General features: G+C 67.5%; 82 protein-coding genes (1 of these 82 only partly in view). 14 read left to right on the plus strand and 68 right to left on the minus strand.

What is annotated here, in order from left to right; translation table 11 throughout:
- The first annotated feature begins 282 nt into the window (after positions 1–282).
- The 11 genes from AC4LGL_RS33355 to AC4LGL_RS33405 all read left to right on the plus strand — a co-directional run bounded on the left by AC4LGL_RS33355 (position 283) and on the right by AC4LGL_RS33405 (position 4889).
- Complete coding sequence (locus AC4LGL_RS33355) at positions 283–1131, plus strand: tyrosine-type recombinase/integrase (RefSeq protein WP_491842510.1); 849 nt, start codon at positions 283–285, stop codon at positions 1129–1131.
- Positions 1132–1231: 100 nt separating this feature from the next.
- Complete coding sequence (locus tag AC4LGL_RS33360; RefSeq protein ID WP_491842511.1) at positions 1232–1927, plus strand: DUF2510 domain-containing protein; 696 nt, start codon at positions 1232–1234, stop codon at positions 1925–1927.
- 586 nt (positions 1928–2513) lie between these two features.
- The gene (locus AC4LGL_RS33365) at positions 2514–2807 is read left to right on the plus strand and encodes a hypothetical protein (RefSeq protein WP_491842512.1); all 294 of its coding nucleotides are present in this window, start codon (positions 2514–2516) and stop codon (positions 2805–2807) included.
- A 73-nt stretch (positions 2808–2880) separates the two neighbouring features.
- Positions 2881–3300 carry a CDGP domain-containing protein gene (locus AC4LGL_RS33370; protein WP_491842513.1) on the plus strand — a complete coding sequence of 140 codons (420 nt, stop codon included), beginning with the start codon at positions 2881–2883 and terminating at the stop codon, positions 3298–3300.
- Positions 3297–3425 (plus strand): hypothetical protein, encoded by a 129-nt coding sequence (locus AC4LGL_RS33375; RefSeq protein WP_491842514.1) that lies wholly within the window; start codon positions 3297–3299, stop codon positions 3423–3425. Before AC4LGL_RS33370 ends, AC4LGL_RS33375 begins: the two co-directional genes overlap by 4 nt.
- Positions 3422–3619 (plus strand): hypothetical protein, encoded by a 198-nt coding sequence (locus AC4LGL_RS33380; protein ID WP_491842515.1) that lies wholly within the window; start codon positions 3422–3424, stop codon positions 3617–3619. Before AC4LGL_RS33375 ends, AC4LGL_RS33380 begins: the two co-directional genes overlap by 4 nt.
- Positions 3619–3849 (plus strand): hypothetical protein, encoded by a 231-nt coding sequence (locus AC4LGL_RS33385; RefSeq protein WP_491842516.1) that lies wholly within the window; start codon positions 3619–3621, stop codon positions 3847–3849. Before AC4LGL_RS33380 ends, AC4LGL_RS33385 begins: the two co-directional genes overlap by 1 nt.
- Positions 3846–4133 (plus strand): hypothetical protein, encoded by a 288-nt coding sequence (locus tag AC4LGL_RS33390; RefSeq protein WP_491842517.1) that lies wholly within the window; start codon positions 3846–3848, stop codon positions 4131–4133. The genes AC4LGL_RS33385 and AC4LGL_RS33390 overlap by 4 nt, the downstream gene beginning before the upstream one ends.
- Positions 4130–4327, plus strand: a complete 198-nt coding sequence (locus AC4LGL_RS33395; RefSeq protein ID WP_491842518.1) for a hypothetical protein — start codon at positions 4130–4132, stop codon at positions 4325–4327. Before AC4LGL_RS33390 ends, AC4LGL_RS33395 begins: the two co-directional genes overlap by 4 nt.
- A 5-nt stretch (positions 4328–4332) precedes the next feature.
- Positions 4333–4530 (plus strand): hypothetical protein, encoded by a 198-nt coding sequence (locus AC4LGL_RS33400; RefSeq protein WP_131821139.1) that lies wholly within the window; start codon positions 4333–4335, stop codon positions 4528–4530.
- A complete protein-coding gene (locus tag AC4LGL_RS33405) occupies positions 4527–4889 on the plus strand; it encodes a hypothetical protein (RefSeq protein WP_491842519.1) in 363 nt (120 codons plus the stop codon). The genes AC4LGL_RS33400 and AC4LGL_RS33405 overlap by 4 nt, the downstream gene beginning before the upstream one ends.
- Before the next feature lie 115 nt (positions 4890–5004).
- On the opposite strand, the gene AC4LGL_RS33410 is transcribed toward AC4LGL_RS33405, so the two are convergent.
- From AC4LGL_RS33410 to AC4LGL_RS33605, 40 genes are all read right to left on the minus strand, one after another.
- Complete coding sequence (locus tag AC4LGL_RS33410; protein WP_491842520.1) at positions 5005–5238, minus strand: hypothetical protein; 234 nt, start codon at positions 5236–5238, stop codon at positions 5005–5007.
- Entirely contained in the window at positions 5235–5795 is a 561-nt protein-coding gene (locus AC4LGL_RS33415; protein ID WP_491842521.1) for a hypothetical protein, read from the minus strand. Before AC4LGL_RS33415 ends, AC4LGL_RS33410 begins: the two co-directional genes overlap by 4 nt.
- The gene (locus tag AC4LGL_RS33420; protein WP_491842522.1) at positions 5788–6327 is read right to left on the minus strand and encodes a hypothetical protein; all 540 of its coding nucleotides are present in this window, start codon (positions 6325–6327) and stop codon (positions 5788–5790) included. Before AC4LGL_RS33420 ends, AC4LGL_RS33415 begins: the two co-directional genes overlap by 8 nt.
- On the minus strand, positions 6324–6776 hold the full coding sequence (locus tag AC4LGL_RS33425; protein ID WP_491842523.1) for a hypothetical protein: 453 nt from the start codon (positions 6774–6776) through the stop codon (positions 6324–6326). Before AC4LGL_RS33425 ends, AC4LGL_RS33420 begins: the two co-directional genes overlap by 4 nt.
- Entirely contained in the window at positions 6773–6976 is a 204-nt protein-coding gene (locus AC4LGL_RS33430; RefSeq protein WP_491842524.1) for a hypothetical protein, read from the minus strand. The genes AC4LGL_RS33425 and AC4LGL_RS33430 overlap by 4 nt, the downstream gene beginning before the upstream one ends.
- A gap of 27 nt (positions 6977–7003) precedes the next feature.
- Entirely contained in the window at positions 7004–8236 is a 1233-nt protein-coding gene (locus AC4LGL_RS33435; protein ID WP_491842525.1) for a hypothetical protein, read from the minus strand.
- Complete coding sequence (locus tag AC4LGL_RS33440; protein ID WP_491842597.1) at positions 8236–9039, minus strand: N-acetylmuramoyl-L-alanine amidase; 804 nt, start codon at positions 9037–9039, stop codon at positions 8236–8238. The genes AC4LGL_RS33435 and AC4LGL_RS33440 overlap by 1 nt, the downstream gene beginning before the upstream one ends.
- Before the next feature lie 656 nt (positions 9040–9695).
- On the minus strand, positions 9696–10025 hold the full coding sequence (locus tag AC4LGL_RS33445) for a hypothetical protein (protein WP_491842526.1): 330 nt from the start codon (positions 10023–10025) through the stop codon (positions 9696–9698).
- Positions 10025–10369 (minus strand): phage tail fiber protein, encoded by a 345-nt coding sequence (locus AC4LGL_RS33450; protein WP_491842527.1) that lies wholly within the window; start codon positions 10367–10369, stop codon positions 10025–10027. Before AC4LGL_RS33450 ends, AC4LGL_RS33445 begins: the two co-directional genes overlap by 1 nt.
- A gap of 41 nt (positions 10370–10410) precedes the next feature.
- Positions 10411–11502 carry a glycine-rich domain-containing protein gene (locus AC4LGL_RS33455; protein ID WP_491842528.1) on the minus strand — a complete coding sequence of 364 codons (1092 nt, stop codon included), beginning with the start codon at positions 11500–11502 and terminating at the stop codon, positions 10411–10413.
- Positions 11502–14468, minus strand: a complete 2967-nt coding sequence (locus tag AC4LGL_RS33460; RefSeq protein WP_491842529.1) for a DUF7257 domain-containing protein — start codon at positions 14466–14468, stop codon at positions 11502–11504. Before AC4LGL_RS33460 ends, AC4LGL_RS33455 begins: the two co-directional genes overlap by 1 nt.
- A gap of 13 nt (positions 14469–14481) precedes the next feature.
- A complete protein-coding gene (locus tag AC4LGL_RS33465; protein ID WP_491842530.1) occupies positions 14482–15621 on the minus strand; it encodes a hypothetical protein in 1140 nt (379 codons plus the stop codon).
- Positions 15618–16184, minus strand: coding sequence for a phage gene 29 protein family protein (locus AC4LGL_RS33470; protein WP_491842531.1), 567 nt, complete (start codon positions 16182–16184; stop codon positions 15618–15620). Before AC4LGL_RS33470 ends, AC4LGL_RS33465 begins: the two co-directional genes overlap by 4 nt.
- 13 nt (positions 16185–16197) lie before the next feature.
- Positions 16198–17850 carry a Gp37-like protein gene (locus AC4LGL_RS33475; RefSeq protein ID WP_491842598.1) on the minus strand — a complete coding sequence of 551 codons (1653 nt, stop codon included), beginning with the start codon at positions 17848–17850 and terminating at the stop codon, positions 16198–16200.
- 187 nt (positions 17851–18037) lie between these two features.
- Entirely contained in the window at positions 18038–19144 is a 1107-nt protein-coding gene (locus AC4LGL_RS33480) for a hypothetical protein (RefSeq protein ID WP_491842532.1), read from the minus strand.
- Entirely contained in the window at positions 19141–23301 is a 4161-nt protein-coding gene (locus AC4LGL_RS33485; RefSeq protein WP_491842533.1) for a phage tail tape measure protein, read from the minus strand. The genes AC4LGL_RS33480 and AC4LGL_RS33485 overlap by 4 nt, the downstream gene beginning before the upstream one ends.
- A 105-nt stretch (positions 23302–23406) precedes the next feature.
- Entirely contained in the window at positions 23407–23712 is a 306-nt protein-coding gene (locus AC4LGL_RS33490) for a hypothetical protein (RefSeq protein WP_491842534.1), read from the minus strand.
- Positions 23687–24442, minus strand: coding sequence for a hypothetical protein (locus AC4LGL_RS33495; RefSeq protein WP_491842535.1), 756 nt, complete (start codon positions 24440–24442; stop codon positions 23687–23689). Before AC4LGL_RS33495 ends, AC4LGL_RS33490 begins: the two co-directional genes overlap by 26 nt.
- A gap of 5 nt (positions 24443–24447) precedes the next feature.
- Positions 24448–24867: a hypothetical protein gene (locus AC4LGL_RS33500; RefSeq protein ID WP_491842536.1), complete on the minus strand. Its 420-nt coding sequence runs from the start codon at positions 24865–24867 to the stop codon at positions 24448–24450.
- Between the two features lie 48 nt (positions 24868–24915).
- On the minus strand, positions 24916–25458 hold the full coding sequence (locus tag AC4LGL_RS33505) for a hypothetical protein (protein ID WP_491842537.1): 543 nt from the start codon (positions 25456–25458) through the stop codon (positions 24916–24918).
- A 434-nt stretch (positions 25459–25892) separates the two neighbouring features.
- Positions 25893–26144 carry a hypothetical protein gene (locus tag AC4LGL_RS33510; protein WP_491842538.1) on the minus strand — a complete coding sequence of 84 codons (252 nt, stop codon included), beginning with the start codon at positions 26142–26144 and terminating at the stop codon, positions 25893–25895.
- A complete protein-coding gene (locus AC4LGL_RS33515; protein ID WP_491842539.1) occupies positions 26144–26830 on the minus strand; it encodes a hypothetical protein in 687 nt (228 codons plus the stop codon). Before AC4LGL_RS33515 ends, AC4LGL_RS33510 begins: the two co-directional genes overlap by 1 nt.
- A gap of 3 nt (positions 26831–26833) precedes the next feature.
- Positions 26834–27295 (minus strand): hypothetical protein, encoded by a 462-nt coding sequence (locus tag AC4LGL_RS33520; protein WP_491842540.1) that lies wholly within the window; start codon positions 27293–27295, stop codon positions 26834–26836.
- Positions 27296–27323: 28 nt separating this feature from the next.
- Positions 27324–27830 carry a hypothetical protein gene (locus tag AC4LGL_RS33525; protein WP_491842541.1) on the minus strand — a complete coding sequence of 169 codons (507 nt, stop codon included), beginning with the start codon at positions 27828–27830 and terminating at the stop codon, positions 27324–27326.
- Positions 27827–28768, minus strand: coding sequence for a phage major capsid protein (locus tag AC4LGL_RS33530; RefSeq protein WP_491842542.1), 942 nt, complete (start codon positions 28766–28768; stop codon positions 27827–27829). The genes AC4LGL_RS33525 and AC4LGL_RS33530 overlap by 4 nt, the downstream gene beginning before the upstream one ends.
- A gap of 32 nt (positions 28769–28800) precedes the next feature.
- A complete protein-coding gene (locus AC4LGL_RS33535; RefSeq protein WP_491842543.1) occupies positions 28801–29256 on the minus strand; it encodes a hypothetical protein in 456 nt (151 codons plus the stop codon).
- 38 nt (positions 29257–29294) lie between these two features.
- Positions 29295–30557, minus strand: coding sequence for a head maturation protease, ClpP-related (locus tag AC4LGL_RS33540; protein WP_491842544.1), 1263 nt, complete (start codon positions 30555–30557; stop codon positions 29295–29297).
- Positions 30550–31887: a phage portal protein family protein gene (locus tag AC4LGL_RS33545; protein ID WP_491842545.1), complete on the minus strand. Its 1338-nt coding sequence runs from the start codon at positions 31885–31887 to the stop codon at positions 30550–30552. Before AC4LGL_RS33545 ends, AC4LGL_RS33540 begins: the two co-directional genes overlap by 8 nt.
- Before the next feature lie 123 nt (positions 31888–32010).
- Positions 32011–33783: a terminase large subunit domain-containing protein gene (locus AC4LGL_RS33550; RefSeq protein ID WP_491842546.1), complete on the minus strand. Its 1773-nt coding sequence runs from the start codon at positions 33781–33783 to the stop codon at positions 32011–32013.
- Positions 33784–33986: 203 nt separating this feature from the next.
- Positions 33987–34505, minus strand: a complete 519-nt coding sequence (locus AC4LGL_RS33555) for a hypothetical protein (RefSeq protein ID WP_491842547.1) — start codon at positions 34503–34505, stop codon at positions 33987–33989.
- A 161-nt stretch (positions 34506–34666) separates the two neighbouring features.
- A complete protein-coding gene (locus AC4LGL_RS33560) occupies positions 34667–34996 on the minus strand; it encodes an HNH endonuclease (protein ID WP_491842548.1) in 330 nt (109 codons plus the stop codon).
- Positions 34997–35186: 190 nt separating this feature from the next.
- Positions 35187–35609, minus strand: a complete 423-nt coding sequence (locus AC4LGL_RS33565) for a hypothetical protein (protein ID WP_491842549.1) — start codon at positions 35607–35609, stop codon at positions 35187–35189.
- Positions 35606–35956, minus strand: a complete 351-nt coding sequence (locus AC4LGL_RS33570) for a hypothetical protein (protein WP_491842550.1) — start codon at positions 35954–35956, stop codon at positions 35606–35608. Before AC4LGL_RS33570 ends, AC4LGL_RS33565 begins: the two co-directional genes overlap by 4 nt.
- Positions 35953–36372, minus strand: coding sequence for a hypothetical protein (locus AC4LGL_RS33575; protein ID WP_491842551.1), 420 nt, complete (start codon positions 36370–36372; stop codon positions 35953–35955). The genes AC4LGL_RS33570 and AC4LGL_RS33575 overlap by 4 nt, the downstream gene beginning before the upstream one ends.
- Positions 36365–36835, minus strand: coding sequence for an AAA family ATPase (locus tag AC4LGL_RS33580; RefSeq protein WP_491842552.1), 471 nt, complete (start codon positions 36833–36835; stop codon positions 36365–36367). The genes AC4LGL_RS33575 and AC4LGL_RS33580 overlap by 8 nt, the downstream gene beginning before the upstream one ends.
- Positions 36835–37260, minus strand: a complete 426-nt coding sequence (locus AC4LGL_RS33585) for a hypothetical protein (RefSeq protein ID WP_491842553.1) — start codon at positions 37258–37260, stop codon at positions 36835–36837. Before AC4LGL_RS33585 ends, AC4LGL_RS33580 begins: the two co-directional genes overlap by 1 nt.
- A complete protein-coding gene (locus AC4LGL_RS33590; RefSeq protein ID WP_491842554.1) occupies positions 37257–37472 on the minus strand; it encodes a hypothetical protein in 216 nt (71 codons plus the stop codon). The genes AC4LGL_RS33585 and AC4LGL_RS33590 overlap by 4 nt, the downstream gene beginning before the upstream one ends.
- Positions 37473–37491: 19 nt before the next feature.
- Positions 37492–37689: a hypothetical protein gene (locus AC4LGL_RS33595; RefSeq protein ID WP_491842555.1), complete on the minus strand. Its 198-nt coding sequence runs from the start codon at positions 37687–37689 to the stop codon at positions 37492–37494.
- Positions 37686–37997, minus strand: coding sequence for a hypothetical protein (locus AC4LGL_RS33600; RefSeq protein ID WP_491842556.1), 312 nt, complete (start codon positions 37995–37997; stop codon positions 37686–37688). The genes AC4LGL_RS33595 and AC4LGL_RS33600 overlap by 4 nt, the downstream gene beginning before the upstream one ends.
- A 19-nt stretch (positions 37998–38016) precedes the next feature.
- Positions 38017–38403 (minus strand): hypothetical protein, encoded by a 387-nt coding sequence (locus tag AC4LGL_RS33605; RefSeq protein ID WP_491842557.1) that lies wholly within the window; start codon positions 38401–38403, stop codon positions 38017–38019.
- A gap of 100 nt (positions 38404–38503) precedes the next feature.
- Here AC4LGL_RS33605 and AC4LGL_RS33610 point away from each other — a divergent pair, with 100 nt between their 5' ends.
- Genes AC4LGL_RS33610 through AC4LGL_RS33620 form a run of 3 tightly spaced genes read left to right on the plus strand, consistent with a single transcriptional unit; the run spans position 38504 to position 39332 of the window.
- Entirely contained in the window at positions 38504–38734 is a 231-nt protein-coding gene (locus AC4LGL_RS33610; protein WP_491842558.1) for a hypothetical protein, read from the plus strand.
- A 14-nt stretch (positions 38735–38748) separates the two neighbouring features.
- Entirely contained in the window at positions 38749–39006 is a 258-nt protein-coding gene (locus tag AC4LGL_RS33615; RefSeq protein ID WP_491842559.1) for a hypothetical protein, read from the plus strand.
- Positions 39003–39332, plus strand: coding sequence for a hypothetical protein (locus tag AC4LGL_RS33620; RefSeq protein WP_491842560.1), 330 nt, complete (start codon positions 39003–39005; stop codon positions 39330–39332). Before AC4LGL_RS33615 ends, AC4LGL_RS33620 begins: the two co-directional genes overlap by 4 nt.
- Before the next feature lies 1 nt (position 39333).
- Here the strand turns inward: AC4LGL_RS33620 and AC4LGL_RS33625 are convergent, their stop codons facing one another.
- The 28 genes from AC4LGL_RS33625 to AC4LGL_RS33760 form a co-directional block, all read right to left on the minus strand.
- The gene (locus tag AC4LGL_RS33625; RefSeq protein WP_491842561.1) at positions 39334–39546 is read right to left on the minus strand and encodes a hypothetical protein; all 213 of its coding nucleotides are present in this window, start codon (positions 39544–39546) and stop codon (positions 39334–39336) included.
- Positions 39543–39740 (minus strand): hypothetical protein, encoded by a 198-nt coding sequence (locus tag AC4LGL_RS33630; protein WP_491842562.1) that lies wholly within the window; start codon positions 39738–39740, stop codon positions 39543–39545. The genes AC4LGL_RS33625 and AC4LGL_RS33630 overlap by 4 nt, the downstream gene beginning before the upstream one ends.
- Entirely contained in the window at positions 39737–39895 is a 159-nt protein-coding gene (locus AC4LGL_RS33635; RefSeq protein WP_491842563.1) for a hypothetical protein, read from the minus strand. The genes AC4LGL_RS33630 and AC4LGL_RS33635 overlap by 4 nt, the downstream gene beginning before the upstream one ends.
- Entirely contained in the window at positions 39892–40095 is a 204-nt protein-coding gene (locus AC4LGL_RS33640; protein ID WP_491842564.1) for a hypothetical protein, read from the minus strand. The genes AC4LGL_RS33635 and AC4LGL_RS33640 overlap by 4 nt, the downstream gene beginning before the upstream one ends.
- On the minus strand, positions 40092–41480 hold the full coding sequence (locus AC4LGL_RS33645; RefSeq protein WP_491842565.1) for a hypothetical protein: 1389 nt from the start codon (positions 41478–41480) through the stop codon (positions 40092–40094). The genes AC4LGL_RS33640 and AC4LGL_RS33645 overlap by 4 nt, the downstream gene beginning before the upstream one ends.
- 151 nt (positions 41481–41631) lie before the next feature.
- Complete coding sequence (locus AC4LGL_RS33650; RefSeq protein WP_491842566.1) at positions 41632–41790, minus strand: hypothetical protein; 159 nt, start codon at positions 41788–41790, stop codon at positions 41632–41634.
- The gene (locus tag AC4LGL_RS33655) at positions 41787–42134 is read right to left on the minus strand and encodes a hypothetical protein (RefSeq protein ID WP_491842567.1); all 348 of its coding nucleotides are present in this window, start codon (positions 42132–42134) and stop codon (positions 41787–41789) included. The genes AC4LGL_RS33650 and AC4LGL_RS33655 overlap by 4 nt, the downstream gene beginning before the upstream one ends.
- 159 nt (positions 42135–42293) lie before the next feature.
- Positions 42294–42986, minus strand: coding sequence for a hypothetical protein (locus AC4LGL_RS33660; protein ID WP_491842568.1), 693 nt, complete (start codon positions 42984–42986; stop codon positions 42294–42296).
- Positions 42983–43537, minus strand: coding sequence for a DnaJ-like cysteine-rich domain-containing protein (locus AC4LGL_RS33665; RefSeq protein ID WP_491842569.1), 555 nt, complete (start codon positions 43535–43537; stop codon positions 42983–42985). Before AC4LGL_RS33665 ends, AC4LGL_RS33660 begins: the two co-directional genes overlap by 4 nt.
- On the minus strand, positions 43534–43686 hold the full coding sequence (locus AC4LGL_RS33670) for a hypothetical protein (protein WP_491842570.1): 153 nt from the start codon (positions 43684–43686) through the stop codon (positions 43534–43536). Before AC4LGL_RS33670 ends, AC4LGL_RS33665 begins: the two co-directional genes overlap by 4 nt.
- Before the next feature lie 140 nt (positions 43687–43826).
- Positions 43827–44183, minus strand: a complete 357-nt coding sequence (locus AC4LGL_RS33675) for a WhiB family transcriptional regulator (protein ID WP_491842571.1) — start codon at positions 44181–44183, stop codon at positions 43827–43829.
- The gene (locus AC4LGL_RS33680; protein ID WP_491842572.1) at positions 44183–44494 is read right to left on the minus strand and encodes a hypothetical protein; all 312 of its coding nucleotides are present in this window, start codon (positions 44492–44494) and stop codon (positions 44183–44185) included. Before AC4LGL_RS33680 ends, AC4LGL_RS33675 begins: the two co-directional genes overlap by 1 nt.
- Positions 44491–45357, minus strand: a complete 867-nt coding sequence (locus AC4LGL_RS33685; protein WP_491842573.1) for a hypothetical protein — start codon at positions 45355–45357, stop codon at positions 44491–44493. Before AC4LGL_RS33685 ends, AC4LGL_RS33680 begins: the two co-directional genes overlap by 4 nt.
- Positions 45354–46190: a hypothetical protein gene (locus AC4LGL_RS33690; RefSeq protein ID WP_491842574.1), complete on the minus strand. Its 837-nt coding sequence runs from the start codon at positions 46188–46190 to the stop codon at positions 45354–45356. Before AC4LGL_RS33690 ends, AC4LGL_RS33685 begins: the two co-directional genes overlap by 4 nt.
- Positions 46187–46555 (minus strand): hypothetical protein, encoded by a 369-nt coding sequence (locus AC4LGL_RS33695; protein ID WP_491842575.1) that lies wholly within the window; start codon positions 46553–46555, stop codon positions 46187–46189. The genes AC4LGL_RS33690 and AC4LGL_RS33695 overlap by 4 nt, the downstream gene beginning before the upstream one ends.
- Positions 46555–47019, minus strand: a complete 465-nt coding sequence (locus tag AC4LGL_RS33700; RefSeq protein ID WP_491842576.1) for a hypothetical protein — start codon at positions 47017–47019, stop codon at positions 46555–46557. The genes AC4LGL_RS33695 and AC4LGL_RS33700 overlap by 1 nt, the downstream gene beginning before the upstream one ends.
- A gap of 555 nt (positions 47020–47574) precedes the next feature.
- Positions 47575–47736 (minus strand): hypothetical protein, encoded by a 162-nt coding sequence (locus AC4LGL_RS33705; RefSeq protein ID WP_491842577.1) that lies wholly within the window; start codon positions 47734–47736, stop codon positions 47575–47577.
- A gap of 153 nt (positions 47737–47889) precedes the next feature.
- Positions 47890–48246: a hypothetical protein gene (locus AC4LGL_RS33710; protein ID WP_491842578.1), complete on the minus strand. Its 357-nt coding sequence runs from the start codon at positions 48244–48246 to the stop codon at positions 47890–47892.
- Complete coding sequence (locus AC4LGL_RS33715; RefSeq protein ID WP_491842579.1) at positions 48243–48518, minus strand: hypothetical protein; 276 nt, start codon at positions 48516–48518, stop codon at positions 48243–48245. The genes AC4LGL_RS33710 and AC4LGL_RS33715 overlap by 4 nt, the downstream gene beginning before the upstream one ends.
- Positions 48515–48763, minus strand: coding sequence for a hypothetical protein (locus AC4LGL_RS33720; protein WP_491842580.1), 249 nt, complete (start codon positions 48761–48763; stop codon positions 48515–48517). The genes AC4LGL_RS33715 and AC4LGL_RS33720 overlap by 4 nt, the downstream gene beginning before the upstream one ends.
- Entirely contained in the window at positions 48760–49056 is a 297-nt protein-coding gene (locus AC4LGL_RS33725; protein WP_491842581.1) for a hypothetical protein, read from the minus strand. The genes AC4LGL_RS33720 and AC4LGL_RS33725 overlap by 4 nt, the downstream gene beginning before the upstream one ends.
- Positions 49053–49424: a hypothetical protein gene (locus AC4LGL_RS33730; protein WP_491842582.1), complete on the minus strand. Its 372-nt coding sequence runs from the start codon at positions 49422–49424 to the stop codon at positions 49053–49055. The genes AC4LGL_RS33725 and AC4LGL_RS33730 overlap by 4 nt, the downstream gene beginning before the upstream one ends.
- On the minus strand, positions 49425–49676 hold the full coding sequence (locus AC4LGL_RS33735) for a hypothetical protein (RefSeq protein ID WP_491842583.1): 252 nt from the start codon (positions 49674–49676) through the stop codon (positions 49425–49427). It abuts the gene before it with no gap.
- 30 nt (positions 49677–49706) lie between these two features.
- Entirely contained in the window at positions 49707–50387 is a 681-nt protein-coding gene (locus tag AC4LGL_RS33740) for a hypothetical protein (RefSeq protein WP_491842584.1), read from the minus strand.
- Between the two features lie 51 nt (positions 50388–50438).
- Positions 50439–50813, minus strand: coding sequence for a hypothetical protein (locus AC4LGL_RS33745; protein WP_491842585.1), 375 nt, complete (start codon positions 50811–50813; stop codon positions 50439–50441).
- A 32-nt stretch (positions 50814–50845) separates the two neighbouring features.
- Positions 50846–51010 carry a hypothetical protein gene (locus AC4LGL_RS33750; RefSeq protein ID WP_491842586.1) on the minus strand — a complete coding sequence of 55 codons (165 nt, stop codon included), beginning with the start codon at positions 51008–51010 and terminating at the stop codon, positions 50846–50848.
- A complete protein-coding gene (locus AC4LGL_RS33755) occupies positions 51003–51290 on the minus strand; it encodes a hypothetical protein (RefSeq protein WP_491842587.1) in 288 nt (95 codons plus the stop codon). Before AC4LGL_RS33755 ends, AC4LGL_RS33750 begins: the two co-directional genes overlap by 8 nt.
- A protein-coding gene (locus AC4LGL_RS33760; protein WP_491842588.1) for a recombinase RecT crosses the window boundary here: on the minus strand, positions 51287–52338 show its 3' portion. 100 nt of this gene lie beyond the right edge of the window; only the last 1052 of its 1152 coding nucleotides appear in the window; the start codon falls outside the window, past its right edge — the gene reads right to left on this strand; the stop codon is at positions 51287–51289. Before AC4LGL_RS33760 ends, AC4LGL_RS33755 begins: the two co-directional genes overlap by 4 nt.

Below are 52338 nucleotides of genomic sequence, written 5' to 3' on the forward strand. Positions count from 1 at the left end.
TCCAGAAATCATGATCGATCATAAGAATCTGCTGAGTCGACCGGACGCGTCTGCGGCTGCCAGCCACCCTCGCGGAGTTCGCCAGCTGCACGGTGGTCACGATGACGCCTATCGGTCGGCAGGTTTCCTGGCTCGACGTCCAGCGAATCGAGTGCGCGATACGCGTCAGGTGTTGCTAGTTAAGAACTCTCTGGATTGGCAGCGGACGTCAATTCGCTCGATCTACGTTCTCCAAACCATTACTGGCACAACGTTTTTGACGAACACGAAAGGTGGGCAACCATGAACCAAAGGGCTGATCAGTGGGACGAACTGATCGCGGGATACGTCGGGTATCTCGTGGCCATCGGCCGTCCGAAAACCACACGGCGGCTGCGGCGGTGGCAGATCGAGTACCTGCAACGGTCGCTGAATCTGCCGGTCGACCGTGTCACAGTGGACGACCTGCTCGGATGGTTCGAGATCCACGAGGAGTGGAAACCCGAGACCCGGCGCAGCTACCGGGCCGGCGTGCGGGGGTTCTTCACGTGGGCGCACAAGAACGGTTTGATACCCGAGAACCCCGCGCTCGAACTGCCGCAGGTCAAGGTCCCGCGTGCGATCCCGCAGCCGGTGCCCGACGAGGTGTTCGCCGAATCGGTCGCCGCGGCGTGCGCGCGCACGGCGCTGATGCTGCGCCTGGCCGGCGAGGTCGGTTTGCGACGGGCCGAGGTCGCCAAGGTCCACACCCGCGACCTGCGATATAGCTCCGGTGGAGCACAGCTACTTGTGCACGGCAAAGGTTCACGCGAGCGGCTCGTCCCGATCAGCACCGACCTGGCCGCCAAGATCGCCGCCGGCCCGGCCGGGTACGGGGCCGTGGGCTATCCCGCCTCGGGCTGGCTGTTCCCGAGCCCGCACGGTGGCCACGTCACCGCGCAGTGGGTCGGCATCCTGTGCTCCGACGCGATCGACGGCGTGTGGACGATGCACAAGGCTCGGCACCGCTTCGCCAGCAAGGCATACCGAGGCACCCGCAACATTCGTGCGGTGCAAGAACTGCTGGGCCATTCCAACCTGGCGATCACCGAGCGCTACACCGCGGTCGACGACGACGAGATGCGGGCGGCGATGATGGCTGCCGCTGCCTGATTCAGCGCTGACCGACGACGGGGGCCGGGCGATCACACGATCGCCCGGCCCTCGTCGTTTCCACGCCACGGTGTGAGCTGTGCGGTTTACGCTGCCGCCCATGAGCGATGAGCAGCAGTTGCCGCCACCGGGCTGGTATGCCGACCCGGCGGGCGGGAGAAGTCAGAAGTATTGGGACGGCCAGGAGTGGAGCGACACCGGCCCGGCCAAGCAGCGCAAGCCGATGAGCCGCCTCGCCAAGGTCGGCATCGGCATCGCGGTGGCGTTCGTCGTCCTGGTGATCATCGGCAGCCTCGTCGACAAGCCGCCGGCCGACGAGCAGACGGCCGAGCCGACGTCGAGCTCGACGCCCGAGCCCACGACCGCCGCGCCGACCGCCGCGCCGACCGAGGAGCCCAGCAGCGAGCCGGCCCCGGCCGCGCCCACCACCCCACAGGCACCGACGCCGCCGAGCGGAGTCACCGCACGCGTGGGCTCGGGCCCCAACGGCGAGGTGGTGGTGACCGAGTTCGACATTCACGACGCGTTCACCAAGGGCATGATCGCCCGCCAGGCTCAGCGCGACACCGTCAAGATCCTCAAGTGGGCCGACGAGGCTTACCCGCAGGCCGTCGAGGTGACCGTGCAGGGCCGGTTCCCGATGAAAGACGCCTACGGCAACACCTCGAACATGACGATCCTCGACGTCACCTATTCGCGGGCGACGCTGGACAAGGTCAATTTCGACGGCATCGACAGCGACCGCATCTGGGAGATCCGCGACTACGGCACGGTGCACGCCGAGCTGCAGCAGTAACACCCGACCCCAACCCCGTTCAGGGCCCCGAGCGATGTCTCGGGGCCCTCTTTTTGTCTCACCGAACTGTTGCGGACACTACCAAAAACAGTTGCGTACGCTACCGCTACTTGGTAGCGTCCACTACACATTATTGGTAGCTCACACAACAGGCGGTGCCCGATGATCACGCCAGTCAAGTTCGAGATCCGCTGCGCGGCCTGGGAGTGCAACCCCGACCGCTACCCGTACGCGCGGGTCGTATCGAAACCTCTTGTCGTCGACGCCCGTTCGAGGCGCGAAGCTGCAGCCCGGGCCCACAAAGCGGGGTGGCGGCGCACACCCGGCCGAGTCATGGATTTCTGGTGCCCGACGCACTCCGCAGCCGGGTACCGGCCGGCATAGATCGGCATCAGCACCCCGACCTTGTCCCACGCCCTTTGTAGCGTCCGCAACATCACAGCGGATTCACCAACCACCACCCGAAAGAGGTGCACCGTGCCCGCTCTGACCTGGGAACCCGACGCCGCGCACGTGCGGCTCGCGCGCTGGCAGGTGCGCGTGCTCGAACGGTGGGCCGACGAGGACGACGCCGAGGAGACCGCACGTGCCTGAGACCGTCACCGACCGCCTCGTTGCGCTCGCGCAACAGAACGGCTGGAAAGTCGACGACCGCCGGCACATCGGCCTCGTGTGGTTCCACCGCGGCCCCGTCGAGTGGGCACACCTCGGCACCGACGCCGAGGGCGACCGCGTCCTGTCGGCCTCGGGCGGGATCAAGGGCCGACCCACCCGCTACTGGGTTTCCGGCCGCACCAACGCGATTGGCGCGAACCACACCGACCGGGCCGCCGTGCTCGCCGAGCGCCTGGCCGCCGAGCCCTACCGATTCACCGACTGACTTCGCCGTCGAACGCCAGCCGACGGCACCACACCAATCGACCCCCTTGCTGGCAACGAGAGAGAGCATCCTGATGATCACCACACCCACCCGGCCGGGAGCATCGAAACGCGCCGTGCGCCGGTTCCTCGCCGCGATGGCATCCGCCGCAGTGCTGGTCGGCTGCGGCACCCTCTGGCTCGCCGTTGAGGCCAAGGCCGCGCCGGGCGTCGGCTGCGAAACGATCCGCTGGGGATTCCTCGGCGCGCAACGCCGCACCGTCTGCGACACCCCACGCCGCCCCGACGGGTCATGGACACGCGCCCGCGAGGTCTGGGTGCCGGCGGGCTGGGTCCGGGGCTACTGCTCGTTCGGCAGCTACTACAGCAGCTGCTCAGATGGCTACTACCAGCCCCGCGGCACTGTGGCCTACGAGGAGTACCCCGTCACCGACGGCACGGTGCTGGGTGATGAGCCCGGTTGGTTGCCAACAGGATCGGTGGTCATCCGATGAGCGCGTTTGAGCCGACACGGCCCGAGGGTGCGGAATTCCACCAGTGCGAGACGTGCTCGGGATCGGGATACGTCAACGACGAGGAATGCACCGACTGCAGCGGCACCGGGGAGTGGTTCGAGTGAGCCTCTACGACTACCGCGCGGCTCAGGAGATCGTGAAGGCTGACCCGCCGTTCTACGCGCTGATCATGGCCGCGATGCGCAAGGCCGACACCGTCAACCTGGCCAAGCTGCGGGCATCGTTCCCCGAGACCTACCGCGAGGTCGAGGCCCGATACCACGCACCAGGCGCGATCCTGCCCGAGGACGGTGCGTGATGGCGGCCGGGGAACGTCCCAGCGACGTGCGAATCGTCGACAAGATCACCGGCGAGGTGACGCCGTGCGAGCTGACCTACGAGGGCATCGACGAGAACGGTGTGGGCGTGTGGCTGGTGTCCGAGCACAACAAGTTCGACCCGCTGCGGCAGCTGGTGCGCGTCGGCCGACTGCCCGGCAAGACGGCCATCATGTTCCCGACCCAGCCGGGCGCGGGGGGTAAGGGATGACGCACCTGCTGACTTGCCCGGCCTGCGGCCCGTTCGGCATTCGCGCGCGTCGACGCAACCGCCGAGCCGCCGACGCCGGGCTCGTCCGGTTCTGGGCGCAGCTGGCCGACGAGGTCCGCGCCGAACGCGCGGAAGCTCGACGCGAGCGGCTACGCACCGTGTTCGCGCCGGCCGATCCGCTGCGTGAGCTGATCGCGCGGGCCGGCGTGGTGGCGCTGCATTCCCACACCGCCGACGAGCCGTGTGACGACACGTGCAGCGTCTACGAGCGGCCGAGCGCATGACGCCGCGGCTGCTCTGGGTGATCGCCGCGGTAGCGCTGGGCGTGGCGACCGGGGCACTGATCGCAGGCACCGCAACGATGTTCGGCACCGCGCTGGCTACCGCGATGGGTTTCGGTATCGCCGCCGATCTGCTGCGCGAGGACTCCACCACCTGGGCGGCACAATCCGACCCAGACCACCCGGAGAAAGGATGAGGCTGTTGCCTGATTTCAATCGACGTCAGCGCTCGGCGACGTGCCGGACCTGCGAGGGCAAGCTGCGGTTCTACCCAAAGCCCCTCGACGAGGCTGCGATGATCGCCGAGGACGAGACTGAGGGGGCCTGGGCGCACCTGAACGTCAACGACTGGATAAACAACCCGCACCCACCCGACCCGCAGGAGAACCCCGCACCGTGAGAATCACGACCCAACGCACCGAGCTCCTCACCGAGGTATACGAACTACCCGACGAGCTGCGGACCGGCACCGACGCTGAGCTCCTGGCCGAGGCTGAGCGTCGCGTGCCGGTCGAGGGCCGGCGGGAGCTGCAAGACGATTGGGTCGTCGTCGATCGGGGCCAGGACGATATCGAGGCCGCAGCCGAGGCCTACCGCAGCATCGCCGCCGAGGCCAAGCGCGCCGAGGAACGGGTCAAAGCACTGGTGCTCGCCGTGCCCGACGACCGGAGCGACCCCAACTACCGCAGCGAGCACAAGCTCGCGGTCATGCTCGGCATCGACCGCACCACTATCCGCCGTTGGCGTGGCAAGGTCTGACGGCATGAGCAGCGAGCGAATCGACCTCGGCGAGCTGTTTTCAATCACCACGAACGAGAAGATCCCGCCGGGCGACGTGTGGATCGGACCAGCCGGCGACGGCCCGTCATCCCGCCTACTCGACGCATTCGCGCGAGGCGAAGTCACCGAGGGCGGCCTTGCCGAGGCCGGCTGGCGGGTCCTGGGCAAGGTTGTCGACGACGGCCCCACCTTCGAGCCCCGGCCAGCTCTGGGCCAGCCAGACGCATCCGAGGATGACCGCCAGCACGGCCGCTGAGGCGAGCACAGTGGTACCGATCACGAGGGCGGCGAGCTGGCCGGCGCTCCACACCTCGCATACCTCGGTCACGGGGCCGGCACAAACCTTCCCACGGTCGTGAGATCCACCTCCGGTGGCACCCACTCGTCGTCCTCCGGGTCGTACCCGGTGACGGTTGGGCTGAGGAAATAGAACCCGGCGAACCGGTACGAGGTGCCGAGGATCGTCATGGGCCCGAACTCGACGCGCCACGCGAGGCGGCTGTCGCCGAGTTCGAGGGTGTCGCCGTCGTCGTTGGCGATGAGTGGGACGCCCTCAGCGGCTTGCTGCTCGTCGATCTCGCCCTGTGTGGGGGGATCGGTTTCACCGGCCGGTGCGTTGAGCCTGGGCAGCCGCAGAACGCCAGTTTCGATGCGCGCCTTGGTCGGCAGCAGCAGCACGGTGACCGGCGGTGTGAGCCCGGCCAGCCGGCGCTCGACCTCGCCGGTGACGATGCGGTTGTCGGTGCCCACCAGGTGTGGCGTCAGGGTGACCTCGGCCCACGGCCGATATTGGTCGGGGCGGATACCGACGTCGAGGGTGTCGGGCACGATGCCGCGGTAGTTGCCCTTGCACAAGAACCACGGCAGCTCGGATAGATCAGCCATCGCCTGTGGGTCCTCCACTTCCGTCGTCGACGAGGTTGCCGGCGTCGTCGAACGGCCGCCACCCCGATTTCCATTTCTGCTCGAACGCCTCGATCGGCATCCGGTGCGCCGGCCGACGACCGCGACGGACCTCGTCGAGATCGTCGTGAAAATGCCAGAGCTCGTCATAGATGACATAGGCGCGGAGCATGGCCTCGGCGTCCTCGACGACGTCGAGCTTGTCAGCGAGCCGCCGCAGGCCCGCCTCCATGCGGCGCACATCGGGCGGTGTCATCTCGCGCATCGCCGCGGCGGCCAGCTTGCGGGCCTCCTCCATCGCGGCGTCTCGACGTTGTTTTTCGAGGCGCTCGGCCTTCTCTTTCCACCGCCGCGATAGGCCGGTCCACCGGATGAACCGGCCGATGATAGTGAACCGCTCGGCCAGCTGGGGCAGGCTCAGCCAGATAATGATGCCCAACAGGACGATGACCGGCAGGTTATCGACCAGGTCCACGAGGAGCTGGTCGACGGGGACCGCGGCAGCGGCACTCATATGGGTTGTCCGATGCGACGAATGAACTGAAAGTTGGCGTAGGCGAACCCGCCCCACATCAGCGCGGTGCGCCAGCCGTACCAGCCGCCACCCTCAAGGCCGCGGCCGATGATGTCGAACAGCGACGACGAGGCCAGCACCACGAACGCCGCGAAGATCACGGTGTGCGCGGTGTTGGACACCCAGCCCCATTTCCACCGTTTCGACGTCGCCAGCAGTGGGTGCTCGTCGCCGAGGATGAGCCACTCGACGAGGAACCCGGCCAGGCCCGCGCCGATGATCGTCGCGCCCCACACCCACAGCGGCAGGAACCCGCGCTCGACGAACGTCAGCGCGGTCGACGAGCCGGGCGGGGTGAACAGGTAATCGAGCCCGAACCCCATCGCGATGATGAACGCCGCGAGCTGAATTCGGCGCGCGAAATGCGGTGCGACGAGCCGCCACGTCACGAGCTGCCAGCCCTGTCCTTGTCTGCATTCGCGACCCGGTAGACCAGCCACGTGCCGCCGATCGTGGTGATGGCGAACGCGATCCAGTCCTTGCCGGTCTCCGGTAGCGGTTCCTTGTTGGTCACCCAGCGGGTGGCAACGTTGGTCGCCAGCAGCGACAGGAACGCGAGAATCGATTTCCAATAGTGTTGCCAGTTCACGATGCAGCCCCTTCTCTGTCGGTGTTCTCAAGTGAGGACCGGAACCTTGGTGGCCCAGTCGCGGACGTGTTGGCAGGCCAGCCCGAGGTAGGTCATGCCGGGCCAGACCTCGGCGAATTCGTAGGTGATGTGCGGCTTGGTCGGCGGCTGGTCGAGCGCGAACGTGAGACCGATCCGCGCTGCAGCTGCCGCGGCCGCGGTGCCGGTGAGGTTGTCGGGATTGCCGACACCGATCAGGCCGCCGAGCGCGCCGATGAGCAGCGGCAGGCCCCACATGGTGAGGCCGGGGATGCCGTTGGACAGCGCGCCGAGCGCATCCGGTACGGCAATGCCTGCGTCGGCGGCGATCTCGGGCACCACGGTCACGAAATTGCGTGCCGTGGTGGCCAGGTCGCCGAACTCGGTGTGCGTGACGAGGTCGAACGCGCCCTGCATGATCTCGCCTGTCTTGCCGCGGGGAATGCGGCCGTACATGTCGGGGCGGTTCGGGTCGGACACGTTGGTCAGCCAGCAGTGCCGCCAGTCGGTGACGTCGCCGTACTGCCACGAGGAGATGCCTTGGCCGTCACGGTTGGCCAGCGGTGCGTTGTAGAACGCGCCACCCTCGGGCCGGGTCGGGTCGCCGAGGGAGAACGAGCACAGGTAGTTGTCGGGGTAGCGCTCGAGTACCCATTGCCGGCACAGTGCAGCGACCACGCCGCCGGCCGAGTAGCCGCCGATGATGGCCTTGAGCTGAGGGTCGATCGCGAGTCGGCGCGCGAACTCGACCTTGAACGCGGCGAACGCTTCTCGCACCGCGCGCCACATGCTCGGGTCGGTGCGCACGTTGCCCGCGGTGCCCACCGGTATGCCGCCCATCGTCGCGGCCCACGGCGTGTTGATCTCCTCGACGAGGTCGGCGTTGGCCTGGCAGACCCGGCTGACGTAGTCGAGGCCGATGACACCACCGGTGCCGCGGAACACGAACGCCGGGTGCCGTTTCCGGGCCGGGACCGGCGGGGCGGGGTCGAGCATCCCGAGCTGTTTCTTGGTGGCCCAATCGAGCACGCCGACGGTGTTGACGTCGGGGCCCTTGCGGGTACCGGCCAGCACCTCGGAGTGCACGATCGTCTGAAACTTGACCAGCGCAACACCGAACTCCTCGGTGTACTCGTCCGAGGAGCCCAGGCCCTTGCCGTAGCTGTATCGCGCGAGCTTGGACTTGGCGACCGCGATCGCAGGATCTCGGTCGCCGACCTTGCTCGGCGGTGCCCAGCCCATTACCGGGCCTCTACTGCGGCGATCAGCTTGTCGAGCTTGCCGCCGACCGTGGCGAGGTAGTCGACGACCGTGAGGTCATCGAGCTGCCGCCAGCCGACCAGTTCGGGCCCGCGCTGCTGCTTGAGGATCTCCTCCCACAGCGCGCGGTCGCTCCACCCGGTGAGCGGCTGCGGCAGGATCGGCGGGTCGACCGGTGGGACCACGACGGGCGGGGCGACCGGGTCGAACACGCCACGCATGTCCTTGTCGATCTCGCCCTGAAACCACTTGGTGTCGAGGTTGCCGGGGTCCCACTTGCCTTGGGCGGCACCGGCGTAGTCCTTGTGCCCGATGTTGTGGTCGGCACCGACGCCGAGCTTGAGCGAGAGCGCCGCGGCGGTGTCGCGCATCGAGATGATCTGGGCGTCGGGCCACCGCTCTGCGGGGTCGTAGCCCTTGGGCAGGTCGGGCCGTGGTGTGGGCCAGGCGCATTCGACGCCGATCATGTGCCAGTTCGCGTTGTTGGTGGGCAGCCACGGGTAGGAGCCGGCCCCGGCGTGCCAGCACACACCGACGGCGACGATCGTCACGATGCCGTTGGGGGCGATGTGGATATTGGCCAGGGGGCCGGCCAGGTCGGGGCGGCCCTTGGCGATGCTCTCGGCGGCCTCGTTCGAGTTGCCGGTGTGGTGCCACATGACACCGCGAATGTCCTTGAAATCGCCGTGCCCTCGGTTCTGCCAGCCGGGCAGGGTGCGCAGCCGGTCGCCGAGCGCCGGGCGCAATACGTCCTCAAGCCAGACGGGGTCGCCTGTCCATCCCACTGTGGGTACCTCCGGTGTCGTTGGTGGTTGATCAGCCAGGGCGCGGCGCAGCACTGTCCATGCCTCGTCCCACTTCTGGGCGTACCGATCCGGGAACGCGGACTTTTGGACGCGCTGGGCGAGCTGGCCTGCCAGCGCCGGGTTTCCGGCCGCGCGTGTGTAGTCGTCGGGCAGCGCGGCCAGGAACATGTCAGCCGCGGTGGCCAGGGTCATGCGCTTGCGGCCGCCCTCGCGGTCGCCCCACAGGCCGCCCCATCCCCACGGCGGCGTCACGCCGGGGCCGGATATCTGTTGCTGCAGGTAGCCACTCGAATATCCGTCGTCGCTTTCCGAATCATGGTCGAACGGAACGCTTGTGGGGTCCTTGCGGTTGATCGGACACCACCACTGGCGGTTGCCGTCCTGGTCGTCGGCCCCGACCTCGGTGGAGATGCCCATCAGGCAGATCACGGTGGCCAGCTCGTCGAGTCCGCGCGCCAGCGAAATCGCGTGGACCTCGCGGGCGACCTGCTCGCGGGTGCGCAACGGCTTATCGGCGAACCAAGTGAAGCTCATAGGCGCTGTCCTCGCGTGATCGAACATATGGGCGGTTCGCGGCTCACGTTAGGACTGCGCACGCTGAGTTGCACGACGCGCCAGCGCAACTAGTGCTGAGGTCAGACCGGCTCAGCGTTGGTGATCGGGTCGATATCGACGAACGTCGCCTCGCGGTACAGCAACGGCTCGGGCAGTGGCGCATAGCCGCACGGCTCACCGGCCGGGGCGTACGCGTAGACGATGCGGTGAAACGGGATGCCGCCGGGCACGAAAACACGGCCGGCCCCGATGATCTGGCCGTCGACTTGCCGCCAGAAGATCTGCCCGCGGCGGTATTCGAGGCTGGCCAGCGGCTCGACCGGCATACCGAGCACCTCCTCGCACAGGCCGACCCACGCGGGCCACACCGTGAACCCGAGAGTGACGTCGGTGCCGAGCGGTGCGGTCATCAGTTCACGATGAGTTTCGGCGTGATGACGACCTGGCCAGCCGCGTTGAGCACGATGCTCGGCGTCAGTGTCCCCCAGGCGATCTGATTCGCGCCGGTCGCCCCCGAGCATTGCGTGCCGTGCGTGTAGGTTCCGGCCGGCGCGTTCAGCACGACCGCGGTGCCGTCGACCGTGCCGTCAGTGTTCGAGGAGAACGTCGAGGCGACACGGTTACCCGAGGTGTAGGCCGCCTCGTTCGCCGGGGTGGTGGTATCACCAGGCGCGCCGGTGCACACCCCGAAATACGCGCCGTAGCCTTTCCACACGTCGGCGAGTGCCTGCTTGCGGGCGGTGATGAGTCCCATCGTCGTAGTGTCCCTTCATCGTTGCTGTTTTGCTGCGCTGCTCACTGGTAGGCCCGAATCCACACCTGGCCGCGACCGCCGGCCGCGGCCCCGGAACCGAAGAACCCACCGCCGAATCCGCCAGAGCCGGGAACTTGGACGGTGGAGCTGGTGCCCGCTGCGCCACCGGGGTACAACTTGCCGTTGAACACGAAATCCCCAGGGCTCTCGCCGGGTTGAGCACCGAAAGCGGTTCCGCTGTTGCCGCCGGGGCCTGAGATGCCGGCCGCCGAGCTGGCCCCACCGGAACTCGCGTTCGATGCCGTTGTGACCGAGCCACCCCCACCGATCACGCACGCGATGAGCAGCTGGGTCCAAGCAATGTCGACGCCGCGGACGAGCGTAATGCCATTCCACGAGCCCTTTTTGCCGCCCGCGCCGTTGCCGAACGCCCCTTGCAGTGCTCCACCACCACCACCGAGCACGATGACGTCGAGATAGCGGCACCACCACGGGATCGTGTAGTTACCCGACGCAATGATCGGCGTCGTGACCTCGGCGACCGTGGGGAACCCGGCCGCCAGGCTCAGCGTCGCCGACGTCGACAGGTTGAGTGCGCCGGCCATCCGGGCGAACGCGGCCAGCGTGAGAGAGCCTGCGGCGCTGAGACTGAGATTGCGCAGCTGCCGCTGATAGGCCGGCAGGCTCAGCGTGGCCGCAGCGTTGAGGCCGAGCGTGGCGGCCATGCGCGCCACTGCGGGCAGGCTCAGCGTGCCCGAGGCGGCCAACTGCAGCGCGGCCTGGTAGCGCGCCGCGGCCTGCAGGCTCAGTGCCGCAGCGGCCGCGAGGTTGAGCCCGCGCGGCTCGATCTGGCTGGCCGACAGCTGCATGTCGGTGCTGCCGAGCAGGAACAGCTCACGCGGCTCGATCTGGCTGGCCCCCAGGTGCAGCGCGCCGGCCGCGGCGAGGTCGAGCTCGGTGGCCCGGCGCGCGAACGCCTGCAGGTCGAGCGTGCCGGCCGCGTTGATGCGTAGCGACCGGTTCGGCTGCTCGAACCACCCCGGCGAGTAATCGGGCTCGGCGGCCGGGATCTCGCTGAACCATCCCGGTATCCGTTTCGGCGGGTCGGGCGGGAGCTCGGACTGCCAGGGCATCAGGCCGCCAGGTCTGCGGCTTTGAACGCGTCGATGTGGGCGGGCTCGAAATGCGCGTAGCCGTTGGTGCAGCGCGAGCCGGACCCGAACGCGGTGCGACGCCACGCTTTACCGATGGGCACCACGTTGCCGCTGTCGGTCCACGTCGCGCCGGGGATCGGCTCGTCGTTGCGGTACGCCTGGTACACGTTGCCGACTGCCCGGATGCTGAACCGGTCACCCACGGCGTAGGCAATCCCGGAGACGGTGGCGCGCACCGTGCCGATCGACGTCAGGTTCGTGATGGTGGCGATACGCACCCGCACCGCGCCGCCGGTGGCGTCGACGTGCAGGCACACCCCCGAGGTGCCCGCCGAGTTGCACCGCACGTAGGCGCGGTCGGTGGCGTAGCCGTAGGCATCGTCGTCCCAGCCGGTTCCGAGGGTGATCTCGGCCATGTGGTCGTTGGTGTGCACCGGGGTGAGGCACAGCGCCGAACGCACATAGGACACATCGCCGAACAGCACCGTCGGCCCGCCACCGTAAATGTTGCCGTCCTTGACGGTGAAATTGCTGCTGGCGTTGCCGTACTGCTGGAAACTCGGCGAGGACCAGGCCGACGTGTTCGACACGTTGAACGTCATCGTCAGCGTGACCGGGCTGTTGTCCTCGGGGATCGACTCGACGGCCTGGCCGAGGCTGACCCAGATACGGTGCGTCGCTGTGTGGTTCATCGAACTGTTGTCGACGGTGGCCGGCAGGCTGCTCTGCCCGGAGACCAGCTCGGTGGCAGCCACCGGGTAGATCACCGAGGCGGTCACGATGGGCTGACGGCGCACACCGGCGACCGCGAACGAGCCGCCGACCGGCAGGATTCCGACGGCAAACATTGCTCCCGCGTCGGCCAGCATGTCGGCGGGCAGGTTCAGCGCCGTCTCGTAGAGGTCCGCGCCGGTGTTGATGTTGCCCTTTTGGTCGCCGTAGTCGTAGACCAGCGTCATGGTCCCGGTCGCCGGGTCGATCGCGTAGAGCCCGATATACAGAGCGGTGCTCGGTGGAGTTCCGCCACCAGCGAGGAACCGGGACACGTTGACGAGCCGGTCCTGCGTCATGGTGATTGCGGTCAGCGCCAGCGTGCCGTCCGGGATCGTGAATGTCGGCTTGACGTAGGACAGCGCGTGGCTGTGACTCGGAGTGCTGTGGGTGTGCGCCTTGACCGCGTCGCGTTCCTCGGCATTCCAGTTCGCATCGAGCACGGTGAGGCCCGAGCCGATACCCGTCGTGCCGCTCCCACCGGAGCCGATAGAGGGCACCGGCTGCAGCAGCGCCCGCGGGAACGAGACCTCCTCGAATCGGTTGGGCGACACCCAAAACGGAACGTTGCGCGGCGCGTTGGCCTGGTTGGCGAGCGTGATGGTCGACTCCTGGGCGACCAGGATCTCTTGGCCGACTGAGATCATCACCTCCTCGACGTCGGTGCTGGTCTGCCCGGTCACGGTGGTGCGCCGGTAGCCGCCGACCACCTTGTTCCACGTGTCGCGCACGTCATCCCACACGTCGGCGATGGCGTCGCCCGCGTCGGCGAGGTCGTCCTCAAGCCCATTGATGAGGTGCTGCGGAATGTTCAGTAGCGCGGCGATCACGTCGCCCGTGCTGTGCCCGGTGCCGCTGCCGCCGGTGATCGCGTTCACGATCGCGTCTCGAATGTCCTGGCCGGCCGAGGCGAGCGCCGCGGCGAGGCCGGCGACGTTGGCCTGCGGAATGTTCTGCAGCGCGGCCTTGAGGTCGTCGACCGTCTTATCGACGGCTGCGGGCAGACCGGTGAGGGCCTCCCAGCCCTTGTTGAGCGTCGCCTGAATCTTGGCGGCGTGCGCGGCCAGGTCCGCGAGGAGCCCCTCGACGTATTCCTTGGGCAGCAGGCCGGCGCGCTTGCGTGAGCCGTCGTCGAAATGCACCGTGCCGCTGAGGCAGTCCTCGGTGACCTGCACCTTGTTGACGACCCGGTCGACACCGGCGGGCACCGTGTAGGACCCGACGATCTTGACCCAGCCGCCGACGTTGCCCGCGACTGCTGACGAATTGCCGGCCGGGGACGCGATGGAGGGAGCAGGGATCAGGGTGTCGGCCACCCACACCGGTGGGCCGCCGTCGATCACGGGCGCGTCGAACGCCGCCACCGACAACCGAATCGGTGTGGTGCCCGGATTCGCCGTGACACCCACGTAGTAAGTCCAGATCTCGACGTTGACCGTTCGGCTTGCCACCACCCGCAACGGATTCGAGATCGCCGTGTGCGTGGTGCCGTCGGCAATGATCTTCATTGAGCCCGGCCGGGTGCGGCCGAATGTGCCGTCCCACTCGACCTCCTCGTTGTCCCGGATCGAGGCGTCGGTGTCGAAACCGGGGTTGTCGAGCGTCTCGGGGTTGAGGTTGTCGATCGCGGCCGCCGAGATCTGGCCGAGCCGACCGGGATTGATCTGCCCGAATAGCCCCTGTTGGAACAGCTCGCCGAGCTCGTTGAGCGCACCGTTCGCGCCGGTGATCACCTGGTAGAGCTGCGGCCAGTTCGCCAGCAGGCCCGTCGGATTGAGGATGCTGTTGATGAACTGCGTTGCCGCAGCGGCCGGGTCGAACGACGACGGGTCGACGCCCGGCAGGAACGGTAGGAACTGGCCGAGCACGCTGAGGACGTCGCCGAGGCCGACCGAGCCGAGGCTGTCCAGCGGTGAGGTGAGCAGCTGGTTGAGCAGGTTCACGATTGACGACAGGTCGATACCGGTGAGGTCGTAGATCTCTTGCACGGCCCCGTCGAGCACGCCCTCGATCACGCCGCGGATCTTGTCGCCGGCATCCTGCGCGGTCTCGGCCAGGCTTGACTGCCAATCCAAGTTGGATCGGTTGGGGCTGTTCAGCGATGTCTCACCGGCCCCGCGAGCCAGATTCGCGTCACCGAGTGCGTATTGCCCTCGGCGTGTCACCACGGTCACGCCAAGGCCCCTCTCAGCTCACCGGGAATAGCTTCACGTCGAGGTGCGACCCCGAGACGTTGTATGCGATCGAGCCCGACCCGCCGATCTTGACCAGCAGCGTGTAATAGACCATCGCCTGGCCGGCCGGGACGCGACCGGTCGCGCTGTCGGGAGCGACCGCGCGGCTCGGATCGCTGGTGTCCGACCAGTGTTCGCGGACGTGCGCGATCGTCTCGGCGTCGAGCGTCGACGGATCGTAGAGCGCACGCGCGACCAGCTGGCCGGTCTCGGGGGCGTTCGGCGAACCCTGCGGCAGAGCACGCACCTGCACCTCGACCTGAGCCGTGTTGAACAAACCGCTTCGCTTCCAACGGGCATGGCCGTTGAATGACGGGTAATAGGCGAGCTCCTGGCCGGGGACGATCAATGTGTTGATCAGGTTGTAGGTCTGCCCGAACGTCTGCGACGGCCCGAATGCGCTCTCGGGCACCGAGAACAGTTTGGCCGCCCACGGCGAGCTGTCCGAGGGCCGGAACCCCGGATGCCCGACACCGCCGGCCATTGCCGAGTAGGCGATGGTCTGGCCCTCTTGGAATGGGCCGTAGACGTCGGGTGCGCCGAGCATCGAGGTCGACGGGCCCGGCGGTCCCTCGATCAGTGGCACGTCGACGGTGAAAACAGGCTCGAGCGTTGTTCCGCCCTCGGCCACGTTCAGCGTGAGCGGGTAGGTGATGCCGCCCGCGGGCGGCTCGACACCGCGGAACACGAACGACATATCCGGGGTGGGCCCCGGCGGGCCGGGGATCGCGCCGAGGATCACCCGGTAGCCGGTACCGGTCCAAATGTGCCAGTACCCATCGATATACCAGGCGCGGCCGGCGTCGCCGGGCCCGAGCGCGCCGGGCCCCGAGCTCGGCGGCAGATCACCGACCGTGGTGACCGTCGAGTTCCACTCGGGCCGCCAGAACGGTGCCGCGTCGCCCTTGTCGCCCTTGTCGCCCTTGATCGCGTCGAGCACGATGTTGTCCTCGCCGGGCATCAGGGTGAACGTGCCGACGATCGTTTGCGGGTCACCGGGATTGCGCGGCGCGATGTAGAACAGGACACGGATGAACCGCTCGCCGACGAACAGCGGTTCGGTCGGAATGACGCTCAGCGTTGGGGCCGTCACGGTTGGCTCCTATCTCGGTCGAGTTTCTCGGACCACGGTTCTGGGTCGACTGCCGCTGTCTTTTGCTCCTCGGCCCACTCGGTGCCGGCCGCGAACATCTCGGTCATAGCTTCGCGCACCTCGTCACTGACTCCGCGCATAGCGTTTTCCTGCATCGCCTTGATACGAGCCTTGGCCTCGGCCTTGGCGTCTCGCGTGCGATCACCGGGCTTGTCGTGCTTGGTGAGCACCCACTTGATCGAGTCGGTGTGCAGACCGTCGGGGTTGCGCACGGGCCGGATGAACGCACCGCGCCCGGTTGCTGGGTCGAACGGCGGATAGTTCGAGTCGGCGTCGGCCCCGGCGAGGGCCTGGTGTAACGCCAACTGCTGCAACAGGTCCTCGGGCACCGACATACCCCAGCCCTGCGGGCCGACCGCGTCGCGCAACGTTTCCTTGAGCCGGTCCCAGCGCGCGAACAGCTCGTCGAGCTCGGCCTGGGTGAACTCACGTTCGTACGGAAACCCTGGGAACACCAGCTTTCCGCGGGTTTTCTTGCGGCGCAGCCGCGCGGCCTTACTCAAAGTGGTTGACCTCCTAGAACAGATCGCCGGACCCGGCGAGCAGGGCAGCGAAATTGGCGATGTTGCTCATGGTTCGGAACCCGCGGGCGACCGGGTCCTCCTCGCGGGTGTCGTCACCGAAGCTGATCACCGGCCGGCCCACGCTGGTGCGCGAGCCCTCGGCGCGGATCGCCCACACGTTCTCGGTGTAGGTGACGCCGCGGATCTCGGCGGCCACCCGATCGCCGAGCCAGTAGTCCTCGCCCAAGATGTAGGGCTGGCCATCGCCCACGTCGAACTTCTGCGACCGGTAGGCCTTCATCGCGGCGTCGCCGGCCGCGAGGTCCTGAATCGCGTTCACGGTGTACGCGGAGCCGTGACCCTGGTGGAAATACTCGCGGAACGCGTAACTACCAGCTTTGCTAGAGCGCAGCGGATTCACATATCTCTGGAAAGCAATAAACACGTCATCGAGCTGGCCCTGATAAAGGTTGTCAAGGCCCTCAACGCCATATGCCTCCTGGCCTAAAACGACCTGGGCCAGCTGCGATATCCCATATCTAATGGCGAATGTGATCGCCTGATTCACCCATTGAGGCGATTTACCGCCGACAATAATGTCGGTTGCTTGCTGTTTATGAATTACGAATTTCGATTTGCGGACATTGCCGTAACCGACGTCGCGATAAACGAACGGCGTCGGTTTCGGTGCGACGAGGAACAGCTTGCGAATCAGCGGGTCGGTCTCGCCGTCGCGGTCGCTGTCGATCGGGATGAACGTCTCGGTGATCAGGTCGTCGAGCGTCGCCGCGAACAGGTTGAGCGCGCCGTCGACGAGGGTGCCCGTCGGGCCCGTGACGCCGCTGACGTTCTCGAACGACAGGATCACGCACGCACGCGTGGGCTTGAGCAGCTCGGCCAGCTCGGGCCCGAACATCGTGTACGGGGCGGGATCTCCGGGCAGCCAGGTGTAGGCCCGGCAGATCACGTTCGCGTCCTTCATCGGCGGCGACAGCACGGTGTGCGCGTCTTTCCACCGAGCGCCGATAGTGCACCAACGCGATTGGTCGAGAATCGGGTTGATCGGCATCACCTGCACCGGCCAGTTCAGCGGTGAGATGTTCTGCAGCCAGGTTTCCGGGGCGAACAGGTTGCGCGGGATCGGGTAGAACCCGTTGAGCGAGAACAGCCGGAAACAGTTGATGAACGTGCTGATCGCGCACGTCGAGGCGGTCGGGCCACCCCACAGGAACATCTTCGGCAGCTGCACCTCCATTGGGGTGATGGGGTTGGCTGCCAGGTAGATTCCCTTGAGGTGGCGGCGATTTGAGATGCAGTTCAGCGTCGTAATGGACGCTTCGCCGGGGTTGTCCTCGCCCTCGATCGTGGAGACCTTGCCGCCCCAACGCATCCGCCAGTCGTGCGGCTTGTCGGGGTCCGGGTCGATGGTGAGGTGAATGTCCTCGTCGTCACCGATCTGGTAGGTGAGGATCTCGCGCAGCCACTCCATGTCCTTGCCCGAGAACGTGATATGCGCCTCGCCGTCGTCGGTGGCGAGTTCCTCCCAGTCCCATTTGTCGAGGTTCTCGACGCGGGCAATAAAGTTGAATTCCTTGTCCCACACCCGGATGAGCGGGGCTTTGGTGCGCCGATTCATGTAGGCGAACCGGCGCTCTAGCAGGTGCATCCGCAGCTCGGGGGAGAACTCGCCGGCCTCGGTGCGCGGGTCGAGCGCCCCGCCGATCGCGGAGACGACGCGGTCGAGAATCGCGGTCACGGGTGCCGCCCAACGTCAAACCACCACGCGAGCGCCAGGCCGACACCGGCGCACCACACGCCGGCCAGCGCCCACAGGATCGCCGCGCTCGGGCCGTTCATGCGAGAGCGCTTTCAAATCGTTGCGGCAGCTGGCACCAGATCTTGCCGCCCGCGTGCTCGTGCACGACCGGCAGCGTGGCCACGCTCTTGGGTGGGATCGGCACCGAGAACCCCTGGCCCTTGAACCGTTGCAGCAGAGGCAAACCGCTGTCGCCGTACTCACCCACCAGCCAGTCGAGCAGCTCGCTCTTGCGGATGAATTTCTTGAGCAGGTTGTCGACGGGGTCCTTGGTGGTGATCGCGATGCGGTGCGTCGGGTCGGTGTCGATGATCGCGTGCTCGCCATCTTCGAGCTCGGGGATCTCGATCATGTTGGCGTCGCGGGTGCGGGTGAACGTGCCGAGGATCTCGTCGACGAACGGGATGCCGAACAGGTTGCCGATGCGCGGCCAGTCGTCGAGCGGGTTGCGCTCGCCGCTGGTGAATGCGTTGGGGCCGTCGGGCAGCCAGATCTTGCCCGGCGCGGACACAAAGAAGATCGGCCACGACGGTTCGGTGCCGCGGTTGGCGATGCGGATCTTGCCGACGTTGGGCCCGCCGGCCGGACGGACGAACGGGGGCGGGGACGCGTCGGGTCGTCGCCATCGCGGCTCGCCGTCGGCGGCCAGGATGATCTCGTGCAGCGAGACCCGTTGGTAGGCAGGGTCGTCGGGCAGTGCGCACTTGGGCGCTTCGAGCAGCTGCATCGGTATCCACAGCTGGCCGTGGCGGCGTGTGGTGACCGAGAAGTAGCCGGTGGCGTCCTTGCGGCAGCCGGCCCAGAACCGAGACTCGGTGTCGTACCAGCCGAGCCGGGTGCTCGACATGAGCCCGAGGGTGAACGAGATCTCGCGGCGGCCGTCGACGGTGCGCTCGAATTTCGGTGGCCCGTAGGCCGGTGTGGTCCACACGCCCTCGAATGGCACGTGCACCATGCCGTCGATCGCGCCGGTGACGAACGCGCCCTCGGTGCCGGCCATCGTGCCGGTGAGGGGCCAGTAGCGGCCGTCTGAGCCGATCCACGCGCACGAAACACCTTCGGCGCGTGCGGCCTCGGACAGCTGCGACCACGGCACCACGCGGCGGTCTCCGCTGATGGCCGGCGGCATCTCGATGGTGGTCACTTGCCCATCACCCCCGGATTGGCGGTGTAGGTGCCGTATCGCGGGGTGTTGAGCAGGGTCCGGCGGATGCGTTGCTCGTTCGCCTCGGGTGTGCCCTGCGGGTTGTTCACCGTGACGTGCGTGCTCTGGTCGACCGGTCCGGGAGCGACGCCCCCGCCCTGGTGCTGCTGCTGCGCGCCGGGCATACCGAGGTCGGGCAGCACCGAGGAGACGCCGGGGATCATGCCCAGCGGCAGCTGACCACCGCCCCCACCGCCACCGCCCCCACCGCCGAACAGGTCATCGAGCGGGCTGGCCGGGCTGCCCGACCACGGGGTGCCATCGCCGTTGGCGTATCCGGTCTGCCACGGGAACCCCTTGCCCTGCGGGGTGTACTTGATGCCGAGCAACGACTGAGCGAGCTTCACGATGCCCAGCTGGCTCGGATCGGGGAACAGGTCGCCGAGACCGAATGTGTCCTTGAGGAACTGGGAGCCGATCGAGCCGAGCTCGCCGAGCTGGCTGTCGCCGCCGTCCTTGCCGCCGGCCGGGCCCTTGCGGGGCTTGCCGCGGCGCGTCTCGTCCAGATCGTCCTTGGCCTGGTCGCGCTCACGCTCGGCCCGCATGAGGTCGTCCTTGGCGTTGTCGAGCTGGCGCTGCATCGAGTCGCGCTGCGCCGGCTTGGCGCTGTCGAGCTTGCGTTGCCGCTCGTCGACGAGGGCCTGTTTCTCGACGACGGTGCGCTCGCGGTCAGAGACCCGATCCTCGGCCTCGCGCAACTGTTTCGGTGAGGCCGGCTCGTATCCGTAGCTGCCGCCCGCGTCGGCCATGCCGCCCCCGACGCTGCCGTAGCTGCCGCCACCGAAACCGCCGAAACTGCCGCCCGAGCTTGAGCCCTCGCCGTAGATGTTCTCGATGGGCAGGTACATGTGCTGGTCGAAACCGGGGTCGTCGCCGCCCTTGGCGTTCGCGCCGATGGTGAAAACACCGTTGCGGCCGCCTGCCTCGGCGTTCTGGCCGTTGCTCAGCGTCATCGCCATGTGGCCGTCATTGGGGGCCGGGCCGCGGTCGTACCAGCCGACGGTGATCGCGCCCGGACCGCCGGTGCCCGTGCGGAACCCGAGCTTGCTCAACCACTGCTCGGCGTTCTTGGTGGACATCAGGCCGCCGCTGTTGTCCATCCCGAGGGCCTTGAGGATGACGCGGGCGACCATGCCCGAGCAGTCGGTGCGGTTGCCCTGGCTGTAGGCGGTGCCGAGCATCGACATGGCGGCCCGCACGTCGGGGCCGTCGACCACGCCGCCGGTGCGGTAGCCGGGGATCATCGCGTGCAGCAGTTCGGGGCTGGGCACCCATCCCGAGTTGAGCGCGGCGACCACGGGGGCCCCGCCCTTGTCCATCGCTTTCGCGGTCACCACGCCCTCGCCAGCGGACACGAGAGCGGTCGGGCGGCCCTTGGTGTCGACGCCGATGATTGAGTCGCTGGTGCCGCTACCAGGCCCCCAGAGCAGGCCCTTGGGCGTGCGGCCTGCCACGCCACCGGACGCCAGGCCGGTGAGCACGTTGCCGAGGTCCTTGGCGGCCTGAGCACCGGGGATCTCGACGGGCCCGATGGACAGCGGAACCCGTTGTAGGACACCGCCGAGCCACCGCAGCGGGGCCTTGACTGCGTTGATCACCGCGTCGAGGGCCGACTTGACGATGTTGCCCAAGCCAGACCATGCGGTCGACACGAAATCGGAGACGCTCTTGAACGCGTTCTTGAGCTGCTCGAATATCGGCGAGATCGCCGCCCACCCGGCCGACATGGCGGCCTTGATGCCTTCCCAGGTCGGCACGATCGCGTTTTTCCACAACCACGTTGCGGCGTCACCGATCGTCGAGAACCCCGCCTTGATGCCGTCCCAGATCGGGGAGAGCACCGCGGCCGCGCCGCTGGCGGCCAGCTGAAAGTTGTGCCACATCGGGACGAGGACGGTGTCGAACACGTAGCCGGCGGCCTGGCCGAGCGCGGAGAACGCACCCTTGAAAAAGTCGAACACCGGTGAGATCACCGACCAGGCAGCCGATATCGCCGTCTTGGCGAGGTTCCACGCGCCGACGAACACGCCGCCGATCACCTTGGCAACCTCGGTGAGGACCGTCGCGCCTATCTTGATCGCCTGGAATACGCGCTGCGCCACGGCCTGGCTGGCGGTGAACGCCCGAATCATGATCGGCACCGTGATCGAAACGACCTTGATCGCGCCGACCAGCACACCGCCGAGGACCATGCCGACTGCCTTGAGGATCGGCAACGCCTCGCGGAACGTCGCGCCGACCTGGCGGCCGAGGTCGGCCAGCGGGCCCTTGAGCTTGTCCATGTACTCGGTGAGCGCCGGCATGACGTACTGCCGGAACGCATCTCCGAGCGAGCTGAGCACCTCTTTGACCGGCCCGATCGAGTCGCCGATACCGGCGAACACCGACTTGAAATTCTCGGCGTACTGCTGCAGCGGCCCGGTGCCCTCGCCGCTGATCACGTCGGTAAACCAGTTGCCGATCGTGATGAGCGGGCCGTCAATGACGTCGAACAGCTTGAGTTTGAACGCCTCCCACGAGTTCGACAGCGCCTCGACCACACCGGGTAGGCCCTGCATCTGCGCGCTGGCCATATCGGCGGCCGCGCCCTGGCGGCGAACCGCGGCGGCCGAGTCGTCCCACGCTTGGGCCCCGCCCTTGGCGGCAACCATGCTGGCCCGCATCGCATCCGAGCCGAACAGCACGGCGGTCGCCGCCTGAAACTCCTCTTGGCTCATGCGTTTGGACGCCTCGGCGACCTGTTTCATCATCGACTCGACGCCGACGAACTGCTTGTTTGCGTCGTAGAGCTTGAGGCCGAGTTGCTCGATCGCCGCCTGCGCAGGGTTGCCCTGGTCGGTGATCGCCAGCATGGACGTCTTGAGCATGGTGCCCGCGTCGGAGCCGTTGATGCCCATGCGGGAGAACATCGTTAGCGCTGTGAGGGTGTCCTCGATCGAGACACCGAACCCGGCGGCGACTGCGCCGCCCTGCTGCAGCGCGAGGCCGAGATCGCTGACGTCGGCCGAGCTGGCGTTCGCCGCGGCAGCGAGCAGGTCGGCGACGCGTGTCGCGTCGGTTGCCTTGAGCGAGAACGTGTTGATCGCCGCGGATTGGATCTTGGCGGCCTCGGCGGCGTCGATCTGGCCCGCGGTGGCCAGCTGCAGCGTGCCGCGTGCGGCCTGCATCGCCTGATCGGCAGTCATGCCGCCCTTGGCTAGTTCGAGCATGGCGTTACCGGCGTCGCGCGCCGAGACGCCGGCCAGCTGGGTGTCTGCGCCGAGCGCGCGGGCCGCGTCGCGCATCTTGCCCATGCGCAGCGTGTTCGTCTCGGCGGTGTCGCCGAGTTGCGCAGTGACACCTGAGAACGCGTTGACGGTGCGCTCGAAATCGATGCCCGTGTCGAGTGCGCTCTTGAAGATCGCGCCGACCGCGGCCGCGCTGACCACCCCGGCCAGTGCGCCCATGAACGCGCCGCCGATCTTGCCGCCGATGCCGCCGGCCATGCTCGCCAGACCCGAGCCCTCGGACTGCAGCGACGAGCGCAGCCCGCCGAACAGGCCACCCCGACCGGTCGAGGTCGCGTTGGTGCGTCGACGCGCATCGGCGAGTTCGCGCTCGGCCGTTTGTGCTTCGCGGGTGGCGGCCGCCTCAGCGCGGCGAGTGGACGCGACGCGCTGCTCGATCGTCGTTACCTGAGCGGCAGCGTTGCGGGCCCGCTCACGAGCTGAGGATGCCTGCCGCTCAGCGGTAGCCAGCTGGTTGGCGGTGGCCTTTCCCTCGTTGCGCAGATCGGCGAGCCGACGCTCGGCAGTACCTACGGCCTGAGCGCGAGATGCGGCGTTGCTGCGGGCCGCGTCGAGCTTGGCCTGCTCGGAACGAACCTTGCCGGTCGCGTCGGCGACCTTCTCCAACGCCTGGGTATGGGACTTGGCCGCTGATTGCACCGCCGAGGCGCTGGACTTGAGGCCCTGGCCGACATTGTCGCCGAAATCCTTGCCGAGCTTTTTGCCGAACCCGCCGAACGTCTTCTGCATCTGCGAGTTGACCTGGCGGTCCATGCCCTGAAACGAGGGGATGACCGGCAACGCGTAATAGCCGACCTCGTCGATCGCCACCAGTCACCGCCCAACGTGCGCGCGTGCCTGTTCTCGTGGGTGATGCCGGGTCGAGGAGAGAGTGAGGTGTGGTGAGTGAGCGGGGAATTACTGGGGCGGTGCTGGTTACGGGATGCAGTCGCTTTGGATCTTCGCGCCGGCGTAGTCGGCGAATTCGTTCATGTCGTCGACGACCGGGCAGAGCTCCTCGAGTCGCTGGTATGCGTCCTCGCCGACGAGCGCGATGATCGCCTCAAGGTAGTTCTCCCTGGCGAATTCGCGTGCCGCGCGGGTGGGCCAGCGGCCGCGGCGCTTGGGCAGCGTGAACGTCTGGTCTTTCCATTCGAGAGTGATGGTTGCGGCGTTGAGGTCCTCGATCGTCTCGTCGTCGGAGTCGGGGACTGCCTTAACCGCGGTGTTGCTCTTGGACATTGGGGGTCGCTCCTAGTTCTCTCTCTCGGTTGGCGATTGCTTCCTGCATCGCTGCGGGTAGGCCCGGAGCGGTCACCGGTGCGGCCGGTGGCGCGTAGTGGGCCTGCCTCTCCCGCAATTTATCGACATGCTCGGCTTTTGCCTGCATAGCTTCGAGCGCCTTGGTGCGCTCCTCGGGCTTGAGCGGCCGGCCAGGATAGATCTCGCCGGTGAGTGCCTGGTAGACGCTGGCGGCGATGTAGTCGGGCTCGGTCCACACGTGGCGGCCGTCGTTGTCGGCCAAGGCGATTGCCGAGGTTGGCTGAGACCGCCGCACACACACCCACACCTGCCGCAATGTGAGCGTGCCGCGGAACCGGTCGAGGTAGTCGACACCCACGCGGCGCAGATCGAGCTCGACGTCCTCCTCGTAGTGGTCGAGCAGCCGCAACAGTGTGGGGATGCCGCCGAACCACTGATCGGGGGTCGGTGGGGTTTCCGGGAGCCGGCCGACGCCGACCGCGCGGGCCATCAGCTCAGAGACGTTGCGGTAGTCATCGATGACCGGGTCGGGGATGCCGATCGATTGCCCGGCGAGGAGCACGTCGACCGCTTCAACCCACCGCGCCTCGCGGATGAGTTGAAGCGGCCAACGTTCGAGCGCCAACGGCACCACGACCTTTTGCCCACCGAACGCAACGTCTGCCTCGGTAGCGCCGGTCGCCTCTAGCCGAGCCGCATCACTCGGCACGTGCCCTACAGTCCGAGCTTGGCGACGAGCTCGGGCTTGCTCAGCGATTCGAGTTCGGCCTCGCTGTAGACGTTGCCGGTCTCGTCGGCCAGGCCTTGGCGCGCTGCGTACGCGACGAGGTCGGCCTTGTTCGAGGCCTTGGTCGGCTGGCCCAGCTCGGACGGCAGCTCGGTGTGGGTGACACCGTCGCCGTCGACGACCTCGCCGCGCGCCGGCTGCTCGGGGTAGTCAGCCTCGGCGACCTGGGTCACCGATGCACCCGAGCGGGCCGTCGACCGGACGAACAGGCCGCCCGATTCTGGGGTGTCCTCGACGAATTCGACGTCGCCGCGTTCCTTCATGACCTTGGCCGAGCTCTCGTCGACCGAGAACACCGCGCCCTCGTGGCGGCCGGGCAGGGCCTTGAGTGCCTTGACAGTTTGCACCGCTTCTCTCCTTTACGTTTTCGCTACGAGATTCTCGTAATGCGCTGGTCAGGCGGCCTTTTGAGCCTGGTACAGCTCCTTGGCCGAGTTCGGGAAGATCCGAGCCTCGATCTCGCGGGGCTGCGCGCCGCCCTCGTTGTCGGAGATGGTTTCGCACCAGAACCGTGCCGGCATCTTGGAGATGAGCCGGTTCACACCGCCTGCCGCGGTGCGCTTCTCGACGGCCATCCACGCGTGCAGCGCGTGCGGCACCACGATGGTCGTCTCGGTCGAACCGGGCCACAGGATCTCCTGCACCGTCGGGTTGTCCTCCAATGCGGACACCTTGGTGGTGTGCGAAAAATCCTTGTCGGCAACGATGATCGTGCCGTAGCCCCACGCGGGAATGTCGGTGCTGTCCCACTGGCGGCTCTGTTCGATACCGGCATCGCCGACGAGCAGCCCGAGGAACTCCCACTTACCGACCGTGGTGACGAACGGGTCGGCGACGGCGTCGGGGATATCGTCGACGGGCAGCGTGGCCGCCTTGTAAATGAGGACGTCAGCCTCGGCGAACAGCCGCGAGGACACATTTGCTGGATTGCCGGCCATTGGCGTTGCTCCTGTCTAGTAATCGATCATCGGGACAACCGCCGGCAAGGTGAACGAGGCCAGGTCTGCACCCGTGTCCGAGTCCCGTGTTGCCACGAACGCCGAGCCACCGCGCCGGATAGTTGCCATTCCATCGGGTAGGTGCGCGCGAAGATAGCCGTCTGAGACAGCGGCAACCCTCTTGGCGAGTCGAGACCCGCGGGCACGCACGAGAATCCGAATGGTTGGGTCGCGTTTGATGGGATATTGCACGGGCCCCCCGTCATCGCTCACGGTGATCAGGGGCGGGTCGGTTCGTAGGTTCCAATTCGGGGGTATCCCGTCCTCGGCGTCCTCGACGCGGCACGCGGCCCCGAACTCGGCCACCTGGGACGGAAGTATGAAAAACGCCCGCAGCGAGGTGATTACGGCGGGGACCGGGTCGGCGTGCACTCTCATCGGATAGGCCACCCGAGCTCGCCGGCCGCCTTGGTCGCTTTGCCGTCCTTGGCCTGGTCCTCAGCACCGACCACGACGGCAGACACCGAGCGGTCGGTGACGTAGTCCTCTACGTGGCCACCGGCCCGCGCTGCGCCCTGCTCAGCGGTGTCGTGGATGAACGCCTTGAGCCCGCGGTCGTTCTTGGCGATTCGACCGATTGCCTTGGCGTCGCGGTGGAAACCGGGCTTCATGTTGCGTCGGGCCATCAGCTGCGTGCACCCCCTCGGAACTCGGCGAGCACCACCAGCTGGCGACGCTGCACCCATTGGGACTCTTGCCGTTTGACCAGCGCACGGCACTCGCGGCCCCGCACGATGAGCCAGTCGCCGTCGCTGATCGGCGCGTCGAGGTCGAGCACCACGGTGTAGTCGACCGCGAGAGCGGCCTCGGCAGAACCGAATTTGATTCGCGCATCACCGGGCAGGACGCCGCGCGCGGTGAGCGGTACCGGCTCGCCGTCGGGGTCAACGATGCCGTCGTGCCGCAGCCCGGCGGGCACCACGATGACCTGCTCGCCGAGGCTGACGTCGGCGGCCCAACGGCCGAACACGCGAACGTGGCTGGCGCGGTTGAAATCGTCGTAGTGCGTGACGCCCGGCGTGGTCAGCTCGAACAGTCGGCCACCGTGGCGCACCGCGGCGGTCGACTGCAGCGCCGCGGTGTCGTCGTCGACCGGCAGCGCGCCGCGGGCCTCCAACGTGGCGATGGTGGCCCCGCCGAGTTCCTCAGTGCCGCCGGTGACTTGCCAGGACGCACCGGTCTTGGTCACGGTGCGCTCGGTCATCTCCGGGCGGCCCCACGCGTCGAGAGCTGGGGGATCGGCGGGCTCGCGGATGACCAGCTCGACGGTGTCGGGGCCGAGGGTGGAAAGAAGTTGGCCGGCGGACAGCATGATTTACCACTGCCTCGGGCCGGGATCGCTGAACGCGTCGACGAACGCGCCGGGCCCGCCGTATTCGCCGGTGTGGTCGGTGCCGTAGAACGCCTGCGGCAGCGCAGAAGTGGACAGGCCGAGCATGATCAGGTGCCGGTCGTCGAATTCGAGGAGCTTGGCCGCCTCGGCGTAGGTGATCGAGGTGGTGCGGCTGTCGGTCTGCGTCATCACCTGGCGCACACGCGGGTCGTCGAGACCGGCGGGGGACAGGACCGACGAGACGACGTCGTAGGTGATCAGTTTCGCCTGGGTGACGAGCGGGTCGTTCCCAGACAGGCCAGGCCGGCGGTTCGGGTCGCGAATCCAGTCGGCCGCGGCCTGCACGAGGAGCCCGACGAGTGCACGCTCGCCGGCCGACAGAACCCGAGGCGCAATCATCGCCTCGAATTCGTCGACCGTCAGGAACGGCGTGGTGGGGTCCACTCGTCGAGCTCCTCGTTATCGGTTAGCGCTATCCGCCGACCTTGCGGGCGACGGCCTCCTGCAGTGCGGCCTTGGTCATCGCGCCGGACTCCTCTTCGGTGACCGCCTCGACCTGCACGGCGTAGGCCTTCCAGACCTCGACCGTGGCGCTCTTGGCGGGCCGACCATCACCGGTGGGCGGGCCCTCGGGTGCGCCGTCGGTGGTGGGGATCGTCGTGCTCTCGCCGAGACCGTCCGGTCCGGTGTTGAGCCCCGTATTGGCTTCGGCCTGCAGCTGATTGGCCTCGCTCTCGCGGTTGACCGCCCCGTCCGGCGCGGTCGCGAGATCGTGGCCCGGCTCGACCTCGACGCTGGCCTTGACGAACGCCGCCGCGGCAAGACGGCTGGCCACGGTGAGGCGGGCCGCCTCAGCCTTGGACAGCTCGACCTTGTCGCCGCGCTTGTACCGGCGACGCACCCGCTCGTCGCCCTCACCCTCGACGCGGTAGAACGCCGAGGCCGCCAAGACGTAGGTGCCGGCCTTGGCCGCACTCACGGGGTCACCAGATCCGTCAGCCACAGAGCGGCCTTCGGCTGGTCGAGGGCCATCGCCCGCTTGTGGGTCATATCCGAGCGCCAGGTCTCGGTGGGCCCACCGTTGGGGCCGTTGCCCTCGGGGTAGACGCCGGTGAATTCCAGCGGCCGGGTGTCGGAGTAGAACCCGAGCGTGCCGCGCTCGCACACCAAGATCCGATCCTCGGGGAACGACAGCGAGCCGATGATGGTGCGGCCCATGATCGTTCCGGGCAGCTGACCGGTCAGCAGCGGGGTGTCGCCTGCGATGTTGCCCTGGTAGACCTTGAGAAACTTCTCGTTGTCCAGCAGGACGGGCAGGATTCCGGGGTTGAGGACGATGGTGTCGGGCTCGAACCCGGCCCATTCCTCGTCGGATGCCACGTCGCCGCTGGGGGTGGCGAACGTGATTTCCTTGATGGCCAGCGCGAAATCGAGCCGGGGGTTGCCGTTGGCGGTGTCCCAGGCGTTGTCGACGGGCATCGTCGGCACCGCGTTGGACAGCAGCAGGGCCCGGATTGCGCGGTCGTCGGCACGCTTGAACGTGTTGCGCAGCTGGGTCATCTGCTTGTTGACCGCGCCAACGCGGTTCTCGTCGCGCATCTCTCGGGAGATCCGCACGCCGAGGCCCCGCTTGTTGGCGACCGCCACCCGCGGCACGCCCATCTCCCCGTAGGTCACCGGGATCTGGGCGAACTCGGCGACGTCCTCGACGTCACCGACGAGGAACGTGGGGTCCCCCTCGGTGTAGCCGACGAGGCCCGACGGGTTGGCCCCGGCGTTCCGCAGCAGGCTCTCGCTGATGAAAATGTTCGTCATCAGCTCTTTCATCTTGGTCGGAACCATCATCGGCGACCCGATCAGATCGGCGACGGTGATGCTGGGCCCGTCCGAGATGCTCACGACTCCTGTCTTGGGCATTGCTCTCTATCTCCTTGTCTCGACCGAGGTCGCTAGATCCCGAGCCGGACGAGGCCGACGGGGTTGGTGGCAACGACGACACCGCCGGGCTGCGTGCAGCGGCCGACGATGGTGCGGGCGTCGGGCGTGGCCCCGGCCGGGGTCACGGTGCCGTTGGCCGCGGCGACCAGCAGATCGCCCTGATTGGCGTTGGCCGCGTACGTCATCGGCACCTCGTCACCGCCGTAGGCCACGGCGACGGTCTGCGGCAGCACCACGGTGTTGACCACGGGGCGGCCGTTGACGGTGGTGGCCTGAGTGTTGACGTCCTCCGGTGCGATCGCATCGGTGAGCGCGACGCCGGCCGCGCGGAACGTGCCTGCGGCCCATTCCTGAATGCGGCCGTTGGCGGCGAATTCGACGCCACGACCACCGCGCACGGTCTTGGTGGCCGCTGGGGTGTAGGTCCGCGGCCCCGAGGCCTTGGTGACCTGAACTGTTCCGGGCATTGTGCTGTGTCCTCCTCAGAATTCCGGTGCGTGGGCCGCTACTCGACCGACCACGCCTTGTACGTGGGGTTCTCGGTGACGTCGCCGCCCTGGTCCCCACCGGCGAATGCCGTCGGTTCGAGGGCGTGCCCGAGCTCGTTCATCGGCACCGCGGTGTATGCCGGGATGCCAGCGAGCAGCTGGGTGGTTCCGACCTCGTCGGCCCGCATGAGCGTCACGAAATGCTCTTTGCGGGCTGGCGTGATCTTGCCGAGGCTGATCGCGGCGTCGACCGCGGCGGTGATGCGCTGAGTTTCCATCTGCGCGTGCGCCTTTGCGCCGAGCGACGAGTTGCGCTGCATCTCGGCGAGCGTGCCGGGATCGATCACGCTCAGGCCGAGCTTGGCGGCCGCGGCAGCCAGCTCTGCGACCTGGCCCTCGTCGACGTTGTCGGGCGTACCGTCGCCGTCGCTACCGTCGCCGTCGTCGCCGTCACCACCGTCGGTTTCGACTTCGCCGAGCTTGGCGAGAACTTCCTCCTCGGTCGCGTCCTCCCCGAGCCCGAGGCGCTCGGCGACCTTCTTGCTGATTGCAGGCACTTTGGCCTCCTCCTTGGGTTCGGGGTCTAACGACCCGTCCTCTACCCGCGCCGATGGCGACGGGGCGGCCTGACGGCCCGCGTACTTGAACATCGCGGAGGCCTTGGCGATCGACGCGGCTGCGGCGGCCTCGACCTCCTCGCGCTTACCGCTTTCGTCGATCTCGGTGGCGAGGCCGGCCGATTTCGCCTCCTCGGCCGAATACCAGGTCTCGCGCTTCATGGCGCGCGCCCATTCGGTCGACTCGCCGCCGGCGCGGTCGGCGTAGAACTCGGCCATCGAGCCGTTGAGCTTCTGCAGCGTCTTGCCGGCGTCGATCAGCTCCTCGGCGGTCGCGCTGTAGAGACCGCCTCGAGCGTTGTGCAGCATCATCTGGCCGTACTTGCTGATCACGACGTCGTCACCGGCCAACGCGATCAGCGAGGCCGCGCTGGCGGCCAGGCCGTCGACGTGGGTGGTCGTCTTGCCCGGATGCCGCATGATCGCGTTCGCCAGCGTCAGCCCGTCCCACGCGGCACCGCCGGGGCTGTTGATCCGCACGTCGAGCTCGGCGTCGTCGTCGAGCGCCTCGATCTCGTGCACCAGCTCGTTGACGTCGACCCCGCCGAAAAACAGGTCCGCGCCGATCACGTCGTAGATGTGCAGCGTGGTGCGCTTGGTTTCCTTGTCGCCGTCGGCTTTTGCGGCGACGAGCTTGTACCACTGGCGCTTGCTGTCAGCCATCGCTGTCCTCCTCGTTGTCGTCGGTGACCGGCGCGCTGGACTGCGACGGCCCGGCCGGCAACGCTGCGGGCTTGTCGACCGGCGGCTCGGCGTCCGGGTCGTCCTCGTCGGGCTTGGCGGGCAGGTCGAGCAGCTGGCGCAGCGCCCGCTCGATCCGCAGATCGGGGGCCAGCAGACCGGCCTCGACGAGCATCTTGAGCGAGGCCGCGGTGGCGTCCTGCTGAGATCCGATCGGCGAGAACACGATCCGCGGGCAACGCGTGTCGGGCCCAAAGTTGATATCGATCAGGTCCTCGATGATGTGGGCCTGCACGACCTCGGCGTAAGACAGCGCCGCAGCGTTGAGCGCCTGGACGAACGGCCGCTCTTGCACCGAGGCGAGCGCGAAACTGCCGCCTCGGTCGAGGTTGAGGAAATGCGCCAGGCCCGACAGCGCGATGGCCTTGTCGTGGTACTCGATCGAGGCCCGGATATCGGGCAGGTTGCCCTGCACGCCGAGCAGGGTGAGCGATTGGCCGGCGGCCAGGCCGACACCGGAGTGCAGGCCGCCGCGGAACCCGCTCGCGATCCGCTGCATGGCCTTGACCTCGGCCGGGTCGTTCGGCTTGCTGGCGGTACCGACCGGCACACCCATACCGTTGCGCCGGGCCACCGCGACCTCGATGCGGAGCAGCTCGTTCTTAAGCAGCCAGTGCTTGTAGCTCGACCGCAGCACCGACCGGCCCTGCCAGAATCCGGGCCGCTTGTTGCGGGAGTACACCACGAGCCGGTTGATCGGAATGTCGAGCGGGCTGATGCCGTACACGACCTTTTTCGTTGCGGCCGGCGCGAACTGGGTGATCGAGTCGAGCCCACCGTCGAGGGCGACGTTGAAATTCTGGATCGTCCACTGCGGCCGCGGCCCGAGCTTGCGCAGCACCACCCGGCCGTCGGCCTCGCGGCGATAGACCTGCTCGAACACCGCGTGCCCGAACTGGGGGACCGGGCTGGCCACCTCCCGCAGGTGCGCCAGGAACGAGAACCGGCCCTTGCTGCGGCCGCCGTCGTCGACGTTGTCCTCGCCGACCACCGGAACCCGCAGGCACCGCGAGATCAGCTGCACTGCCGCGGTTGGCGCACCGTTGGGGTCGATGCGCCACTTTGCCGAAACGATCGGCAGCGACATCGATTCGAGCAGCGACGTGACCCGCGAATCGTCGTTGTCCATATCGAGGAACACCGACACGGCCTCGGGCCACTGCAGCTGGGGCACCTGCTCGAACGGGTCCCACGCAAGCCACGCGTTGCTGCTGCTCGACCCGTTGACGTAGCCCCGCTCGCCAAGGGGCATCGCGGTTTCCACGCGGGCCGTGTTCGTTGGCCGGCGCAATCCGGGAGTGGAGTGCCCGGCCAGCCGCCGAGCGGTAACCGCCCGCGGCTGAATTACAACCGTGTCATTCGCACCCATCGGTGCTTAGGTTGTCAGGTCCCAATCCGCAAAGTGGCTACTTGTCGCCTCGAATTGTTCGAGGTAACCACTGTGGTCTGACACCAGTTCGTCGACGTCACTGCCGTCAGCACCCACCGGGAGCGCCGCCGGGGTGTCCTCCTCGGCAAATTCGAGCACACCCCACAGCGCCAACATGAACGCGACGACCTGGGCGACCGAGCCCTCTTTGGTGTCGATCACCCGGTCACCGCGCGGCAGCTCACGCATCGCGAACTGCTCAAGTCCCTCGCGGATGATCGGCTGATCGGTGTGGCAGATATCGCCGGAAAATGCGTGGTCGATGAACGACGACGACGCGATCGAGAACTCGTTGAGCGAGGTGACCCGCAGGTCGAACCCGAGTCGGCGCATCACCGGCACGAGATCGACACCGGGATCGTGGCCCTCGATGATGATCTCGACCGGGTCGAACTTCTGAATGCAGGTCAGCAGGTAGCGGGCGGCCTGGCCGATGTTCATCTCGGCGTACTTGCCGAGCTCTAGTGCCACCTCGCCGTGAATCGTGCGCTGGCCGGCGGCGAACGCCCACCGCTTGAGGTCCTGGGTGCGCGACACCGCGATCACGATCTGCCCGGCGAGGACAGCATCGGTGCGTGTGAGCGGCACCCAAACCTCCTCGATCGGGATGATCGGCTCGCGGCTCGTCTCGGTTGCCGGCCATTCGCCCCACCCGAGGTAATCCGCCTCCCACAGTGCGATGCCCGCCGCGTTGATGCACAGCACCTTGCGAATCGAGTCAATATCGCGGTCCTTCGAGATGACACCATGCGACGGCGACGCCAGCCGCCACATCTCCCGGTCGAGGCGCAGCTCGGCGCGCTTGCGCTCATCCTTCGGTGGGTCGGGTGCGGAGAACTCACTGAACAGCAGCTCGGGATCACCGACCTCGGGATTCTTGTGGCCCTTGAGCCCGAGCTCGCGGACACCAGCGAATATCGAGCAGAACGCGTGAATCGAGGCCACCGGCGCGGTCGAGGTGTAGATCGTCTGAGCGTTCGGGCTGGCGATCTGCGCACCGGTGAGCGCGGCGACCTCGGCCTCGGTGAGGTTGTAGGCCTCGTCGAACACGACCAGGTCGATCTGATCGAGACCACGACCGAGATCGGTTGAGCGGACACCACACCGCAGGTGGGCAATCTTGCCGTTGCGGGCCCGCACGGTGATATCGCCGCGGCCCTGCTTGCCGCCAGTCTTGGAGATGAGCCGCGCGGCCAGGCTCGGCCGGCTCTCGATGATCGAGACCACGCGGGCGAACACCGCATCGGCGGTCTGTCCTCGCTGCGCCGAATAGACGGCGGTCTCGCCGAGGTAGAACAGGCCGTACAGAATCCGCGCGACCATGATCCACGTCTTGCCCTGCTGGCGAGTGCAGACCAGGCAGACGAGGCGGTGCAGCCACAGCCCGTCCTCGTTGCGCAACATGGTGTCGCGCAAGCTGTCCCACTGCCACGGCAAACAGCGCGAGGCCGTGACGCGACTGGTGAACTTCGCGGCCTTGATCGAGTCGGTGTCGTCGGCGACGTCACGCTCGGGGTGGGCCCAGTAGAACCGCGGTGCCTGCGGCCCGTCGAGCCTCGGCCACTCGCCGACCCACGGTGGCGGCCCGGTCTGATCGTTGCGATTGGCCGGCGCGCCGCGACCAGCGGTTTTACTCGTTTTGCCCGGTCCGGACGAGGCCTTGCGCTCGGCGACCTGCGGTTTCTTGCGTGCCCGGCGCGGGGCGGCATCAGTCGTCACGGTGGCACCTCTCGGTGTGCCGGGACAGCCCGCGGACCGCCGTGGCAAACCGTTTCACGTACCGACCCGACTCCGGGCACGTCACAACGGGGCAATGCCACTTGAACTCGACCCCACTGCGGAACGTGTACCGCGTGATGGTGCCGGGAAACGCGACGACGTTGCCCTCGCCTGGTCTCGGGACAATGCGCGGCGCGCGTGAGTCAGAGGTTGAGGTCGTCATCGTCGTCTGAACCTTCGCCGGGTGGTGGAGGTGGGAGCGTGGCGCGCTGTCGAGCGATATCGGACAGCAGCGAACCGAACAGTTTCGCCTGCTGGCGCTCCTCGCCGACGGTGTCGCGCAGCGTCAGCGAGACCTCGACGTAGAACGCCTTGCGATCACCGCTCGGCGTCTCCTGGGCCAAGATCCGGCCGAGGTCGAGCGTCGCCAGGGCGTCAGCGTCGCCGCGGTTGATCCGGTCGAGCGTTTCGAGGCGATCGGCCACTCGGCACACCTGCTCGACGAGCAGCTTGATCCCGCCGGGGTCCGTATCGCGCCACAGATCGGCCCTCAGATGCGCGCCAGCGGTCGGTTTCCACCGCTTTGCTGCCCGTGCGCGGCTGTTGGTGGCCGAAACACGCCCTCGCGCAACCGATTTCGCCGCCTTTTTGACCGGTGTTTTCCCTTGCGCAGCAACGGTTTTCGCGGCGGGTGGACTGCTCGCGCTCGACTTGGCCGCCAACTAGGCCACCTCCCTCTGGACGAAAAACGAGGTCGGCTCGAAAAAAAAACTGACTACCGCGCCGGCAGTCAGGCCACCCCGCCCCCGGAACTTTTCGGGGGGTGGGGGGCTCGTCGCCGCGTCGCCGCAGGTCAGAGGCATTGAGACGGTGAACGTGCAGGTCAGGGGCTCACTCTGTGGCACGGTTCGCCGACCTCCTGGTCCGTCCACTCGACGTTGCCCTCGTCGTCGAGCAGCACAGGCTCGTGAGCACCGAGGTAGCGCGACCACCGCAGCACGGGCACGTCGCTGGGCTCGACGCCACGTCGAATCGAGTAGCCGTTCGCTTTGGCCCAACGAGGATGGATGGTGATGCGACCGTGACAGCCCGTTGTGCCCGAGCCGCACACCAGCAGCAGGTTGGCCAGTGTTCCTCTGCCGCCTTGGCTTGCGTTCACTCGATGGTGTGCGTTGTTCGCACCGTGCTTGCCGCATACCTCGCAACAGTGCATTGCTCGCTCGTGTAGGTCACGCCGCACCGATGGTGATACCTGAGTGAGGGTCACGGTGTGAGGCGCTCCCGGATGCGTAACCAGGCAGGGCTGTGGTGCACGCACACTGGGCTGGTCTGGCCTCGCTTACAGCTGCATGGTGGAACGTCGGTCATCAGCCCTGCGTCCACCAGGACGCTCGGCCCCGTAGTCACTGGTCCCTCGCGAGGGGGTCGGTATCCAGTGCTCGTAGGACTCGTTGAGCTGTTGCTTTCGCGCTCGTGTATCGACCACGGTCGGCTGTGGCTACTACCTCATCTGCGACGGCTCGGGCCTGGTTGAGCGCCTCCTGTAGCGCACCTGCCTGGATAGCGAGACGCACTGATACCTGGGCGCGGAGCTCGGTCTGCGCGCGCCACTTCTCCACCTCGCCTTGGAGATGCTCGACGAAGCGCAGCAGTGCGGGCACGTCGTCGTGGGCGAGATCGTGCAGCGCGTTGCTGTGCGGCAGTTCATCGCAATCGCACTCGGTGGCGTCGATGTCCTCTAGTCGGTCCCGTATCTGTTGCAGCGATTCGGGGCCGAACAGGCTGTAGTCACTGCACGCGTGTAGCTCGTCGTCGTGGTCACTCACGTTGTGGTTCCTGGTAGCTGGGTTGGGCACAGGCTGGTGTGGCCACCGCCGTAGCTCATGCACTGCGGACACACCTCGGTCTTGGTTGCTGCGCACTCGGGGCAGATATCGGCCCCATTGGGGCGTAGGCGTATCCAGCCGAGGTGGTCGAGGTGGGCGGTGAGTAGGCGGTTGCGGGCCTGGGTGGACAGCAGTGTGTCGGCGAGCAGCTTGAGGCGCAGTGTGGTGACGGTGCAGGCTGCGCAGGTGATCGTCACTCGGTGGGAGAACTGGGCTTTGAGCACCAGGCCTGAGCCGAGCGTGTAGGCGTCGGGGTCGTCAGCGTCGACGAATCGGGGCAGGCTCACCGTCGCCGCCCGTATGCCTCGATGAACTCCTCGATCAGGTCGGTGCGTCGATCCCCCTCGCGATGAGTGTCGACGCAGCCGCGTACCCACTTGTCGGCCTGGCGGGTCCAGCGGCATACGCCCGGTCTGTTGCCCGAGATGCTCACCACCTGGCCGCAGTGTGCGCATTGACCGCCGTTGAGCAGCTTGCGTGCCAACGCCTCAGCGGCCTCGACGGGGCCGGCGCGGTGCTCGACCATGACCTTGCTGCCTCGGTACTCCGCGATTGCATACCAGTCGGCTTGGTCGGCCGGTACGCCCTCCCGGAGGTAGCCGACCTCGAACGCGTGTGCACCAGCTCGTTCGATCAGGTCCAGCGAGGCGTTGAGTGCGTCCTGGTCCCACCAATCGGGTGCGTTGATATCGACGTCAGGCAACGTGGCACCCCCGGTCGGCGATGTAGGCCGCGTGGTCGTGGTACCAGCCGACGATCGCGTTGTGCACGGTGTCGATGCGGCCGGCCTCGGTGGCGCGGTTGATGACGGTGCGGCGGCCGGGGTCGACGACCAGGATGCGTGCGCCCTGGGCGAGGTAGCGGTCGACCTGGTTGCGGTTGGGTACCGCGTGGATCACGTAGGCGTCGAGCTCGGTTGCGACGCCGTTGATGTTCTCGACGACGTAGCGGCTCTGACGGTCGAGGACCTTGCGCACCGCGGCGTCGCGGGCGGCCATCGCGGTGCGCCAGATCAGCGACGACGGCGCGGTGTGGCTGGCGTCGGAGTTGGTCATCGCGGCGACCAGGGCGTCCATGTCCACGATCACGTCCGCTGGATCGGCGTTCGCCTGCACCCACGTCGTTTTGCCGGCGCACGGTGGCCCGGTCACGATGAACACCGTCATCAGATGGTGACCTCGCGCGTTGGTTTCTCGACGGAGATCTCGCCGTCGGTGTCGACGTCGGCGGCAACGAACGTGAGCTCGATCGTGGGCTCCCCGCGCTCGTCGAGCGTGTAGATGAGCGGGCCTGTGATCGCCCACGGGAACGGTCGGTCGCCGAGCCTGGGCGCGGCCCGCATCGGCCAGTCGTGCGAGAACGGCTCGGGGGCGTTGTTGGCGCGGAGGAACGGCACGATGCGCACCGCGATGAGGTAGAGCCCGTTCTCGGTTCGGTGGAACGTGGCACCGTCCTCGGTGATGTGCCAGGGGAACGGTTCACCGTCGACGTCGAACCGGTGCTCGGGCTCATCGCCGGGTGCAAGGGGCCGGCTCGCGGTCGGGCAGTCGCACGGGTGGCGATAGACGACGGTGCGGGCGATCTGAGTCACGGTGTTGCCTCCTGGCAATGCTGGGCGGTGTGGTCGGGCGATGGCCCGCCGGGTGCGTTGCAGGCGTCGCAATCGGGGTCGTAGCCGGTCTCTTTGACCTGCTGCGGTTCCGGTTTTGCGCACGAATTCGAGGGTTGCCGGTCGAGCTCGGCGAGCACGTCGCGGCCGCGCTCGGTGAGCGCGGTCGGGCCTGGCCGTCGTGGTCGATCCACACGTCGTAGGGCGGGGTGCTCATGCGTCGGCCCACCAGGCGAGGCCGTCACGCTCGGCGATCCTGAGCAGGTTGTCGGCGAGGATCACCGCGAGCACCAAGCGGTTCGGGCCGGGCCACGGGCCGGCTAGGTTGCGCGCGACGAGTTCGAGGGCCTTGTCGCGTGTGGGCGGCCGGTAGAGCTCGGACCACGGGATCTCATTGGTGGGGGCGGTCATTGGTAGCGCCTGGTGAGGTAGCGCGGCAGTGGCACCGCCTTGCCGTTCTGGTCGAACAGGTAGGCCGGTTCGCCGAGGCGCACCAGCTCGTCGAACTGGAATAGGCGCAGATCCGTGGTCGGGTCGCTGGTGATCGTGGTGGCGTCGACGTCGCGCACACCCGCGGCGGTTTGTGTCCAGTAGGCGCGGTCGGCGAGGCAGTAGTGCCAGCCACCGGCGTCCTGCCCGAACCACGCGTAGAACGCGCGCCAGTGCGGTCCGTCGCAGTGCCAGATCGCGGTGCGCTCGTCCGGCCCGAGCCGACGCACCCGGCGCGGCTCGATCGCGTCAGGCAGGCCAGGCGAAGTAGACGAGATCGCCGAGGACGTCTCGGGTTTCAGCGTGGGCGTCGAGTGCGGCCTGGCGGGTTGGGTCAAGTGCGGGCCGTTGGTCATCGCGAGATCCGTCTCCTCGTTGCTTGTTGCAGGTGTCGTGCAGGAGACGGTCAGCCGGGTTGCCGCTGGTGCCGTGCGTGGCACGTGAGCGGCTGTGGTCGGCGTGCAGCGGCTTACCGTCCCAGTTCCGCGTGGGATCGCGGAACATCTTGCGGCCGCACCACCAGCACAGGGTGCCGTCAACGTGCCTGAGCAGCAGGCGATCTCGGTGCAGCTGGTGATCCCAGCCGAGACCCTTTTGCGTGGTCGTCTTGGGCGGCCTCGGGGTGGTGTTGGGCACGTAGTGAGTGTGGTGACCCCGACAGACAAGGTGAGGTGGTCGGCACCGATCGTGTAAATGACCCATTGACACGATGGGCGTGTAAACGTATCATTTACGTATGCAGATCGAAGACAGCGCCCGCAAGCACGGCATCAGCGACGACGCCATGCTCCACGCGGTTGCCAACGCGATCCGCGTTATCGAGCAGGAGTACCACGGTGAGATCCGTCAGCTCGTCATCGGTGCCGACTACACCGCGCGCCTGCTCGAAATCGTCGTCGTGACCGATGAGCCCGTGCGCATCATCCACGCCGACGTCCTCCGTCCGAAGTTCTACGACTACCTGTGAAGGGGTGATTACCTATGGCTACCAAGCACACCGATAAGACCGACGTCGAAAACTGGCTCGACAACCTCGAAGTCGACCCGGCCGACGCCCGCGACGCGCGCCACATGCGCCGAATCGCCGCGGCGGCAACCGCACTCACCAACGCCGAGGCCGAACTCAACGCCGCCGTTGCCGAGGCACGCGCGGCCGGCGACACCTGGGCGATGGTCGGCACCGCGCTCGGCGTCAGCCGCCAGGCGGCATACCAGCGATTCGGCAAGGTCGCACCGTGAAACGTGTTGACCTTGCCGATATCGGCGGCGCAGATCTCGGGACCATCATGCGACAGCAGGCCGAGGCGCAGGACGCGGCCAAGTCCGAGGTACTCGTCTACGTGATGAGCGTCGAAATCCCCGCCGAGGGCATCGGATACACCTCGGTTCACCGAACCATCGAGGGCGCACGGCGGAAGCTCGAAACAGTGGTCGATCAGTGGGGGATGCGCGCCGAATACGAGGAGATCACCGCCGGGGCTGTGAGTGACGACGCGTGCATTGCGGCCGGCGAGGAGGGCGACCCCGTCGTGTGGGGAATCAGCAAGCTACCGGTCGAGGAGTGATCTACCGGAGGCCCGCGCTGCTACTGGCGGCCGGGATCAGGAACCGCGGTTCCTCGGCGTCGTGCATCCCGCAGCCGCGCTTGCCTATGTGGGTCCACAGGTCAGCCTCGTGCACGCCGTAGACGACGTGATCGACCTCGAACCGGCGCAGCACGATCGCGTAGTGGCAGACCGCGCAGAGCGTGATCATGCCGAGGCTCAGCCCGTCGTTCACGAGCCGAATGCCGTTCGGCGCAGCTCGATGTACTCGCGCAGCGAGCCGACCTCGTCGAGGCCGACTGAGTGATCGCGGCAGACCGCGTAGCCGGACACGATCGTCTCGGCCTTGCGGGTCTGGTCGCCGATGTTGACGCACACACAGCAGTGCACCGGGTTGAGTTCGCGTGTATCGATCCCTGGCAGTTTCACGATGCCGCCTCGATCACCTGGGCGATGTGAGCGGCGTACTCTTCCCATCCCCACCCGCTGGCGTTGCAATCGTTGGCACCGCAGTCCCATTGGGGACCGCCCCACTCGTAGCTGCATTCGTGCTCGGAGATGATCGCGAGGACGCTAGGAATCACGCTGTGACCTCCTTCTCGACGCGCGCGAGTTCGTCGGGCCTGTAGCTGCGGAACTCGTCGGGCACGCGCTTGGCGGCGTCCGGGTGTTTCGCGTCGGCCTCGACCTTGACCTCGCCGGTGGGGAACACATGGCGCACGCGGTAGACCCGCTTGCCGCGGCCGATGCGCACCAGATCACCGATGCGGTAGCGCTGGCTCATGCCTGCGGCTCGTCTCGGATAGGTCGACGCACGATCGCGTCGGGATCGCCATGTATCCGGCAGCCTGGCGCGGTGTTGGTGCGGGCCATCGAGGCACCCATACCGCGCGGGCATGAGCAACCGGCCTCCATGTCGCGGTGGTTGGCGTGCTCAGCTCGCGCATAGAGGCCCTCGCCGGGCCGATCGCGGAACACGATATGGCACTTGCACTCGACGGTCTCGCCCTCGCCTGCGGTGATCGTCGTTTGGTAGATACCGTGCGGCCCTTGGCTCTCGCCGACCAGCTCGTCGAGGTCGCTCGTATCCGGTGCGGCGTGGCGGCCGGCTGCCTGCTCGGTACTGCTCGGCTTGACGGCCCACGCGTAGCCGCCACCTTGAATGGCGATGCGCTGCAGCGATTCGACGGGCACACCGAGTTCGGCGGCCAGCTCCTCGGGCATCACGTCGGCGTTGTGCACGGTGCCGCCGATCGCCTCGGGTTCCTTGCCGAGCTCCTGGGCGACCTCGGCGCGGGTCTGGCCGGGCAGCATGTCGACGAGCTCCTCGCGGGTGAACTCCTGGCCATAGGCCACCCAATCGCGGCCGTACAGCTGCGGTGGCCCGTCCGGGATCTCGGCCTTGCCGTTGGCCGGCGGCAGCGTGAACCCGTTGCGGGCCTCAGCGCGGGCCCGCATCTCCCGCACCGCGGCGAGCTCCTCCGGTGTGGCGACACGTGCCGGGCCGGTGTAGTCGACCGGCGCATCGGGCCGCGGCTCGAACATGCAGCCGTCGACGTGCGGGGCGGTGATCGGTGTGCCGCAGCACCACTCACGGATTGCAACATCAGGCGTAGAACTTTTACCGCGAATGTTGCAATCGTCGGTCGAGCGTTGCCGCACGACCTCGCGGGCCATGCGGTGAATCCTGGTCACACCGTCTGGTGTCGTGGTGGTGACGCGGGCACCCTCGCGAGCCGTCTGCAGCGCCGATTCGGCCAGCTGATCGTCTGAAAACCATGCGCTGCCAGGCTTGCCGGCAGGTTGAGCCAGGGTGAGCGTGATGCGGGCGTGTGCGCTGAGGGCACCGCGTATCTGGCGGAGCACCTCGACGAGGTAGAGCAGCTGTTGATCGTCGGCCTTGAACGTGGTTTGCGTGCAGAGTTTCTGGCCGAGGGGCTCGTCGTCGAGGGGGATCTCGAACTGGCCGACGTAGAAGCGGCCGGGCCGATTGAGGAATTCGGCGTATTGCTCGGCGTGGGTGACGTCGGGGGTGTCGAGGTTGGCGAGGTCGACGCGTCGGGTTGCGATGTGCGCGCCGGCCTCTCGCCGTTGAGCAGCCTCGAGCGCTCTGGTCGCCTCTGCGACGGTGGGTGGGCGTTTCCGCTTGTCACGCTTGCTTTTTGGCACGTTGGACTCCTGTCGGGTCGTGATCGGGTGGGGTGAGAGTGGAGCGGTGGGCGCAGTAGCGGCCTCGCCTCGACCCGAGGGTCATGGGCCGAACTTGCCGGGCGAGAACAGGCACCGAGGTACATGGGGGTCCGGTTTGACGCCCACCGCGCTACTGACCGTATGCACCGGGCTCACCGGTAGATAGCTGCTCGTCGATCGGCTCGAATTGCGGGCAGCTGCAATACACGTGGCGTTCGTGCACCTCGACGACAGCCACGCACACCGGCTGGTGCTCATCGCGGGAATGACCGCACACGCAGACGCTCATTGCGGGGGCAGCTTGAGGAAGTGCGCCAGGCCGGGATTCGCATAGGCCTGGCCGAGCTCGGAGCGCATCCGTTCGAGGTCGCTGAGCGTGTACCCCGACGGTCGCAGGTAGCCGTTGCCGTGGTCGGCGACCGACCGCAACCACCGCGCTACCTCGACGCGCGGGTTCGGGCCGGCCTCAAGAATGTTGGCGGCCTCGCGCAGCATCTTCGCTGTCGTTTGTGGCCAGCCGATGACCTTGAACCGCACCACGCGGCGGTAATCGGGGTCACGCAGTTTTGCCTCGCGGACCAGCGTCCGCACGGGGTGACGCAAGTCGTAGAACAGGTCTCGGAGTCTGATCACGGGTGGTTTCCTCACTCGGGTCGAATTCGGTGCAGTCGCAACGGGTCATCACGTGGGGCTGAGCGCCTGGCGCGCAGCTGATGCACGCCAGGCACGCACTGCCGGGGCCCCACACTGAGTGTTGCTCGCGCGTATGACCGCATCGGCACAGCTGACCTGTCATTGCGACCAGGCCGCGACGACGGCCGCGGCGAGCCAGCACACGGCGGCCAGCAGCGCCCACACCCGCCAGTCGACCTGCTTGAGCCAGCTGAGGATTGGGTGGAGTGGCTCGATGGTGCTGACGAGCACCGCCTCTTGCTCCCACCACTGTTCCTCGCGGTCGGGGTCGACCCTGATATCGAACGACAGTTCTCGGCCACGGCTTGCCGGGTTGGTTATCCGCGTGTTGTGGAACGTCCCGACTCGAACCATGCCGCGGTGTGGATCGAACCGCCACAGCTGAACTTTGGGTGCCCACAGCGGGATGGTGACGCTGTAGCCGGGCGGCCGTGGACCTCGGGCCAGCGTGAGTATCCGACGGGCGACGAACATCTCGCGTTGGCCGGGGTGCGGCATGATCTCGGGCCAGCACGCACACGACGGCAGCCCGTCGGCCAGGTGCCCGAGATCCATGCAGCCGCAGGGGCCGTCGCCGTGCTCGCGATGACCGCACAGGCCGCAGCGACGGATATCGATCTCGGTCGCATCGCTGGCCTCGCGGTACCGCTGAACGCTGGCGTACGGCCACGGGTGAGTAGCGCAATGGCAGCCGCACAGTTCGCAGATCCCGAACCAATCGTGCGCGCGGCGTTGACTGTGCGAGCACACCGGGCAGTCGCCGCCGAACACCCGCTCGAAACGATCGCTCATCGCGCCACCCGGCCTGTGCCCTGGCAGACCGGGCAGGACAGCCCGTGCGATGCACTGCCACCGAACGGGCCCTCGACGCGGCCGTAGCCGCCGCAGCGCACGCACCGCTCAGCCGGGTCGGGTAGCAGGATCTCGCCGGTTTCAGCGTCGATACCGCCGAGCCTGAGAATGTCCTCGTCGAGGCGCTGGCTGAGCCGGAACCACGACACCAGTGGCACGCATTCGATGGTCCACAGGTCGACGAGCTCGTTGCGGTGCGCGGCAACTGGCAGCCAGAGCAGCTCGGTGGTGCGTTCGATCTTGAGGACCTGGCGGCCAACCATCATCGCGATCGGCTCGATGGACAGGTGGCCCTCTTTGCCGCCCTCGCCGATGAGCGCCAGGCCGCCGAGGGTGGCCTCGGTCGGTGGGGACTCGGGGCCGCCTACGCGGGTGCGGAACGTGACAGGCCGCGAGATCACCTCGGAGGCGATCGTGTAGCCGACCTCCTCCCACGAACCGTTGTTGTTGATGATGCGCACCAGCACGCGGCGCATGTTGCCGTCGCTCACCACGTGACCCCGCAATCGCACTCGTGGACCTGCAGGCCGAGGTGCCCGTCGGGTAGCACGCACACGTGCAGATCACCGCTCTGTTCGCACCAGTCCTCGCCGGGGTCGAACACGTCGTTGGCGACGTCGCCACACTTGCTCTCTGTCACGGTGTTGATCCTCTCCGGTTCTGCCTCTTGCTGGCGCGATCGATCTTGCGTATCGCGGCCTCGAACTTTCGGTCCTGATTGCGCAGGTGGTGCCACGAGCGTTTGCGCTTGAGGTGCTTGCCTTTTTGTCGTCGGCCCATCTACCGCTCGTCTCGCTTCCGGCCACGCTCGCGGGCCGTCAGGCCGCCCCATATGCCGTTGTAGTCGCCGAGGGCGTCGGCGAACGCCAGGCACTCGTCACGCACCGGGCAGCGCCGGCACACGCTCTTGGCCTCGGCGACGATGATGCGTCGACGTCGCTCGGATTGGGACCGTTTGATATCAGCGTCCGCTCGGGCCGGGGGCGGGTAGAAGATGTCCGGTCGCGGATGCCCGCGACACGCGGCCCGGAATTTCCACGACTGAGGCAGCTCGCCGAGGATGATCCGCACGAGGCGCGCGCGAGCACCGCCGGACTTGGCAAGCGCGGGCGGGCGTGCGTGCGTGGTCTGTCCCACTAGGCGGGTACCTCCTCGAACAGGGTGAGTTGTGCACCGATCGGTGCTGGGGCGGTGTGGCATTCGCAGGGGCAGCGGTACACGTGCGAGGGCCGAATGACCGCGAGGCTGTACGGCACCAGGCAATGCTCGATGCCGTCGGGGATCGGGTCGGTGCCCTTGTGTCCGCGCTTGGGCGGGATCGTGACGTAGCACTCGGGCATCCAGATGCCGCGCGCACTCGGGCCACCGGCCCGGTGGTTGCAGTTCTGGTGCCTGCCCATCACGCACCAGTGCGTGGGCCCGTACTCGCACCCCGCGGGCCCGGTCACGGTGGTGTTTCCTCGGCGGTGCGGCTGTCAGCGGCGCGCATCTCGTTGAATGCCTCGTCGAGCCGGTCGAGGGCATCGCGCGTGTTTCCGATCGGGTCGTTCCACCCTTGGGTGAACCACAGCACCGCCTTTTGGACGCTGCCGAGTGCCCGTACCGCGCCGGCCATCTCGGCGATCTGGTCGAGGCTGACATGCCCGTACAGGGGCAGATTGCTTTCGCGCTTGCTCCAATCGATCGGAGCGCCGAGCGCCTCCTCGACGGACTTGAGCCGGGCGGCCAGCTCGGCGGCGTCCGGCTGATCACGCACCTGCAGGGCGACGAGCCGCTCAACCCGCTCGTTGATCGTCTCCTGGGCGTCCTTGGTCGCCTTCGCGCGGGCAGCGAGGATCGTCTCGGCCCGGAGCGTGTCGTGGCGGGCGATGATCGAACGCACCGAATCCCACGAGGGTTGGTGAGTCCGCGGGTCCTTGCGTTCGGCCGGCGTGTGCACTTGCATCCGAGTCTTGCTGCGGCCGGGATACATCAGGCCCCACCCGGCGGGCAGCTCGCCCTCGTGCACGATCGCCGGATTCGGCACGACCAGCCACCACTCGTGGCACTGGTCTGCCCATTGGTCAGCTTTGCCGGGTTTGTTGAGCTCGTTGAGCCAGTCGGCGCGGCTCACTTTCAGCTCGTGGCCGACCAGCATCCGGCCGCTGCTTGAGGTGAACCCGACATAGATTGCGTCGCAACGGCTGCCAGCACCCCAGCTGCCGTTTTGGCCGACCTCGGGCAGGAACACACCGCCGGGGAGATCCTGGCCGGGCTTGATGTAGTGCCGTTTCAGCAGCGCCAACAGGGCCTCGGTGTTGCTCTCGGTCACAGGATCACCGCCGGCCACGTGGTGAGGGCGACGTTCTCGACGTGCCGGCGGCCCTTGCGCCAGGGCGTCGGCCAGCCGAGCTGAACCACACCCATATCGGCGAGGCCGAGCGCGTCGGCCTGGTCGGCGTTGAGCCGGGTCATCATGCGGGCCACCACTGCGCCGTGATCGGTTCCGCGTCCGCTGTCGACCTTGAACCGCGATCGAGTCTCATCGCAGACAAGTCGCTTCGCGCGGTCGCGATCCTTGCCCATCGGCGGCTTGACGCCACAGATGAACTTGGCGCGGTGGTCGGGGGTGACGACCGCGAACGGGATACCGCGAGCCTGCAGTGACGTGATGACCGACCACCACAGGCCTGCACGGTCGTAGTAGCTGGGCATCGAGCTCTGCCCGTAGCTCGGGCCCTCGACCACACCGAGCCGGATATCGGCTCCCGCCCGGCGCGCAGCGTCGACGATCCTCATGATGGCTTTCGCCTGGCGCACGAGCCGCTGGCCGCGTTCGTCGTAGGTGGCGTTCTGGTGGCCGGCCTCGCCGCAGTGGGTGAGCAGCGACGGCCACGCGGTGCCCTGGCCACCGTCGGGCACGAGCGTCTCGATCGCGATACCCGCACGGGTGAGCGACAGGTCGAGGCCGAGCACCGAGGGCCGCAGCGCGTCGTGCGCCCGGCGGGCGTGATCGCGGGCCCACGCACTGAGCTCGGCGCGTGGGCCGTCGTTCCATTCGCCGCACAGCTCGCACTTCGCCGAGTTGTCGAGGATGGAGATCCCGCCCGCGTCACCGAGCTCGACAGCGCCGGGTGCGATCGGGTCAACGAGAGCAGTGGTCATCGGGCGGCCTCGATTCGGGCCTTGAGCGCGTTGAGTTGCTCTGTCGCGGTCATGATCTCGTCGGCGGCCTTGCGCGCATTGCGCTGAGCCACGTACAGCTGCTCGACGAGGTAGGCGATCAGGCCGTACGCGATCGGCTGATCAAGCGTGTCCTCGAACTTCGTGACCGCGAGGGTTTCCGGGTCGACCTTGATACCCATGTAGCCGATCACCAGCATGGATTGCGCGCAGTGCGACGGCTCGCCGCCGTGATCCTGCTCGACATGCTCGCGGTACTCGGTCAGCGCGGTGTTGGCGAGGTTGCGCAGATGCGCGTCTTGCTGGTCGATGTGGCCGATGAGCTCCGGGGGAATGTTGTCGGTCATTACTCGCTCACCTCCACAACCTCGGGCACCACGGGCAGGCCCATAGCTCGGCGAATGTCGTTCTCGTGAACCACGGGGGCCTGCACGCGCGCCAGGAGTGTCTCGACGCCGGCCATGTGCCGGGCCAGGGTGAGCGCCGAGGTCCTCGAATGCGATGAGTGCACGACGTGCCCGCGCGGCGAGGTGATCAGCCACGGCCAGATCGTCAGCAGCGCCGAGCTATCCGGGTCGAGCGGCCGAAACGTGACGCGCCACGGGACCGGCCGCGTCCGAAACCGGCCGCAGTCGCAGGCATCCCGACCGCACGGGTGATACACCGGCGCGCCCGTGGTCTCGTGGTAGGCCAGCACGGGGTGCGCGTCGAGCGAGTGCCCGCACACGCACCGGATGAGTCGACGGTCCACCTCGGGGGCGGTGTCGACCAGCGCGGCGTCCGCGCGGGCCTGGGCCTCGGTTGTTCTCATAGCTGCTTGGGTCCTCTCTTTGCATCCGACTCCCGAACCGGGTGGCACGGAAGGTTTTCCAACGGGGGCCGACCAGGTAGGTCGGGATGAACACACGCCTCGTCGACCGGTTGGTGGCAGTGCCGGCACGCGACGGTCAGCGCGGTGCGGTGCAGGTGAACCATCTCCGGGTCGTTGCGCCAGTTGCGGGGCCGGTGCCGGTAATCGCCTCTGGACATTCACCACCACCTCGAATCGCTACTCGGGCAAGGGACGGGGGTTGTGTGACGGATAGTGCGCGGACTAAAGGCGGGGCTTGCTGTGACCTCCCAGGGCCTGACCTCCCATTGACCGCTCACCCTCGTCACACCAGGCCTCATGGCCCCTCGTCTTTGTGCAGACGAGGAGCTATGAGATTCACCAACAACGCGACTCGCGATTTCCTCGTCGTTGGTCGCCGCCCGGATCGGCAGTTGCAGTGAGCACGACGCCGACAGCCGTATGAGGTACTGAGGACGCAACCGGGGGCAGGCTGGTTTACGGCGGGCTCTGCCACATAACGCCGTGGAACGTGGGCTAGCTGGCGGTGACCACCACCAGCCGAGTACCTGTGAGATCGTCGCCGTCATGTTCGGTGCCGAACTGGGCGTAAGCGCTGGTGAGGCAGTGTGATTCGCCGGTGCTCGCGGTGCCCGCGAGTGAACGACGGAGGCTGTCCGTCAACGTCGGTAACATCACTACTGCTCCTGATCGTCCAAGGTGATGAGCATCCGAGGCCCTCGCGCTGGCAGGCGTGGGGGCCTCTCTCATAGATGTAGGGGGCCGAGCGGACAAGGTCGGGGGTCGCACTCGGCAATGACCGGAGCGAATCGCCTTGACCTGCACGGATTGTCATGCGGCGGCCCACACGATCGCGTTGCGGCCGCTGGCGAGCTTGGCCCGCTCACCGGTGTCGACGACCTCGCCGGCCTCGACGAGCTCGTGGCGGCGCGACCGGATGCCCGAGGGCGACTGGCGCGGCTCGAACCCGAGATCGGCTGCGGTGGTGTAGCGGTCGACGAGCTCGGTGTCGGTCATGCCGACCTTGCCGACGCGGGCGAGTATCCGTAAGACGGCCTCCTGTGAGGCCATGAGACGCTCACCAGCGATGCTCGCGGCAGCCTGGCGGGAAGTGATCGGGTCGGTGGCCCGCGCGGTCGCTGTGGGCTCGCCAGCGGCATCGAATAGGGCGTATTCGTCGACGGTCATAGGTAGACGCCTTTCGCCGGGGTGGTCCGAATTCGGTGAGTGCTGGGCCGATAACCGCGGGATTGGTTGACCGGCCGGCACATATCGCCGAGCGGCATGTCGACGCCGAGCTCGGCCAGCTCGTTGAGTGCGTCGATCAGGCGGCCGTCGATCAGGCACGGGCCGTTGAGGTAGCAGAGTTGGGGGCACCCTTCGACGCGGCAGCCGTAGAGCTCGTAGTCCTCGCAGTGCGTGCCGATTCGGTCTGCGCGCGGCGTCGGGTGCGGGATCACTGCGGGGTGACCTTGTCGGGGATGCGTTCGCGCACCGGTGGCGGGCCCGCGTCGGGGTCGATCGACCCGTAGTAGCGGAGGTTTTCGCCCGGCGGGGCCATCTGCACGATCTCGGCCTCGACGTAGGTGTAGCCCTCCTCTTCGTCGAACCACGCATCGGTGACCTGGCGGTAGAGCCCGTCAGCGCCGGGCCCCATCACCTCGCCGACGCGGATCGAATCAGCCTTGTCTCCCTTGAATCTCATGACAGATGCACCGGTGACCCGTAGTGATCTGACAGTCGTTCCTCGTAGGTCTTGACCTCCTGCTCCATCGCGTTAGCGAGCGCGGTGAACCACTCGGGCTCGGTGATCACGCCCTTGTCGATGAGCAAGCGCACCAGTGCGCTATGGCTGACGAGCGCCGAGTTCACGCCTACCCGCAGGTGTTTCGGGTTGGACGGGGTCGGGTCGAGCTGCATCTCTGCGGCGACACCGGACTGCATCGCGTGCAGTGCGGCCATGTACCGCTGTTGGGCTTGGGCGACGGTCTCGCTCACGAGGGCTCCTCGAGTGGGGTGAGTGTGAGCTCGCTGCCGTACTGGCGTTCCTGGTGGGACAGCCACGACAACACCGCGGTATCAGGGGCGTTGAGCGGTGGTGGGATCTCGGCGGCCAGCTCGGGGTAGGCCTGCCGCACCGCGGGCCGGCACTGCTCGATCGCGTCGGGGATATCGTCGGCGGCCGGGACGTCGCCGAGCATGTAGCCGAGCACGTCGAGCAGATCGCCGTAGCTGCAGAACGATTGCTGCTCGTCGGTGTGTGCGCACGCGAGGGTGAGCACTTGGCCGATGGCGAACGAGCGGGGGGACGCCGGGGTGGCCGGCGTCCCCTGCTCGGGCTCGGCGCTCAGTGGCCGATCGTTCATTTACGCGGCCCCCGTTACTGCCGTGGGGTCCCACAGGGTTTCGCGGCGCATCACCTTGCCCGCGGCGCTGCGGATGACCAGCTCGACCGCCTCGTCACCGCGGGGTGCGATGCGGCGGGCCAGCTCCTCGGCGCGCGAGAGTCGGTCGTAGCCCTGGCTGGTCGAGCTGAGCAGCGTTCGACCGTTGCGGCCGTCGGCCATGCGCACGACCAGTTTTTCGTTGCGGTCTGGCTCGATGAATATGCGGATCACTGGTATCTCCTCGGTAATTCGTTGTGGGGGTTAGGCCGCGCTGTGGTGGCGGGCCTTGTTTCGTTTGACGCGAGCGCGCCGGCTGGCCCGGCGGGAACGATTCGCGTCTCGGTTGCGCAGCCGTCGGCGCTCTACCTCGTCGTCGGGCACGGTGCCCTTGATGTAGACCGGCTTGAGCTGCAGCCCGGCGAGGACACCGCGTGCGAACTCGGTGTCGTACGGGTTGCCGTCGACCCGCCGGCCACGACGCGGGGCCGCGGTCTGCTGCGGCTCCTCCTCGGGCTCGGTGAGTGGATCGTCGAACAGCGGTGCGTCGGCGAGCTCCTCGGCGAGACCGTCGTCGGCGACCAGGTCCTCGAACACGTCGTCGAGGATCGGTTCGCCGGCATACCAGTCGGGCGGGGTAGCTTCGCCGCGGCCGCCACCGCACCGAATTCGCTTGGTGGCGTGGTGCTGCCACGCGTCGAGCTCGCTCGAATACTCGATCGCCTGGCCGCAGCCGTCGACAGCGCACGGGATGCCCTCGAATGCGCCGGCCTCGTCGAGCTCGACGGCAGCGTTGAGGTCGAGGCCGTGCAGGTGCGCGTGCACCTTGACCTCGCCGCGCGGCTGCTCGGCCTGGCGATGACGCTGATACTCGGTCATCCGCGTCGGCTGACGGTTACCGAACCGGGCTGCTCGGCGGTGCCGACGGCCGGGGTTGCTGCTCATGCTCTACTCCTCAATTTCGTGTTGAAAACCGGAACTTCCGCAGGTAGCGGGCTACTTGGCTTTGCCGTCCGAGAACGCGACGACGTTCTCGGGCCCGTCCTCGTCCTCGCCCTTGGTGTCGATGAGCTCGCCGGACTCCTCGGCCTCGCCGGCCGCCTCGGCGGTGACCTTGCCGTCGTGGTCGACCATCGCGGGCTGGTTGGCGGCGTCCGGTCGCCTGCTGCCCTTGGGCCACGCCGCCTCCACGTCGACGCTGACGGTGGTTCGGGTTTCGCCGTCGTCGCGGATCGCCTCGGCAACCTTGCTGACCGTGCCGAAAATCGTGTACTCGACCTGCTGCCCGAGGGCGGGCTCGTCGACACCGGTCTGTCCGTGGTTGCCGCCGAACGCCACGTAGAAGTCGGCCGGCTGATTCTGTCGCGCCATGTGTTGTGTGTGCTCCTATCGGGTTGTGCGGGTTACCTACCGGCGTTGTCGTCGGCGGGGGCTTTGTAGTCGGTGATTTCGAGGACCACGTCGACGCGGGCGTTGGGGCCGTAGCCGAGATTTCGGCAGCGGTCGATCATGTCGGCGAGCTGGCCGAGGGTGAGCCGGCCGACGCGAAACTTGCCGCTCCTAGCCATCGCTGACCTCGTCACCGGCAGCCGCCGGGTGGTCGGCGGGCGCAGCCTCGATCGGCGCGGCGAGCAGGATGCGGGCGGCCTCGTCGATCGCGTGGGCCGTGTCCCGCAGGGCCGCAGCGATTTCCGGCTGGTCCTGGTCGAGGTAGTCGCGGGCCGCCGCGGCGATGCCCTCGATGGCGAACTCGACACCGATGCGCACCCCGTGCCGGGTGCTCTTGCGCACCGCGCCGACCAGCGCCGGGGCGACCATCTTGCGCAGCTGCTCGTCGTTGACGGTCACTGGTCGTCCTTGCTGCTGTTGACCCAGCTCGCGAGCACGTCAGTCATGGCCTCGCTCATGGCCTTTGTCGGGTTGTCGGTCTCGTGCGCGGACTTGGCGAGGTGGGCGAGCTTGGTCACGATGCGATGCAGGGTCGCGTCGTCGATCCCGTCTCGGTGATCAGGCAGCACGTCGAGGCCGCCGAGTTCGGCGATCACGCGCAGCTGGTCGTCGCGCTGGGTGATCTGGCCCTGGTCGAGGAACCCGAACATCGAGTCCAAGAACTGACGGCGCTTCTGCTCGCTCATCGGTGGCGGCGTGTCGGATTGCTCAGTGTCGGGCTCGGATTGAGCACGGGCGGCGCGCTGACGGTTGCGGGCCGCCCCGGATGCCTTGCGCGGCGCGGACTTCTCGGTGGCCACCGGCGCGCCGGCCTCGACTACTTCGCCGTCGATCACCTCGTGGGGCTGGGCGGCGTCCTCGAACACGATGCCCGAGTAGTCGGCCGGGAATGCCTTGCGCCAGGCCAGCGCCTCGCCGCACTTGGCGAGCTGGTTGCCCGGCATCTTTTTCCACATCGAGTTGGGCTGCCATTGGCCATCTCGCTGCACCAGCTGCACGTACTCGGAGTAGGCGACGGTCGCTGAGATGCTGACCCCGTTGACGCTGAGGGTGTACTTGCACGCGACCGGGGTGCCGTCGTCGTTGTCCCAATAGTCCTGCCAGCCGGTGCCTTTGCCGCGATAGAGGACATCCTCGTGGCCGACCCGGACGCCTTCGCGCCGCGCTGCGCGGGTGCCGATCACGCGCCACCCGTCGATGCCGACCTGGGCGGTGAACTTGTCGACGTCGCGCTCCTCGACGCGCGTGTTGCCCGTGTCGGGGTTGGTAACGCGCACCTTGACTTTCGTCTTGCGCGACACCAGATAGACCTGCTTGGTGAACGGGTCGAGGCCGGTGCGGGCGGCGTAGTGGTAGAGCAACCGGAGGTCGGCCTCGGTGGCGTGTTCGAGACCCATCGAGCGCAGCTGGGTGCGCTGGTCCTCGGTCCAATCGCCTTGCCCGGCGC

This window comes from Mycolicibacterium arcueilense (assembly GCF_058536225.1).

Excerpts from the sequence above, each read along its gene's own strand:
- AC4LGL_RS33355 (WP_491842510.1), top strand. The coding sequence starts at position 283 with ATGAACCAAAGGGCTGATCAGTGGGACGAACTGATCGCGGGATACGTC.
- AC4LGL_RS33360 (WP_491842511.1), top strand. The coding sequence starts at position 1,232 with ATGAGCGATGAGCAGCAGTTGCCGCCACCGGGCTGGTATGCCGACCCG.
- AC4LGL_RS33370 (WP_491842513.1), top strand. The coding sequence starts at position 2,881 with ATGATCACCACACCCACCCGGCCGGGAGCATCGAAACGCGCCGTGCGC.
- AC4LGL_RS33375 (WP_491842514.1), top strand. The coding sequence starts at position 3,297 with ATGAGCGCGTTTGAGCCGACACGGCCCGAGGGTGCGGAATTCCACCAG.
- AC4LGL_RS33385 (WP_491842516.1), top strand. The coding sequence starts at position 3,619 with ATGGCGGCCGGGGAACGTCCCAGCGACGTGCGAATCGTCGACAAGATC.
- AC4LGL_RS33390 (WP_491842517.1), top strand. The coding sequence starts at position 3,846 with ATGACGCACCTGCTGACTTGCCCGGCCTGCGGCCCGTTCGGCATTCGC.
- AC4LGL_RS33395 (WP_491842518.1), top strand. The coding sequence starts at position 4,130 with ATGACGCCGCGGCTGCTCTGGGTGATCGCCGCGGTAGCGCTGGGCGTG.
- AC4LGL_RS33415 (WP_491842521.1), bottom strand. The coding sequence starts at position 5,795 with ATGGCTGATCTATCCGAGCTGCCGTGGTTCTTGTGCAAGGGCAACTAC.
- AC4LGL_RS33420 (WP_491842522.1), bottom strand. The coding sequence starts at position 6,327 with ATGAGTGCCGCTGCCGCGGTCCCCGTCGACCAGCTCCTCGTGGACCTG.
- AC4LGL_RS33435 (WP_491842525.1), bottom strand. The coding sequence starts at position 8,236 with ATGGGCTGGGCACCGCCGAGCAAGGTCGGCGACCGAGATCCTGCGATC.
- AC4LGL_RS33445 (WP_491842526.1), bottom strand. The coding sequence starts at position 10,025 with ATGACCGCACCGCTCGGCACCGACGTCACTCTCGGGTTCACGGTGTGG.
- AC4LGL_RS33450 (WP_491842527.1), bottom strand. The coding sequence starts at position 10,369 with ATGGGACTCATCACCGCCCGCAAGCAGGCACTCGCCGACGTGTGGAAA.
- AC4LGL_RS33455 (WP_491842528.1), bottom strand. The coding sequence starts at position 11,502 with ATGCCCTGGCAGTCCGAGCTCCCGCCCGACCCGCCGAAACGGATACCG.
- AC4LGL_RS33475 (WP_491842598.1), bottom strand. The coding sequence starts at position 17,850 with ATGCACCTGCTAGAGCGCCGGTTCGCCTACATGAATCGGCGCACCAAA.
- AC4LGL_RS33490 (WP_491842534.1), bottom strand. The coding sequence starts at position 23,712 with ATGTCCAAGAGCAACACCGCGGTTAAGGCAGTCCCCGACTCCGACGAC.
- AC4LGL_RS33505 (WP_491842537.1), bottom strand. The coding sequence starts at position 25,458 with ATGGCCGGCAATCCAGCAAATGTGTCCTCGCGGCTGTTCGCCGAGGCT.
- AC4LGL_RS33510 (WP_491842538.1), bottom strand. The coding sequence starts at position 26,144 with ATGGCCCGACGCAACATGAAGCCCGGTTTCCACCGCGACGCCAAGGCA.
- AC4LGL_RS33515 (WP_491842539.1), bottom strand. The coding sequence starts at position 26,830 with ATGCTGTCCGCCGGCCAACTTCTTTCCACCCTCGGCCCCGACACCGTC.
- AC4LGL_RS33530 (WP_491842542.1), bottom strand. The coding sequence starts at position 28,768 with ATGCCCAAGACAGGAGTCGTGAGCATCTCGGACGGGCCCAGCATCACC.
- AC4LGL_RS33535 (WP_491842543.1), bottom strand. The coding sequence starts at position 29,256 with ATGCCCGGAACAGTTCAGGTCACCAAGGCCTCGGGGCCGCGGACCTAC.
- AC4LGL_RS33540 (WP_491842544.1), bottom strand. The coding sequence starts at position 30,557 with ATGGCTGACAGCAAGCGCCAGTGGTACAAGCTCGTCGCCGCAAAAGCC.
- AC4LGL_RS33545 (WP_491842545.1), bottom strand. The coding sequence starts at position 31,887 with ATGCCCCTTGGCGAGCGGGGCTACGTCAACGGGTCGAGCAGCAGCAAC.
- AC4LGL_RS33560 (WP_491842548.1), bottom strand. The coding sequence starts at position 34,996 with ATGCACTGTTGCGAGGTATGCGGCAAGCACGGTGCGAACAACGCACAC.
- AC4LGL_RS33580 (WP_491842552.1), bottom strand. The coding sequence starts at position 36,835 with ATGACGGTGTTCATCGTGACCGGGCCACCGTGCGCCGGCAAAACGACG.
- AC4LGL_RS33595 (WP_491842555.1), bottom strand. The coding sequence starts at position 37,689 with ATGACCGCCCCCACCAATGAGATCCCGTGGTCCGAGCTCTACCGGCCG.
- AC4LGL_RS33610 (WP_491842558.1), top strand. The coding sequence starts at position 38,504 with ATGCAGATCGAAGACAGCGCCCGCAAGCACGGCATCAGCGACGACGCC.
- AC4LGL_RS33615 (WP_491842559.1), top strand. The coding sequence starts at position 38,749 with ATGGCTACCAAGCACACCGATAAGACCGACGTCGAAAACTGGCTCGAC.
- AC4LGL_RS33640 (WP_491842564.1), bottom strand. The coding sequence starts at position 40,095 with ATGAGCCAGCGCTACCGCATCGGTGATCTGGTGCGCATCGGCCGCGGC.
- AC4LGL_RS33650 (WP_491842566.1), bottom strand. The coding sequence starts at position 41,790 with ATGAGCGTCTGCGTGTGCGGTCATTCCCGCGATGAGCACCAGCCGGTG.
- AC4LGL_RS33660 (WP_491842568.1), bottom strand. The coding sequence starts at position 42,986 with ATGAGCGATCGTTTCGAGCGGGTGTTCGGCGGCGACTGCCCGGTGTGC.
- AC4LGL_RS33690 (WP_491842574.1), bottom strand. The coding sequence starts at position 46,190 with ATGACCACTGCTCTCGTTGACCCGATCGCACCCGGCGCTGTCGAGCTC.
- AC4LGL_RS33695 (WP_491842575.1), bottom strand. The coding sequence starts at position 46,555 with ATGACCGACAACATTCCCCCGGAGCTCATCGGCCACATCGACCAGCAA.
- AC4LGL_RS33700 (WP_491842576.1), bottom strand. The coding sequence starts at position 47,019 with ATGAGAACAACCGAGGCCCAGGCCCGCGCGGACGCCGCGCTGGTCGAC.
- AC4LGL_RS33710 (WP_491842578.1), bottom strand. The coding sequence starts at position 48,246 with ATGACCGTCGACGAATACGCCCTATTCGATGCCGCTGGCGAGCCCACA.
- AC4LGL_RS33720 (WP_491842580.1), bottom strand. The coding sequence starts at position 48,763 with ATGAGATTCAAGGGAGACAAGGCTGATTCGATCCGCGTCGGCGAGGTG.
- AC4LGL_RS33730 (WP_491842582.1), bottom strand. The coding sequence starts at position 49,424 with ATGAACGATCGGCCACTGAGCGCCGAGCCCGAGCAGGGGACGCCGGCC.
- AC4LGL_RS33740 (WP_491842584.1), bottom strand. The coding sequence starts at position 50,387 with ATGAGCAGCAACCCCGGCCGTCGGCACCGCCGAGCAGCCCGGTTCGGT.
- AC4LGL_RS33745 (WP_491842585.1), bottom strand. The coding sequence starts at position 50,813 with ATGGCGCGACAGAATCAGCCGGCCGACTTCTACGTGGCGTTCGGCGGC.
- AC4LGL_RS33750 (WP_491842586.1), bottom strand. The coding sequence starts at position 51,010 with ATGGCTAGGAGCGGCAAGTTTCGCGTCGGCCGGCTCACCCTCGGCCAG.